Raw genomic sequence first — 57,405 nt, forward strand, 5'->3', positions numbered from 1 at the left:
CGTGCCGTGGGCATGAGAAAGGCGCGCCCCCGCCACCGGTCCGGTGACGGAGACGCGCCTTCGGCTCACACTCAGTCCAGCAGCGAGCGCAGCACGTACGGCATGATGCCGCCGTTGCGGTAGTAGTTCGCCTCACCGGGGGTGTCGATCCGGACGACGGCGTCGAACTCGATGTCGTCGGCCTTGACCTTGACGGTGCGCGGCGTGCGGCCCTCGTTGAGCTCGGTGACACCGGTGACCGTGAAGGTCTCCTCGCCGGTCAGGCCCAGCGACTCGGCGTTCTGGCCCTCGGGGAACTGCAGCGGCAGGACGCCCATGCCGATGAGGTTCGAGCGGTGGATCCGCTCGTACGACTCGGCGATGACGACCTTGACGCCCAGCAGCGCGGTGCCCTTGGCGGCCCAGTCGCGCGACGAGCCCGAGCCGTACTCCTTGCCCGCCAGGACGACCAGCGGGATGCCGGCGGCCTGGTAGTTCTCGGAGGCCTCGAAGACCGTCGTGACCTCACCGTCGGCCGAGAAGTCGCGGGTGAAGCCACCCTCGGTCCCGGGCGCGATCTGGTTGCGCAGGCGGATGTTCGCGAACGTGCCGCGGATCATCACCTCGTGGTTGCCGCGGCGCGAGCCCAGGGAGTTGAAGTCGCGCGGCTGCACGCCCTTCTCCATGAGGTACTTGCCCGCAGGGCTGTCCTTCTTGATCGCACCGGCCGGGCTGATGTGGTCGGTCGTGACCGAGTCGCCCAGCTTCAGCAGCACGCGCGCACCGTCGATATCGGTGACCGGGTCGGGCTCGAGGCCCATCCCGTCGAAGTACGGCGCCTTGCGGACGTACGTCGAGTCCTCGTCCCACGCGAACGTGTCGCCCTCGGGGGTCGGCAGGTTCTGCCAGCGCTCGTCACCGGCGAAGACGTCGGCGTACTCGCGGCTGAAGGTGTCGGAGTCGATCGACGAGGCGATGACGTCCTCGACCTCGGACGGCGACGGCCAGATGTCCTTCATGAAGACGTCGTTGCCGTCGGCATCCTGACCCAGCGGATCGTTGAACAGGTCGACGTCCATCGAGCCGGCCAGCGCGTACGCGATGACCAGCGGCGGGGACGCGAGGTAGTTCATCTTGATGTCGGGGTTGATGCGGCCCTCGAAGTTGCGGTTGCCCGAGAGCACGGCGGTGACGGCCAGGTCGCCCTCGTTGACGGCGGCGCTGACCTCGGGGATCAGCGGTCCCGAGTTGCCGATGCAGGTCGTGCAGCCGTAGCCGACGAGGTTGAAGCCGAGCTTGTCGAGGTAGACGTTCAGACCCGACTTCTCGTAGTAGTCGGTGACGACCTTCGAACCGGGGGCCAGCGTGGTCTTGACCCACGGCTTGCGCTGCAGGCCCTTCTCGACGGCCTTCTTCGCCAGCAGGCCGGCGCCGATCATGACCGACGGGTTCGACGTGTTGGTGCACGACGTGATCGCCGCGATCGTCACGGCGCCGTGGTCGACCTCGAAGGTCGTGCCGTCCTCGAGCGTGACGGTCTGGGGGTTGCGGACCCGCTCGCCGGGCGCACCCGTGGCGTGCTCGCTGGGGCCCTCGCCGCCGTTCGCGAAGGTCGACGTCTTGGGCGGGTCGGACGCCGGGAAGGAGTCCTCGACCGCCTCGTCGTAGCCGTTGAGCTGCTGCTCGTCGTGGTCGACGTAGTCGCGCAGCGAGGAGCGGAACGCAGTCTTGCTCTCGGTCAGTGCGATGCGGTCCTGCGGACGCTTCGGGCCGGCGATCGACGGGACGACGTCACCGAGGTCGAGCTCGAGGTACTCGCTGTAGCGCGCCTCGTGCTCGGGGTCGTGCCACAGGCCCTGCGCCTTGGCGTAGGCCTCGACGAGCGCGATCTCCTCGGCGCTGCGGCCGGTGAGCTTGAGGTACTTCGTGGTCTCGTCGTCGATCGGGAAGACCGCGATGGTGGAGCCGTACTCGGGGCTCATGTTGCCGATCGTGGCGCGGTTGGCCAGCGGGACGGCGCCGACGCCCGAGCCGTAGAACTCGACGAACTTGCCGACGACGCCGTGCTCGCGCAGCTTCTCGGTGATCGTCAGGACCAGGTCGGTCGCGGTCGCACCCTGCGGCAGCTCGCCGGAGAGCTTGAAGCCGACGACGCGCGGGATCAGCATGCTGATCGGCTGGCCGAGCATCGCGGCCTCGGCCTCGATGCCGCCGACGCCCCAGCCCACGACGCCCAGGCCGTTGACCATGGTGGTGTGCGAGTCGGTGCCGACGCAGGAGTCGGGGTACGCGACGCCGTCACGGGTGAAGACGGTGCGCGCGAGCTTCTCGATGTTGACCTGGTGCACGATGCCGGTGCCCGGGGGAACGACGCGGAAGTCGCTGAAGGCGCCCTGGCCCCAGCGCAGGAACTTGTAGCGCTCGCCGTTGCGCTCGTACTCGATCTCGACGTTGCGCTCGAACGCCTCGGGCGTGCCGAAGACGTCGGCGATGACGGAGTGGTCGATGACCATCTCGGCCGGCGCGAGGGGGTTGATCTTGGAGGGATCGCCGCCCAGGTCGGCCATCGCCTCGCGCATCGTGGCGAGGTCGACGACGCACGGGACACCAGTGAAGTCCTGCATGATCACGCGGGCCGGCGTGAACTGGATCTCCTTGCTCGGGTCGGCCTTCGGGTCCCACGAGGCCAGGGCCTTGATGTCGTCCGCCGTGATGTCGGCGCCGTCCTCGGTGCGCAGCAGCGCCTCGAGCAGGATCTTGAGACTGAACGGCAGGGAGGCGACGTCGAGTCCCTCGCCCTGAACCGCATCGAGTCGGTAGTAGTCGTAGGACGTGTCTCCGACCGCCAGGGAATCCTTCGCCTGGAATGTGTCGACGCTCATGGGCTTCTCCTTCACTGGTGTTCCCATCCTGCCTTCGCGCGGCATCTCGTGCCGGATCAGGATGACCTAGGACGCACCATTTATCTTGATGTCAAGATACACGATATCAACTGATTCTGGGCTGCGCCGCTCAGGCGACCCTCACCGGAGTGCGGCCAGTCGCGCGACGAGGGCACGCCCCTCGGCGACGCGCTTCTCCCAGGTCGTCCCCACCACGAGCAGCACCAGGCCTGCGGCGGCGATCAGGATCCACCGTTGCAGGGCCAACGCCGTGGGACCGACGTTCGCCAGGACCACGAGCAGCAGCACCGCCGAGCCCGCCACGACGGGCGCGCCCCAGCGCAGGACCACTCCAGCGGCGAGGCAGGCCGCCGCCACGAGCGCCAACAGCCCGGCGCGCAGGCTGGTCGGCTCGGCGAGCGCCTGGGGCAGCGACGGCAGCAACGCCAGCGTCAGACCCGGGACCAGCACCGACCAGGTCCGGCTGGCCGGATCGGTGCGCAGGCGCCACAGTCCCGCTGCGAGGACCGCGACCGCGAAGGGCGCCGTGTACGCCTCGACCGTGCCGACCTCGCTGGCGGCCAGACGGGTCACCCACGCTCCGCCCACGAGACCGGCCGCGACCCATCGCAGGTACGTCCGGTCGTCGTCCAGGAGTCCGACGACGGCGGCCGCGACTGCCCCGATCGTGAACACCAGCGCGGCCGTCGCGAGATCGTCCGCCTCCACGAGGGCGATGAACAGCGAGAGCGCGGCGACGACCTCGACGGCGATCCGGTGCCAGACCAGCTCATCCAGGGCCAAGGTCAGCAGCAGCGCCGCTGCCGCACAGCCGGCGATGATCGGACTCCACCACGTGGCGTCCATGTCCGACAGGTTCAGGACGAGACCGATCGTCGCGATGGCGGCGCCGGCCGCGAGACCCAGCGACACCGCGGAGGTCCCCCGCCTGAACTCCTCGGGGTCGTCGAAGCCCGCAAGCGCGCACATCGCCAGACCGGCGGCGACCAGGCCCCACGTCCAAGCCGTGACCGGAGCGTCGCCCGGCACGACCGCGACGGCCGCCAGGACGGCCACGGGCGGCAGCACCGCGAACCACGCAGGGCCCCGCCGCAGAGCGAAGGCGAGACCGGCGCCCACGAGCACCACCGTGATCGCATGCACGAGGAACGGCAGTGTCGAGGACGCGACGGCCGTGACGACGGCCGCTCCCCCGGCGACGACGCCCAACGGCAGACGGAGGTGGTCGGGGACGAGCCGGGGCGAGGGCCACCGGCCCATGGCCCACCACGCCACCAACAGACCCGCGGCGACGCCGAGGACCTTCCAGTCCTCGCGAACGGCGATGTCGGAGGGGCGCACCCAGAGGTCACTCGGCGACCCGTAGCCGGAAGCGACATCGGCCCGCTCGAGGTTCATCATCGCCACCGCGCCGCCCCACAGCACCAGGGCAGCCCCGGTGACGACCGTGCCCCACCGCACACCGAGCGACCACGCATCGGGCCGCGCGACGAGGAGGGCCAGCAGTGCGACGACCGCCGCCACCGCCACGAGACCGATGCTCCCGGCCGCGTCGGCGCGCCACGCCCATCCGGACACCGCCAACCCGACCAGGTAGAGCAGTCCGACCGTGGCCGAGCCGACGAGCCAGGGCCGGAGGGCGACCATGAGGACACCCCCGAGGAGGGCCGCGGCGACGAGCGTGAACAGCGGCAGCGCGTCCGCGAAGGTCAGGGCCGGGGAGCCGGACTGCGCCTGGATGACGGCCAGGACGACGGAGAAGGCTCCGAGGCACAGCGCGAGCGCGGCAGCGCCCCACATGGCCCAGGGCATCGCGAGACGGACGCTGATCGCCACGACGACGAGCGGCACGACGAGGGCGGCCATCGCACTCCAGAACCAGGTGTCCTGGTCCCCCAGGTCGAGCAGCCGGTCCATGAGCGCGGGCGCGCTGACCCACGGGGCCAGACCGGCCGCGATCTGGGGCATCGCCAGGTCGTGGTCGAACGCCGTGCGGGCCCACCGCACCACCACCACGGCGGTGGCCACGACACCGGCGGTCCACACCAGGGAGACGACGGCGAAGTCGCTCCAGCTCAAGCCGAACAGGCCCTCGGCGACCGCGGCCAGGACGTCGACGGTGAGCAGTCCGAGGAACACCGACCAGAGGGCCTCGGCCGCCCCGAAGAGCCGCCGCCGGGTCGCCCAGATGGCGCAGCCGCCGAACACCGCGGTCACCGCGAGCAGGATCAGGGCACGGCCCAGGATCCCGACGGCGGCCCACGCGATGGTCGCGAAGATCAGGCCGGCGACGATGAGGCAGACCGCACCGAGGCCGAGCAGCACGGAGCCGACCGACCACGCGTGGTGCGCGGGGGCGGGCACCACGCCCGGAACGAAGACGGGCGCGGGAGCCGGCGTGACGGGCTGCTGTGCAGCGGCGGTCGATGCTGGCCGTGCCTCAGGATCGATGCGCGGCGCGCGCGCCTGGACCGCGCGTCCCTGCGCCACGAGCCCGTCCGCCTGGACGAACAGCCCCCAGAGCTGATGGGCCTGCTGCGAAGTCAGGTCGAAGGCACAGTGCGGACACGAGATTCCCCCCGAGATGGCGCCCCGGCAGGCCGGACACGCGTGGGGATCGGCGTACTTCACGGGGGTGACTCAACCGGACCCGTCAGTCGCGCGCAAGCGACACGACACATTCGACGTGGTGTGTCATCGGGAACAGCGCGAACCCGCGCAACGACTCCAGCCGGTAACCGAGGGTCGCGAAGGTGGCGACGTCACGCGCCAGGGCTGCGGGATCGCACGCGACATAGACGATCCGCCGGGGCTCCAGCGCGGCGATGGCGGTGACGGCGTCCTTCGCTCCCTGACGGGGCGGGTCCAGTACGACGACGTCGGCGCGCGCGCCCAGCGTGCCCCGGGCGAGGGCTCGCTCGACCGGAGCGTGCACCGTCGAGGCGTTCGACAGGTCGGCGAGGTTCTCGGCGGCATTCGCGGACGCGCGCCGGTTCCCCTCGACGCTGACCAGCTCGCCCGGAGCGCACGCGGGAGCCAGGAACGCGGAGAAGAGTCCGGCCCCGGCGTACAGGTCCAGCACGCGATCGCCGGGGCGGACCTCCGCGGCCTCCATGACGGCATCGACCAAGGTCGTGGCGGCGGCGGGATGAACCTGCCAGAACCCCGAGCCGCTGACCCGGAAGTCCCGCCCGTGGACCCGCTCGACGAGCGTCCCCGTGCCCGCCCGGACGGTGCCGTCCGAGGCGACGACGCCGTCGACCTCGGTCTCGAGCCGGTCGCCGATGGTCGCGTCGGTCACCAGCAGGCGCTGGCCCGTGGACGACACGATGGACTCGACCCGCGGCTCGTCCCAGGTCTGCTCGGTGACGTCGGGCAGGTCGGGGTGCGCGATCGGGCACGACGGGATCGGCAGGACGTCGTGACTGCGGTGGCGGCGCAGTCCGGCCATGCCGTTCTCGGCCACCGACCACACCACCCGGGTGCGCCAGTCCAGCAGCGGACCGACGGCCTCGACCCGCCCGGTCCACTCGAGGCCGGCCAGCCGCTGCAGCTGCTCGCGCACGACGTCGGTGAGGAGCGTCAGCTGACCCTCCGCCGAGACGTGCTGGAAGTCGCAGCCGCCGCAGAGTCCCGGCCCCGACAGCGGGCACGGACGCTCGACCCGGTCCGGCGAGGGCTGGAGCACGCGGATCGCGTCGGCGCGCAGGAACTTGCGCGAGCGCTCGGTGATGCGGATCTGGACGACCTCGCCGGGCAGCGCATGCCGCACGAACACGACCTGGCCGTCCAGGCGGGCCACGCAGTGGCCACCGTGCGCCACCGGTCCGACCTCGACCACGGGATCCGTCTCAGCCACCGCTCCGCCCTCCGATTCCACGCCGCACGTCACCGGGGGTCGGTCGTGCATGGTCCTTCTTCACACGCTGCGCCGAGGCCAGCTGGTACGGCACGCTGACGACCAGCACCCCGGGCAGGAACAACAACCGGGCCTTCAGACGCAGCGCGGTCTGGTTGTGCAGGAGCTGCTCCCACCACCGGCCGACGACGTACTCCGGGATGTAGATGGTGACGATGTCGCGCGGGTTCTGCGTGCGCTTGGTCTTGACGTACCTGACGATCGGCCGCACGACCTCGCGGTAGGGCGAGTCCAGCACCCGCAACGGTATCGGCACCCGCAACTCGTCCCAGCGGCGCGCGAGCTCGGCGCTGTCGTCCGGGTCGAGGTTGACCGACACGGCCTCCAGCGAGCTGGGCTGGCCGAGCCGGGCGTAGGCGATCGCGCGCATCGTCGGCTTGTGGAGCTTGCTGACCAGCACGATGCCGTGCACCCGAGCAGGCAGCGCGACGTCACTCTCGTCGACGGCGAGCTCCAGGGCGACCCGGTCGTAGTGCCGCGAGATCCCCCGCATCACGAGGAAGACGGCGACCATCGCCAGGATCGCGATCCACGCGCCGGCGAGGAACTTGGTGACGAGAACGATCACGAGCACCGTCGCGGTCATCGCCAGACCGAACGCGTTCACCCCCCGCGACCGGTGCATCCGGCCGCGCTCCGCCGGATCGGTCTCCTCGGCCAGCAGCCGGGTCCAGTGCCGGATCATCCCCAGCTGGCTCAGGGTGAACGACACGAAGACCCCGACGATGTACAGCTGGATCAGCTTCGTGACCTCGGCGTCGAACGCCACGATCAGCACCCCGGCCGCCGCCGCGAGGGTGACGATGCCGTTGCTGAACGCCAGCCGGTCTCCGCGGGTGTGCAGCTGGCGCGGCAGGTGGCCGTCGCGCGCGAGGATCGACGCCAGGACGGGGAAGCCGTTGAAGGCGGTGTTGGCGGCCAGCACCAGGATGATCCCGGTGCAGGCGATGACGAAGTAGAACAGCGGCGGCACGCCCTGGAACAGGGCCGCCGCGAGCTGGCCGATGACCGTCTCCTGGACGTAGCCGTCGCCCACGGGCTTGCCGTCCAGCAGCAGCTGATGGGCCGGGTCCTCGACGTAGCGAAGGTCCATCAGGTCGGCCAGGACGATGATGCTCATCAGCATCACGATCGAGATCGTGCCGAGCAGCAGCAGCGTCGTCGCGGCGTTGCGGCTCTTGGGCTTGCGGAAGGCCGGCACGCCGTTGCTGATCGCCTCGACCCCCGTGAGGGCTGCGCAGCCCGACGAGAAGGCGCGGGCGAGCAGGTACGCCATCGCCACGCCCGAGACCGCCCCGGCGAAGGGGTCCTCGGCGGCGATGTCGTACTTCGCGCTCTCGACCTGCGGCAGCGTGCCCAGGGCGTACTGCGTGTAGCCCCAGATCGCCATCAACGCGATGGAGGCCATGAACAGGTACGTCGGGATCGCGAAGGCCCGGCCGGACTCCTTCGCCCCGCGAAGGTTCACCGCGGTCAGCAGGGCGACCAGCCCGACCGCCGCGGCCGACTCGTGTCCCTTGAGGAACGGCAGCGCCGCCGCGGCGTTCTGCACGCCCGAGGAGATCGACACCGCGACGGTCAGGACGTAGTCGACCATCAGCGCGCTCGCGACCGTGAGGCCGGCGTTGCGTCCCAGGTTCACGGTCGCGACCTCGTAGTCGCCGCCCCCGCTGGGGTAGGCGTGCACGTTCTGGCGATAGGACGCCACGACCGTGAGCATGACGACCACGACCGCGATCCCGATCTGCCAGTTGAAGGCGTACGCCGTCAGCCCGCCCATCGACAGGGTCAGGAAGATCTCGTCCGGCGCATACGCCACGGACGACAAGGCATCGCTGGCGAAAACGGGCAGCGCGACCCGCTTGGGCAACAACGTCTCGCCCATCTGGGAGGTGCGCAGCTTCTGTCCGATGAGAGCGCGCTTGAGCGCGCCGGTCAATCCCACGCAACCGATGCTAGACCGGTTCCCGACCGGTGTACCGTCGCCGGTGTGCACATCGTGATCATGGGGTGCGGGCGCGTCGGGTCGTCACTGGCCCGCAGCCTGGAGTCCCGGGGACATTCGACCGCCGTGATCGACTCCAACCCCGACGCCTTCCGCCGTCTCGGACCGGCCTTCGCCGGGCTCACCGTGACCGGCATGGGGTTCGACCGGGGCGTCCTGGTCAAGGCCGGGATCGAGGGCGCCGACGCGTTCGCCGCCGTCTCCAGCGGCGACAACTCCAACATCATCGCCGCCCGCGTCGCCCGCGAGGTGTTCTCGGTCGAGAACGTCGTCGCCCGCATCTACGACCCCCGGCGCGCCGAGGTCTACGAACGCCTCGGCATCCCGACGGTGGCGACCGTCCCGTGGGCCGCCGACCAGGTCCTGCGCCGCCTGCTGCCGGCCGGCTCCGAGCCGGCCTGGCGCGATCCCTCGGGCCTGCTGCGGCTCGACAACGCCTACGCCCCGTTCGCCTGGGTGGGCCGCACCGTGGCGGCGCTCGAGGCCGAGACCGGCGTACGGGTGGCGTTCATCACCCGGCTGGGCCGGGGCGAGCTGATCGCGGCCGACACCGTCATCCAGGAGGGCGACTACCTGAGCATGTTCCTGGTGGCCGCCCGGGCCGAGGAAGCTCTCGAGGCGCTGGCCGCAGGACCGAAGGAGGACGACTGATGCGCGTCGCGATCGCCGGAGCCGGGGCCGTCGGCCGCTCCGTGGCCCAGGAGCTGCTCGACCACGGACACGGTGTGCTGCTCATCGACAAGTCCGCGACCGCGATCCGCAGCGATCTCGTGCCCGGCGCCCAGTGGCTGTTGGCCGACGCGTGCGAGATGTCCACGCTGGAGGAGGCGCAGCTGCAGACGTGCGACGTGGTGATCGCGGCCACCGGCGACGACAAGGCGAACCTCGTCACGTCGCTGCTGGCCAAGACCGAGTTCACCGTTCCCCGCACGGTCGCCCGGGTGAACAATCCCAGCAACGAGTGGCTCTACGGCGAGTCCTGGGGTGTCGACGTGGCCGTGTCCACGCCGCGCATCATGGCCGCCCTGGTCGAGGAGGCCGTCGCCGTCGGCGACCTCGTGCGCCTGTTCACCTTCCGCCAGAGCAACATCAACCTGGTCGAGATGACCGTCCCGGACGAGTCGGCGCACGTGGGTCGGCGCCTGGGCGACATCGCCTGGCCGCAGGGAGCCACGCCCGTCGCGATCCTGCGCAACCAGCAGTCGCTGCCGCCCGAGGACGATCGCACCATCGAGGCCGGGGACGAGCTCTTGTTCGTCACCTCGCCCGACGCCGAGGCCGAGCTGTCGGCCCTGCTGGCACCGCCGAAGGACTGACCTCAGGCCCTGCCGGGCTCGTCGGCGTCGCCCAGGTCGGTGACCGGCGTGCTGTTGCGGCTCAGCAGCCACACCATCGCGGCCAGGGTCGCGATCTGCAACGGCCAGCCCATGACGATCTTCGACGTGCCCAGCCAGCCGATCTGGTCGGCGGCGTAGAGCGGGTACTGCACGACGACGCGCAGGATGCACGGCAGCGCGAACACCAGGGTCAGCCGGTTGCACAGCCGTCGCATGCCCGGATCGCGACGCCATCTGCTGAGGTCGCCGACGAGGGCGCCGATCATGACGCCGATCGCCGGCCAGCCGATGACGACGGTGGAGACCAGGACGACGGCGTACCCGGCGTTGTAGATGATGCCGGGCAGGAAGACGTCGCGGGCCTCACCGGTGCGCGAGGCGAACAACGCCGCGATGCCGATGCCCACGAGCGCGTTGATGACGAACTGCGGGTTCGACCGCTGGACGACCCGGGCGATCAGCAGCACGGCGGTGAGCGCCGAGGCGATGATGAGGCTGAGTGTCAGTTCGCGGGTGGTGAGGTAGCAGACCGTGAACGTGATGGTCGGGACCGCGGCCTCGACGATGCCGCGCACTCCCCCGAAGGCCTCGGCCAGCCGCTGGCGCACGACCTGCTCGACGGTGGCGGCATTGACGTCCGGCTGCTCGGCGGGATCGGTCACGGGTCCAGCCGATACGCGGGGTTGTACATGACACGCTCCTGTCCTCGGTGACCGATCCGCCCGCCGGCGGTCAGGGAACGACCGGCGGCGATGCCCTCGATACGACGTCGTCCCAACCAGATCAGGGTGACCGTACCCGTGCCGTCGTACAGGGTGGCCTCGAGCGCCGTGGCGTCGTCGACGGGGCGCAGCGTGACGTCCTGGAGCACGCCGTGGACGTCGACCCGCTCGCGCGTCGGCGCGTCCTGGATCGCCGAGCATCCTGCGGCGGCCGTCCGGCCACGCAGCTCGGCGTTCTCCTGCTGCTCGAGCGAGAAGCGCTCGAGCCAGCGTGACACCACCCCGGCCATGACCGCCTACTCCTCCGGGATCCGCTGGGCGTCCGGCGGGAGCTGCAGCGGCAGCGACTCGCGCAGGATCCGGGGCTCATCACCGCGCCGGACCCGCAGGTCGCGCAGGATCTCCATGAAGACGCCCTCGTTCGTCGACTCGAGCCCGGCCGCGCCCAGGACCGTGGCGCGCACGACCCAGCGAGGGCCCTCGATGCCGATGAAGCGCGCCGGCTGGATCGCGTCGTTGCCCTCGGTGTCCTTCGCGGGGAACTGCGCCAGCACCTCGGTGCCGAACGGTCCCTCGACCTCCTCGTACCGGCCGCCGCGCTTGTCGACCTCCTCGCGGAGCTCGGCACGGACGCCGTCCCACGTGCCGCCACTGCGCGCGCCGGCGAAGGGCCGCAGCTCGACGGCGGAGCCGCCCGAGGTGACCAGGACGGCCGTGACGACGTCGTCCTCGGTGGGCAGCTGGACCTCGATGTCCCCGCGCATCTTGATCAGCAGGGTCCCCAGGTCGACGTATTCGTCCGGGTTCTCGAGCGGGCGCTCGACGAGGTCGAACGGCCCGTCGGCCCGCGGACCGGTGACCTCGACGCGCTCGACCGGCGCGGAGTCCGACCCGGAGTCGGTCGCCCCGGACTTCTTGCGACCAAACATCACAGACTTCCTTCCGTTGTCGCCTCGATGGAGGCGTGACCACCCGAGGAACCGTACCCGCCGGCACCCCGCACGGTCTCCGACAGTGCGTCGACCTCGACGAACTCGACCCGCTCGACCCGCTGGACCACCAGTTGCGCGATGCGGTCACCGCGCCGGATGTGGACGGGCTCGCTCAGGTCGTGGTTGATCAGCAACACCTTGACCTCGCCACGGTAACCCGCATCGATGGTGCCCGGCGTGTTCACGACCGAGAGACCGTGCCTCAGCGCGAGCCCCGACCGCGGGTGGATGAAGCCCGCGAATCCTTCCGGCAGGGCGATCGCCACGCCCGTGGGCACGAGCGCCCGCGCGCCCGGCTCGAGCGTGACGTCGACGCTGGAGACGAGATCCGCCCCTGCGTCGGCCGGGTGGGCGTAGGCGGGAAGCGGGACGTCGGCGTCGAGCCGCCGGATCTGCACCTCGGTCACGGTGGCGACGATACTGGCGCACACCCCCATCGGGCACAGTGGAGTGGTGGAAACGAACCCTCGACGTCACTCTGAACGACTCGTCGCCTCCGGCCTGTGGTGGGGCATGGTCGTCCTGACCGCCGTCATCGTGGCGTGGTTGCTGCTGGTCGCGACCAGCCCGTCCGTCGCCGCGACCGTCGGCCTGGCGACACTCGTCGTCCTGGGCGCGGGTCTGTGGCACTGGGGCTCCTTGCGCGTCGTCGCCGAGCCCGGCCGCTTCCGGGCCGGCGACGCGCACCTCGAGGCTCCCCATCTGGGGACGGTCGAGGCACTCGACCCCGCCGCCTGGCGCGCCGCGCTCGACCGTGCCGGCACCGACCGGGCGTTCCTGCTGACGCGCCCCTGGATCGATCGCGGGGTCCGCGTCGCGGTCGCCGATCCGGACGACCCCACGCCCTACTGGCTCGTCTCCACCCGACGTCCCGCCACGGTGGAGCGCGTCGTGGGTCACACTGGTGCTGCCCCCGATGAAAGGACCACCGATGGCCAGGAAGCGCGCGAAGAAGACGACTGACGCGGCGACGACGTCGGTCGCCGAGGCGAAGATCCAGAAGAGTCGCGGCCGCGGCGCCTGGCGCGCCCTGGACGCCGGCTCCGGACTCCTCGCGGCGTCGCTGGCCCCCCGGGTGTCGAACCTCGCCTGGCGCGCGGCCACCGGCCGCAAGCCCCCGACGAACACGCGCAACCCCGAGCTCAGCACCAAGGAGGCCGTCGCCTGGGCGGCCATCGGCGGGGCCACCGTGCAGGTCGTGCGCACCATGGCGCGTCGCAGCGCGGCCAACTACTGGCTGCGGTCCACCGGCGACCTGCCGCCGGGCATGAAGTCACTCAAGGACCCCACCGACCGCTGAAGACAACGACGCCCGGTCCCCCGCAACAGCGGCTGGGACCGGACGTCAGGTGGCTGCGCGAACGTCAGTCGGCGCAGTCCTTGCAGATCGGCATGCCGTTCTTCTCGCTCGCCAGCTGGCTGCGGTGGTGCACCAGGAAGCACGACATGCAGGTGAACTCATCGGACTGCTTCGGCACGACCTTGACGGCCAGCTCCTCGTGCGAGAGGTCGGCGCCGGGCAGCTCGAAGGACTCAGCCGCCTCGACCTCGTCCTCGTCGACCTTGCCCGAGTTCTTCTCGTGGCGACGCGCCTTCAGTTCCTCGATGCTGTCCTCGGACTGCTCTTCGTCGGTCTTGCGCGGCGCATCGTAATCGGTTGCCATCAACTCTCCATGCTGGTTCTCGTGGAACTGTGGTCGTGTTCTTGTGGAACGCGCAGATTCAACCACATGGGTCAAAACCGCTTGCAGCCGGAAGACCTGAACCAGCTCGTGCGGCCGACGTTTCCACTCTCACGGCGAACGCGCGAGTCGAACTCTACGACCGATCAGAAGCGGCAACGCTCGACCAGCGCGAGGAATTCCGCGATCGCGGCGGCCGGGGCCGCGACGACGAGCCGCTCGTCCGGGACTCCGTCGAGGCCCGTGACCACCAGACCGGCCTCGCGGGCGATCAGGCCGCCCGCCGCATGGTCCCACGGCTTGAGGCCCTGCTCGACGTAGGCATCGAGCCGGCCCTCGGCCAGGTCGGTGAGGTCCAGGGCCGCCGCACCGATCCGGCGGATGTCGCGCACGTGCGGCAGCATCCTGCCGACGGCGGCCGCCTGGTGCTCGCGCACGCTCGGCACGTAGTTGAAGCCGGTGGCGACGAGCATCTGATCGACGGGAGCCGCGGGAGGACCGGTCAGGCGGGTCCGTTCGTCCCCGTCCACGCGCCAGGCCCCACCGCCGGCGGTGGCCTCGTAGGCCTCACCCGTGGCGATGTTGACCACGACGCCGATCTCGTCGACGCCGTCACGTCGCGCCGCGATGGAGACCGCGTACCTCGGGATGCCGTAGACGAAGTTGACGGTGCCGTCGATCGGGTCGACGACCCACTCGACGCCGGAGGTGCCCGAGACGTCCTGGCCCTCCTCGCCCACGAAGGCGTCGTCGGGGCGGGCGGCGAGGATCCGCTCGCGGATCAACTCCTCACAGGAACGATCGATCGCCGTGACGAGGTCGGTCGGGCTGGACTTCGTGTCCGCCACCCCGACGCGGCCCCGGGGTCGAAGCACGCGCACGTGCTCCGCCGCCTCGGCGGCGACGTCGCGGGCGAGGTCGAGCAGCTCGGTCACGCGATGACCGGGCGCTGCGACCGCGGATTGAGGCAGCAGTCCGCCGCGCAGGTGTCGGCCTTCGGGCCGAACTCGCCCACGGCCGGGCGCTCGGGCGACTCGCCCCGCTCGGCAGCGGCGCGCTCGAGCAGCAGGTCGCGGATCATCGCGGCGTACCGGGGATCGGCGTTCGGGCTCGCCGCACGGGCGAACCGCAGCCCCAGCTTCTCGGCCGTCGCCTTCGCCTCGGTGTCGAGGTCGTAGACGACCTCCATGTGGTCGGCCACGAACCCGATGGGGACGAGCACCACGCCGGTCACGTCCTGTCCGGCCAGTTCCTCGAGGTGGTCGTTGATGTCCGGCTCGAGCCAGGGCTGGCTCGGCGGCCCCGACCGCGAGCAGTAGGCCAGCGACCACTGCGTCACGCCGAGCGCCTCGGACACCAGCCGGGCCACGGACAGGTGCTGGTGCTCGTAGAGGCCGCACCCCGGTCCGCCGCTGGCCTCGTTCATCTGGTCGGGGACCGAGTGCGTCACGAACACGACGTGGGCGTCGGGACCAACCTGCGCCAGCGCGTCCCGGGCGTACTCGGTGAACAGCTCGACGAAGACGGGGTGGTTGAAGTGGTGGCGCAACCGGTCGACCCGGATGGGCAGGTCGTTCGACACCTCGAAGAGGTCCTCGCGGTACTGGCGGCAGCTGGAGTACGACGAGTAGGCGCTGGTCATGAAGCACGCGACGCGCTCGACCCCGTCGGCGACCATCTGCTCGAAGGCGTCGGCCAGGTACGGGTCCCAGTTGCGGTTGCCCCAGTAGACCGGCAGGTCCAGACCTTGCTCGGCGAAGTCGGCCCGCAGCGCAGCCAGCAACTCGCGGTTGATCCCGTTGATCGGCGACTTGCCGCCGAAGCCGAAGTAGTGCTCGCCCACCTCGACGAGCCGCTCCTTCGGGATCCCCCGCCCGCGGGTCACGTTCTCGAGGAACGGCACCACGTCCTCGGGCTTCTCGGGGCCTCCGAAGGAGACCAGCAGGAGGGCGTCATAAGGCCGTGCGTCCATGCCGTCAGTCTCCCACGGCCGTGGTTGAGGCAGCCGGGTCCTAGATTGGTCCCGCCATGCTCTCCGCCTACCGCACGATCCTCGCGACGCCCGGCGCTCCGGCCTTCACCGCCGCCGGCGCCCTGGGCCGGTTGCCCCTGTCGATGACGGGACTGGGCATCGTGATGCTGATCTCGTCGCGCACGGGTGAGTACGGCCCTGCCGGACTGGTCATGGCGGTCTACGTCATCACCGCGGCGGTGTTCGCGCCGGTCCAGGGCCGGTGGGCCGACCGGCTGGGGCAGGCGCCCGTCCTGCTCGCCGCCGGCGCGATCTTCGCCACCGGCGTCACCGTGGTGCTCCTGACGGTCGACCAGACCCTGTGGGGTGCGTCCGCCGGCGCCATGATCGCGGGTGCCGGGGCGCCGCAGACCGGCAACCTCGTCCGGGCGCGCTGGACCCATGTGCTGCACGACCGCCGCCGCCTGCAGACCGCCTTCGCGCTCGAGGCGGTCCTGGACGAGGCCGTCTTCGTCGTCGGGCCGGTCCTCGTGACCGTCCTGACCCTGAGCGCCCTCGACTGGTCCGGTCTGGCGGTCGCCGGCGTCGCGGCCATCGTCGGGGCGTGGGGGCTGGCGCTCCAGCGGGGCACCCAGCCGGCGCACCGCACCGACACCAGCGTCCCGCGCGAGCCACTGCCGTGGGCCCTGCTCGGCCCGCTCGTCGTCGCAGCCTTCGGGCTGGGCGTCCTGTTCGGCGCCACCGAGGTCCTGGTGGTCGCGTTCACCGAGGAGCAGGGCCGTCCCGGCGCCGCCGGCGTGGTACTGGCCATCTGGTCGGCGGGGAGTCTCGCGGCCGGGCTGGCCGTCGGGGCGCTGGCTCCTCCCGCCGATCCCGTCCGCCGGTTGCGCCTCACCACCGTGGCGCTCGTCGTCTTCCTGGCTCCCCTGCCCTTCGCGCCCAACATCGCACTGCTGGCGATCGGCTTCCTGCTGGCCGGGTTCGCCCTCTCCCCCACGCTCATCACCGCGGTGCACCTGGTCGAGCTGACGGTGCCGAACACGCGCCTCACCGAGGCCCTCACCTGGACCACGACCGGCATGTCCACCGGAACGGCGCTCGGCGCCGCCGTCGCCGGCCTGATGGTCGACCGCTGGTCGGCCTCGACGGGCTTCACGCTGCCCGTCGTGGCTGCCCTGCTGACCGCCGTCGTCGCGCTCCTCTACCGCGCCCCCGCGGCGGCCCCGGTACGCTGACGCACTGACGGCTGCGGGTGGCTCGTCGGTCGAAACCAGGAGCGGCCACGGCGAGTCTCCCCTCGATCAGGTGCGGCCGTCATTAGCATCGAAGTCGGTGGCAGTAGTGACACGGGGAGGCTCGAACATGCGGGAACTCGCAACCGTGGGACTCAGCGACGACGGGCGATTCCTCGTCGCCCGGGACGCGACCACCGGAGAACGTTTCCGGCTCAGCATCGATCGCCGGCTCACCTCACTGGTCGATCGCACCCCCGTGGGTTCGAGTCGTTCCGGACAGATGGAGATTCCGATGGAGAGTTCGCTCAACCCCCGCGAGATCCAGACCCGCATCCGTCGCGGCGAGTCGGTCGAGGAGGTCGCCGAGCAGGCCGGCATCACGGTCGAGCGCGTCCACGGCTTCGCCGTGCCCGTCATCGCCGAGCGCGAGTGGATGGCCCAGTCGGCGCGCGCCACGACCGTGCGCCGCAAGCACGTCGGCGGCCCCGCGATCGCCCTGGCCGAACTGGCCGACGCTGCCCTGGTGCAGCGCGGCATCACCCCCGAGGACGCCGAGTGGGACGCCTGGCGCCGTGAGGACGGCCGCTGGACCGTCCGCGTCGACTTCGACGGCGGCTCCGCGAGCTTCCTGTACGACCCCAAGAGCCGTTACGTCGTCGCCGACGAGGACGCCGCCCGCGATCTCGTGGGCGACCTGGCGACCGAGGAGCAGCACGACATGGCGTTGGCCGACCTGGTCACCGAAGCTCCCGAGGCGTACGGCGGCGCCGACGAGGTCGACCACGCTCCCCTCGTCCGCTCGATCAAGGAGGCCCGCGACCGCCGGGCCCTCGAGCAGGCCGTCTTCGACGAGCCCGTCGAGGAGCCGGTCGAGGACGTCGAGGACCAGGCCCTGGAAGAGCGCATCGCCGTCCCCGACACCCCGAAGCCCCGCAAGAAGCACTCGCGCCGCTCGGTGCCCAGCTGGGACGAGATCATGTTCGGCGGCTCGCCGGAGTAACGGCGGTTTCGTCAGGTCGGTCGGTTTACCACGGTCCCGTGGTAAACCGTCGCATCCCCAAGGAAGCTTTCCTAGGGATGCGACGGTTTGCCCAGGGAAATCCGGTCAGTCGAACGGCAGCACGTCGGGCGACAGCGCCCCGGCCTGGGCCCGCGCCGAGGTCATCCGCTTGCGGTGATGACGTCGGCACAGCACCTCGTAGCCGATCTGCGGCGTGGGGCGGTCCGGGTCCTCGACGTCGCCCACCACGATGACCTCGCCCTCGGTGACCATCTCACCGTCGGCGGTACGCGCGTTGTGCGTGGCGCGGGCGCCACACCAGCACAGCGCCTCGACCTGCAGCGTCAGCACCCGGTCGGCCAACTCGACCAGCCGCAGCGAGCCCGGGAAGAGCCGCGTGCGGAAGTCGGTGAGGATGCCGAAGCAGTACACGTCGATCGACAACTCGTCCGCGACCTTGGCCAGCTGGTCGACCTGATCGCTGGTGTAGAACTGCGCCTCGTCGCACACCAGGTAGTCGACCCGCCCTCCCCCGGTCAGCTCACCGACGACGTCGGCCCAGAAGTCGAGTTCCTCGCCGACCTCGATCGCGGGGGTGGCGAGACCCAGCCGGCTGGACAGGACCGCCTCGCCGGCACGATCGTGCGACGAGTAGATGCGGCCCACCCGTCCCCGAGCGCGATGGTTGTGGTCCAGCTGCAGGGCCAGGGTGCTCTTGCCCGAGTCCATCGTCCCGGAGTAGAAGACCAGTTCTGCCACGTTCTCGGCTCCTCCTCAACTCGCCACGAGGACGGGGATACGACGTTCGCGGCCGGTGATCGACCCGTGGAAGCCACGCAGCAGCAACTCGACCGAGAACACGTCCGACGCGAACACGGCGAAGTCGTCCAGCGCCGCGACGACGACGTCGCCGAAGCGGCCACGCACGGCGGGGTCCAACGGGCCGAACCACTCCTGCGCGTCGTCGCGCAGCCGCACCTCGACGCGGCCGCCGAGCACCTCGCGCCAGCGTGCCGCGACGGTCTCCTCGGCACCCGAACGGGTGTGCACGTGGCGGAAGCGGGCCTCGCCGGCGACCAGCACCACGTCGTCGCGCAGCTCGGGATGGTCGACCAGGTCGAATCGGCCCTGCATCGGGACGTCGACCATGCCGTGGTCGGCGGTCACCAGCAGGACCGCGTCGGCAGGAAGGGCCTCGCGCAGGTCGGCGACGTCGCGGTCCACCTCCGCCAGAGCCTTGCGCCACTCCGGCGAGTCGACCCCGTGTCCGTGCCCGGTGTGGTCGACCGCCGACTCGTACGCGTAGACGACCGAGCGATCGCCCTGCTCGACCGCCTCGGCGATCGCCGTCAGGCGGTCCCAGGAGCGGTCGGCACCGATGAACGGCACTCCACGCTGGCTGACCCGGGTGAGGCCGCTGCGCTCGAACCTCGAGTCGTTGACGACGGTGGCCGCGACGCCCGCGTCGGCAAGCCGGCGCAGGACCGTGGGATGGGGCTGCCACTGCTCGGGGTCGACACGGTCGTCCCACGTCAGGGTGTTGAGGAATCGCGGCGTGCCCGGGATGCGGCACGTGTAGCCGGCCATCCCGTGCTGCCCGGGCAACAGACCCGTGCCGAGCGACGTCAGGCTGACCGAGGTGGTCGACGGGATCCCCGCCAGCACTCCCTCGACATTCGTCAGCGACGACAGGAACGGCGCGAGGTCGGCGTGCTCACGGAGCAGGTCCAGACCCAGCCCGTCGACGACCATCACCACGTAGCGGTCGGCCTTCGCCAGGCCCAGGACGTCGGTGAAGCCGGCGACGCCCAGGGCACCGCCGACCGAGGTCATGATCTCGTGGATCCCGGCGCGGGCAGCGGTCATCGGGCGGCGGTGACCGTCGTCGCGGCCGTCAGGGTCCGGGCGAACTCGAGCAGTCCCACGACGGCGGCGCCGCCCTCGGCCGCAGCACTGAGCCGCAGCGAGAAGTCGTCGCCGGTCAGCGTGCCGCCGTACCCGTGGTCGGCCTCGCACTCGGGGTCGTCGCACCGCGCCGGTTCGAGCTCGACGCGCGAGACCGCGCCCCACGAGACCGTCAACAGGGCCTCCTCGAGCTGCTGGGTCTGCGTCGAGACCATGCGGGTGACGACGACACCGGTGACGCGCGACAGCGGCACCGCCTCGACGGAGGTGGAGGTGTACGGCTTGGGCAGCAGGGTGTCGCCGGGGTGCTCGTCGGTGTGGGTCAGCAGGAGGCGGGAGGGCGTGAGGACCAGCACCGACATGTGCCGGCGGATCTCCTCGCGGTCGAAGGTGGGCTCGTGGTGCACCACGAACGACTCCACCGGCTCACCGGCCAGGGCGTCCTCGAGCGCGCCGGAGATGATCTCGGGGTAGTACCCGCTGCGCGAGATGGACTCGTACAGGTCCTTCGTCCGGTCCTTGGTCTGGGTCACCGACCCAGCGTATCCGCCGCGGCATCGGGCTGGCTCAGGCGCCGGACGAACCAGTCGCCGCGGCTGTCGGACGACGGGATGACCTTCGCGCGAGCGCTCAGGGCGGTGTACCCGTCGGGGTTGACCAGCACCGGCTCGAGATCGAGCGAGACGACCTCGGGCAGGTCGTCCTTGAGCGCCGCCAGGCGCAGCACGATGTCCTCGAGCGAACCCACGTCGACCTGCTCGCTGCCCTGGTAGCCGAACAGCAGGGGCGCCGCCCGGATGCCGCTGATCATGGAGCGCGCGTCGACGTCGGTCAGCGGCGGGATGCCGTAGCTGCGGTCCTCGAGCAGCTCGCTGGGCGCCCCGGCGATGCCGAACGAGACCAGCGGGCCGAACAGGCGGTCCTCCGTGGCGCGGAAGGCGACCTGGACGCCGTCGGGAGCCGACTTCTGCACGAAGAAGGTCGTGTCGGCGCGGATGCCGCTCCACGTGGTCATCTCGTCCCACGCGATCGCCATGTCGCCGGCGTCGTGGATCCCCCGCCAGACGTGCGCGAGGTCGGGCCGGGCGCGCAGGTGCTCGCTGCCGGCCTTCAGGACGACGTCCCAGCCCAACTGCTCACCGGCCGCGATCGCCTCCTCCTTGCTGTGCACGTTGGTCCAGGTCCACAGGTCGATGCCGTAGCAGGACAGCAGGTAGTGCACCTGCTCGGTCGAGAGGACCGCGCCGCGGGGGGCGATGGTGAGGACGTCGCGGATGAGCGCCTTGGCGTCGCCGGAGCGGTGCTCGGCCGCGACGTGGTACTCGCCGTGGTCGCGGGCCGCCCACTCGGCGTAGTTGACCGCGCGCGCGAGCGCCTTGACGGCCGCTTCGGGAGCCGCGTAGGACGGCACCGAGCCGCGGCCGGCCGAGCCACCCTCGAGATCGGGGACGCGCAGCAGCACCGGGATGCCCTTGCTGGCCAGGAAGGTCGAGACGATCGGCTTGTCGGACTGCTCGCCGATGGCCGCCAGCACGTTGGCGACCGCGTCGCTGTCGGTGGTGATCGGGGGCGTGTAGACCGCCACCAGGGCGTCGACGTCGGGACGGGCCAGTGCCGCCTCGATGGCGACCTCGAACTCCTCCGCGCCGGCGTTGGCCCCCAGCGGGATCGGCGGCGCGACCTGCAGACCCTGCGACTTCGCGGCATCGGTGACGATCAGCGCGACGGCGTCGGAGTTGCCCACCACGGCGATGCGGTTGCCACGCGGCAGCGGCTGGTGGGCCAGCAGCTGCGCGACGTCGAACATCTCGTCGAGGTTGTCGACCTGGATGACGCCGGCCTGGCGGAACATCGCGTCGACGGCCTGCTGCGGCGCCGAACTGCGGCGCACGGTGTGGCCGACGGGAACACCCTGGGTCGAGCGGCCCGACTTCACGGCCACGACCGGCTTGACCTCCGACACCCGCCGGGCGAGCCGCGAGAACTTGCGCGGGTTGCCGATGGACTCGAGGTAGAGCAGCACGACGTCGGTGCTGTCGTCCTGGTGCCAGTACTGCAGGAGGTCGTTGCCCGAGACGTCGGCGCGGTTGCCCGCGGACACGAACGTCGACAGGCCCAGGCCGCGCGCTGCGACGGTCTCGAGGATCGCCGAGCCGAGAGCACCGGACTGGCAGAAGAAGCCCGCGCGTCCGGGCGGCGGCATGGTCGCCGACAGCGAGGCGTTCAACTGGACGTCGGATGCCGTGTTGATGATGCCCAGGCAGTTCGGGCCGATCAGGCGCAGTCCGTGGGTGCGGCACAGGTGCAGCAGCTCCTGCTGGCGCGCGCGCCCCTCGGCGCCCTCCTCGGCGAAGCCCGCCGAGATCACGACGAGCCCGTGGACCCCCTTGGCGGCGCAGTCCAGGACGACGTCGTTGACGTGCTCGGCCGGCACCGCCACGATCGCGATCTCGACCTCGCCCGGGATGTCCCGGACGGTCGGATAGGCCGTGAGGCCCGAGACGGCCTCGGCCTGGGAGTTGACGGCGTAGACCGTTCCGCCGTAGTCGCCCAGCACGAGGTTCCGGACCATGGCCTGGCCGATCGACCCCTGGCGGCGGCTGGCGCCGACGACCGCGACGCTGCGGGCGCCGAAGATGCGGGCGATGGACGCCGCCTCGGCACGCTGCTCGCGCGAGCGCATAACTCCGAGGGCCGAGTCGGTGGGGTTGATCTCGAACGTGAGCCGCTGGACGCCGTCCTCGAGCGTGCCGCTGATCGTGTATCCCATCTCGCGGAAGACCTGGAGCATCCGGACGTTCTCGGGCAGCACCTCGGCGATGAACTCGGTGAAGCCGCGCTCGCGTCCGGCCTGGGCGAGGTGCTCGAGCAGCAACTGGCCGATGCCGCGGCCCTGGTGCGCGTCCTCGACGAGGAAGGCGACCTCGGCCTCGTCCTCGGAGACCGCGTCGTACCGACCGACGGCGATGATGTCGTCGTGCTGGGTCACCACGAAGGCGACCCGCTGGTGGTGGTCGACGGTGGTGAAGCGCGCGATGTCGCGATCCGACAGGCGCGGGTAGGGCGCGAAGAACCGGAAGTACTTCGACTCGGCCGACACGCGGTCGTAGAAGGCCACGAACTTGGCGGCGTCCTCGGGCACGATCGGACGGATCTGCGCCACGCGACCGTCCTTGAGCAGGACATCGGCCTCCCACGCGGGGACGGGGTGCGGCACGACGGTCGTCTCCACTGATTCGCTGCCACTCACGAGCACAAACCTACCCCGCGGGCGGCGGGTCGGTGGCGACCGTGCGACGCGGCGCGGGAGAATGGCCCGCGTGACTGGATCTGGTACCGAGACCGCGGACTTCGAGGAGCACATCCTCGACACCGACGTCGGCGACGAGATGCGCTCCAGCTTCCTCGAGTACGCGTACTCGGTGATCTACGCCCGGGCCCTGCCCGACGCACGGGACGGGCTCAAGCCCGTGCAGCGGCGCATTCTCTACACGATGGACGAGATGGGACTGCGCCACGACCGGCCCCACGTCAAGAGCGCCCGCCCCGTGGGCGAGGTGATGGGCAAGCTGCACCCGCACGGCGACAGCGCGATCTACGACGCACTGGTCCGCCTGGTCCAGCCGTGGGCGCTGCGGCTGCCGCTGCTGGACGGCCACGGCAACTTCGGCTCGCCCGACGACCCGCCCGCCGCCATGCGTTACACCGAGATCCGCATGGATCGCTCCGCCGAGGCGATGACGGCCTCGCTCGACGAGGACACGGTCGACTTCAAGCCCAACTACGACGGCCGGCTGCAGGAGCCCACGGTGCTCCCCGCGGCCATCCCCCACCTGCTGGTCAACGGTGCCTCGGGCATCGCCGTCGGCATGGCCACCAACATCGCCCCGCACAACCTCATCGAGGTCGTCCAGGCGCTGCGCCACCTGATCGACCACCCCGATGCCGACCTCGACGCCCTCATGCGCTTCATCCCCGGTCCCGACCTGCCGACCGGCGGCAAGATCGTCGGACTCGACGGCATCCGCGACGCCTATGCCACGGGCAACGGCTCGTTCAAGATGCGGGCCACCACCCGGGTCGAGAACGTGACGCCGCGCAGGAAGGGCATCATCGTCACCGAGCTGCCCTACAACGTCGGTCCCGAGAAGATCATCGAGTCGATCAAGAAGCTGGTCCAGGCCAAGAAGATCCAGGGCATCTCGGACCTGAAGAACCTCACCGACCGCAAGCACGGCCTGCGGCTGGTCATCGAGATCAAGAACGGCATCGTCCCCGAGGCGCTGCTGGCTCAGCTCTACCGCCAGACGCCGCTGGAGTCCTCGTTCGGCATCAACAACGTCGCCCTCGTCGACGGTCAGCCCCGGACCCTGGGCCTGCGCGAGATGCTGACGGTCTACCTCGAGCACCGCATCGACGTCGTCCGGCGCCGCACCACCTACCGGCGCGGCAAGGCCGCCGACCGCCTGCACCTCGTCGACGGCCTGATGATCGCCATCCTCGACATCGACGAGGTCATCCAGCTGATCCGCGGCTCGGACAACCGCGGCGAGGCGCGCGGGCGGCTCATGTCGGTCTTCGACCTGTCCGAGCTGCAGGCCGACTACATCCTCGACCTGCAGCTGGGCCGCCTCACCCGCTTCTCACGCCTCGAGCTGGAGAAGGAGGCCGACGAGCTGCGCCGCACCATCGAGGAGCTCGACGCGATCCTGGCCGACGAGCAGGTGCTGCGGGGCCACGTGGGCGACGAGCTGGCCCAGATGGCCCAGGAGTTCGGCACGCCACGGCGCACCGTCCTGCTGGAGTCGGCCGGCGTTCCCGCGCTCGCGGCCGCCGGCGGCTCCCTCGAGGTCCCCGACGACCCGTGCTGGGTCCTGCTCTCCTCGACCGGCCTGGTGGCCCGCACGTCCGATGCCGAGCCCCTGGGCACCCACGGCCGGCGCGCCAAGCACGACACCGTCGTGGCGGCCGTCCGCGCCACCGCCCGGGGCCAGGTCGGAGTCGTCACCTCGGCCGGCACGGTCCACCGCCTCGACGTCGTCGACCTGCCGAACCTGCCCCCGACCGCGGACTCGCCGCGTTTGCAGGGCGGGCTCCCGCTGACCGAGCTGCTGAGCCTCGACGGCGACGCCCTGACCCTGATGAACTTCGACGAGGACGTCCCCGGCCTCGCGATGGGCACCCGGGCCGGTGTCGTCAAGCGGGTCAAGCCCGACCACCTGACGAACCGCGACTCCTGGGAGCTCATCCGACTCGAGGACGGCGACCGCGTCGTCGGCGCCGTGCCCCTGACCACCGGCGACGAGGAGCTCGCGTTCGTCACGTCCGAGGCGCAACTGCTGCACTTCCCGGCCTCCGTCGTGCGCCCCCAGGGCCGCAGTGGCGGCGGCGTCGCGGGCATCAAGCTCGGCGCGGGCGCCCACGTCGTGGCCTTCGGTGCCGTCTCGGACATCGAGACGGCTCACGTGGTGACGGTCGCCGGCAGCTCGTCGGCCCTGCCGGGCACCCAGACCGGCTCGGTCAAGGTGACTCCCCTGTCGGTCTACCCCGGCAAGGGACGAGGCACCGGCGGCGTCCGCTGCCAGCGGCTGGTCCGGGGTGAGGACGCCCTCGTCTTCGCCTGGGTCGGCGACGGGATGCCGGTCGCATCGGCCGCGAGCGGCTCGCCCGTCGACCTGCCCGAGGTGGTCGAGAAGCGCGACGCATCGGGCACTCCGGTGGCCCAGCCGATCGCCGGTGTCTCGGCATCCGCGTCCGACCTGCCGGGCGCCAGAAACGTGTCAGACTGACCAGCGTGTTCTCACGACTGCTGACCGCCACACTGCTGACCAGCACGCTGCTGCTGACCGCCTGCACGGGTGACGACGCCGACTCCGGTGACGCCGCCGAGCGCCTTGACACAGCCGCGCAGGCCCTCGCCGACGCGCAGGCCCTGGACATCTCGCTGGCCACGTCGTCGCTGCCCGACGGCGTGCGCGGCCTGCTCTCGGCGAAGGGCGTGGGCGACCACTCCCCCGCCTTCAGCGGCGACGTCAAGATCGTCGCCGGGGGCGCCACGATCGGCGCCGAGGTCATCGCGGTCGACGACAAGGTCTACGCCAAGACAGGCTTCTCGCCGGTGTGGGCCCCGCTCGACCCGAAGAGCCTGGGCGCGCCCGACCCCGCCGACCTGCTCGGCTCCGACGCCGATTCCGGCCTGGCGGGCCTGCTGAAGGTCACCACCGACGTCGAGACCGGCGACAAGTCCCGCGACGGCGACACCGTGCTGACCGAGATCGAGGGCGACATCCCCGGCGACCGGATCGCCACCCTGATTCCGACGGCCGACCAGAACGAGAACTTCGACGTCGTCTACCGCCTCACCGACGACGACGAGCTGCACGACGCCAAGATCACCGGCCCGTTCTACGGGGACGACAACGTCACCTACACCGTGGAGCTGCAGCCGCGCGACGAGCCCGCCGACATCACCGCCCCCTGATCCCGTGCCGATGAAGGAGCTCGCGTCGCGCGGGTTGCTGGCGCTCGCGGCGGTCGCGATCGGCTTCGCCGCCGCCGACACGTACGTCGTCGTGCTGGCCCTGCCGGACATGATGACGGCCGCCGGCCTCACGGTCGCCGAGCTGCAGCGCGCCGCGCCCATCATCTCGGGCTTCCTGCTGGGGTACGTCGCCGTGCTCCCGCTGATCGGACGGGTCTCGGACCTGCGCGGACGCGTCCCGGTGCTGACCGGCTGCCTCGTGGTCTTCGCGATCGGATCGGTCATCACGGCCGCCGGGTACGACCTTCCCACCATCGTGCTGGGCCGGTTGATCCAGGGCATCGGCGGCGGCGGGCTGATCCCGCCCACGCTGGCCCTGATCGCCGACACCTGGCCGGCCGAGCGCCGCGGGATGCCGCTGGGCATCATCGGCGCCGTCCAGGAGCTGGGCAGCGTCGTCGGCCCGCTGTGGGGCGCTGCGATCCTCGCGTTCGGCACGTGGCACGACATCTTCTGGCTCAACGCCGCCGTCGGGCTGGCCATCGCCGCGGCGATGCTGCGTCACCGGCCGGCGGAGCGCACGCGGGGGTTCGACCTCTGGGGGCTGATCCTGGTCGGGATCGCGTCGATCTGTCTGCTGCTGGTGATGATGGAACCGGAGTCGCTCACCACCGGCGTGACCAGCGGCCTGGCGTTCCTGCCGGTCACCGGCGACTCGCGCTGGCTCACTCCCCTGGCGCTCGCCGGCTACGCGTTCCTGCTCGCGTTCGTCGTGCGGCAGGCCACCGCGGCGCGTCCGCTGCTCGCCTGGCGCGGCTGGGGCGAGATCGCGCGCGAGACCGACCTGTGGGGCGCCGCGGCCCTGACGGTGGCGCTCGGCGCCGTCATCGTGACCTTCGCGAGTGCCGAGCCCGAGCAGGCCGTGCTGGCCGACGACGCCGTCGTGCTGCTGCCGATCGCCGCACTCGCCCTGGCCGCGTTCGTGTGGCGCGGCCGGCGCGCCGCGAACCCGCTCATCCCGCGCGGCTCCCTCACGGCGACGCCCGCGTGGGGGTCGATCGCCGTCTCGTTCTTCGTCGGCGCCGCCCTGATCGCCGCCTTGGTCGACATCCCGTTCTTCGCCCGCCTCACGATCGCCCCGGACGATCAGCTCGAAGCCGCGCTGGTGCTCGTGCGGTTCCTGGTGGCCCTGCCCGTCGGCGCCGTGCTGGGCGGATGGCTGTTGCGCCACGTGCCCGCCGGTCCCCTGACCGCCGCCGCCCTCACCCTGTCGGGCGCCTGCTTCCTGGTGATGGGCTCGTGGGACGCGCAGTCGCTGGAGTCCTTCTCGTCCACCGTCGTGCTGGCCGCGTGTGGCTTCGGCTTCGGCCTGGCGCTCGCGCCGGTGAACGCCGCACTGCTCGAGCACACGGCTGCCGACGTGCACGGACTGGCCAGCGCCCTGCTCGTCGTCGCTCGCATGGTCGGGATGCTGATCGGCATCTCGGCACTGACCACCATCGGGTTGCGCACCTTCCGCGGCGCGGTCGCCAAGATCCCCTCGGTCGAGAGCCTGTGCGACGGTGAGTCGACCGCGTGCGGGGCCTACACCGGCGCGATGCGCGACGCCGGGATCGCGCAATTGCAGGCCGTCTTCACCGGCGCGGCCGTCGCCGCCTTCATCGCCGCGGCCCTCGCCCTGCTGTTACTGCGTCGACGCGATATTTTCTCCTCATGACGAGCACTTTCGACGATCTTCTCGAGGCGAACCGCCGCTACTCCCAGACCCATGAGGGAGGCTTCGACGGCATCGCCCGGGCCGGCGTCCTCATGGTGACGTGCATGGACTCGCGGATCGACCCGCTGGCCGTGATCGGCCTCCAGCCCGGCGATGCCAAGATCCTGCGCAATCCCGGCGGTCGCGTGACCGACCAGGTGCTCGTGGCGATCGTCCTGGGCGTCTCGCTGCTCAAGGTCGAGCGCGTCGTCGTCATGGAGCACACCCGCTGCGCCATGGCCACGTCCACCGAGGCGGACGTCAAGGAGAAGATCGGCGCCAAGAGCGGCACCGACGCCTCCTGGATGACCATCGGCGTCATCGAGGACCAGGAGTCCACCGTTCGTGCCGACGTCAACCGGGTGCGCAGTCACCCGCTCGTCCCCGACTCGGTCAGCGTCGGCGGATTCATCTACGACGTCGACTCCGGGCTGATGACACCGGTCGACTGAGACGGCGGGACTTCAGGGCCGCCCTCACGAGCCCCGCCTCCGCTAGTGTCGTGCATCACAGAGCTTTCGAGGAAGGCAGGCGCATGGCACTGGAGTTCGTCGACGAGGTCCCCGCGAGCACCGTCGGTCGCGGTCGTGGTTCGAGGATCTACACGCCCGAGGTCATCGAGGCGCTGAAGGACCATCCCGGCAAGTGGGCGAAGGTTCCCGGTGCGACGCCGGGCAACGCCGCCGCCTTCAAGCGCAGCCACGACGGCTTTGACTACAAGAGCGTGAACACGGGCAAGACCAAGAAGAACGCCAAGGGCGAGGCGGTCGCCGTCTACGACGTGTACCTGACCTTCAACCCCTGACCTGCGCGACAGAGCCCCCGTACGTCGGACGTACGGGGGCTCTGTCGCGCCGTGGCGAACGGCCGGGTCAGGCGTCGATCAGCTCGCTGTCGATCTCGTACGCACCCTGGATGATGAACTCCTTGCGCGGCGGCACCTCGTTGCCCATGAGCAGCTCGAAGACGGCGGCCGAGTCCTCGGCGTCGTCGACGGTGAGCCGCCGCAACGTCCGGTGGCGCGGGTCCATCGTGGTCTCGGCCAGCTGGTCGGCGTCCATCTCGCCGAGGCCCTTGTAGCGCTGGGGCGCGTCCTTCCAGCGGACGTTGCGCTTCTTCAGCTGGGCCAGCGTGCGCTGCAGCTCGGCGTCGGAGTACGTGTAGATGTACTTGTCCTGGCCCTTCTTGGGCGAGACCAGCTCGATCCGGTGCAGCGGCGGCACGGCCGTGTAGACGCGGCCGGCCTCAACCATGGGGCGCATGTAGCGGAAGAACAACGTCGCCAGCAGGCAGCGGATGTGGGCGCCGTCGGAGTCGGCGTCGGCCATGAAGATGATGCGACCGTAGCGGGCGGCATCGAGGTCGAACGTGCGTCCCGAGCCCGCGCCGACCACCTGGATGATCGACGAGCACTCGGCGTTCTTGAGCATGTCGCCGATGCTGGCCTTCTGGACGTTGAGGATCTTGCCCCGGATCGGCAGCAGCGCCTGGAACTCGGCGTCACGCGCCGACTTCGCGGTGCCGAGGGCCGAGTCGCCCTCCACGATGAACAGCTCGGAACGCTCGATGTCGGTGCTGCGGCAGTCGGCGAGCTTCGCCGGCAGCGCGCTGGACTCGAGGGCGTTCTTGCGTCGCTGGGCGTCGCGTTGCTGGCGCGCTGCCAGCCGCGTGCGCGAGGCGCCGACGACCTTCTCCAGGACCTGACGGGCCTTGGCCTTCTGCGCCGCCTTGGTGGACGTGAGGAAGGCGCTCAGCTCGCGCGTGACGATCTTGTTCACGATGCGCGTGACCGCCGGGGTGCCCAGCACCTCCTTCGTCTGCCCCTCGAACTGCGGCTCGGCCAGGTTGACGGTGACGACGGCGGTGAGGCCCTCGAGCACGTCCTCCTTCGTGACGTCCGGATCGCCGTTCTTGAGCAGCCGGGTGTTGCGCAGCACCTCGTTGAAGGTCTTGGTGATGCCGCGCTCGAACCCCGAGACGTGCGTGCCGCCCTTGGGCGTCGCGATGATGTTGACGAACGACTTCATGACCGTGTCGTAGTCGGTGCCCCACCGCAGCGCGATGTCGACGCCCAGGGTGCGCTCGACGTCCTGCGGGGTCATGTGACCCTTCGTGTCCAGCACGGGGACCGTCTCGACGAAGGTGTCCTCGCCCTGGATCCGCAGGACGTCGCAGACCGGCGCGTCGGGCGCCAGGAAGTCGCAGAACTCCGAGATGCCGCCCTCGTGGAAGAACTCCTCCTCGCGCGGCTCCTCGCCCCGCTCGTCGCGGATGACGATGCGCAGGCCCGGCACGAGGAAGGACGTCTGACGGGCGCGGCCGACCAGGTCCTCGTACGAGAACTTCGCGCCCTTGATGAAGATCTGCGGGTCGGCCCAGTAGCGCACGCGGGTGCCGGTGCGCGACTTGGCGACCTTGCCGATCTTGCGCAGCGTGTTGTCGGGGGTGAAGTCCGCGTCGGCGCCGTCACCGGCGAAGACGCCCGGCGTGCCGCGACGGAACGACATGGCCCACGTGGCGCCGCCCTTGTCGACCTCGACGTCGAGCCGCTCGGACAGCGCGTTGACCACCGAGGCACCCACGCCGTGCAGGCCGCCGGTGGCGTTGTAGGACCCGCCGCCGAACTTTCCGCCGGCGTGCAGCTTGGTGTAAACGACCTCGACGCCGGTCAAGCCGGTCTTGGGCTCGATGTCGACCGGGACGCCACGGCCGTCGTCACGGACCTCGACGGACCCGTCGGCGTACAGGATGACGCCGATGTGCGAGCCGTGGCCACCGAGCGCCTCGTCGACGGAGTTGTCGATGATCTCCCACAGGCAGTGCATGAGGCCGCGCGTGTCGGTCGAGCCGATGTACATGCCGGGCCGCTTGCGCACCGCTTCGAGTCCCTCGAGGACGAGCAGATTGCGTGCGTCGTAAGTCGAAATGTCCTGTTCCTCCTGATCAGGTTCCCCACCTGCCACCGTATCGACCCGCACCCATCGGACCGGACGTGACACGCGGCCCCCGCGTGTTCGTGCGGATTTGGCTCGGTGAGAGAGTATTCATGGTGTAGTTCGACCCATCTCCCCCCGACGAAACGAGGACACCGTGAACGCCACTGCCGAGTTCCCCGCCCTCACCACCGCCGACCGCTGCGACCGTTGCGGCGCGCAGGCCTTTGTCCGCGTCGAGCTCTCTGCCGGCACCGACCTGATGTTCTGTGCCCACCACGGCCGTCAGCACGAGGAGCGGCTGCGTGAGATCGCCGTGTCCTACCGCGACGAGAGCGACCGCCTGTCGGTCTGAGTCCGGTCGGGCCCGGCCCGAAGACCCCGAGCAACGAGAACGGCTCGCGGCGCGCATCCCCTCTCGGGGCGCGTACCGCGAGCCGTTGCCGTTGGCGGGCCCAGGACGTGCGGGCTCAGTACTTGAACGCGCCGTAGGCCTTCGTCTGCGTGACCGAGCGCCAGTGCTCGACGTAGGCGTCGTATACGTCCGCGTCGGACGTGATCGTGGTGATCTCGTCGCTGGCGACCAGGTTCGAGCCGGTCAGGTTGGCCGAGCCCGCGACCGTCATCTTGACCCGCGAGCCGCCCTTGGGCCAGGCGCGGCCGTTCGGCAGCCGCTCCTCGGGGTTCAGCCGGTTCGGCGTCATCTTGGCGTCGATGAGGATCGTCTTGTCGTGGATCTGGGCGTACGCGGCGTCGACCTCGGTGCGCGAGGTCTTCAGGACGTCCAGGATCGGCTTGCACACGCGCAGCACCTGACGGCAGTGCTCGAGGTAGTTCTTCTTGTTGTCGTCCTTGAACCCGACCACCGAGACGCGGCAGCCGCCGTTGTTCAGCGCGGCGAGCTTGTACGCCAGCGCGATGCGGCGGTACTTGAAGCGGTTCTCCATCACGCGGATGCGGCACTGCTCGTCCGGGACGACACGGTTCAACACGTTGAGGATCGGGTCGCGACCGTTCGTGGGCGTGGCGCGCAGCGGCGACACGTGGACGGTGTAGTTGGACAGGTTCGAGTACAGGACGCCGCGGCGCGCGAAGGCGCTCGTGTACCCGTCGCGGGTCGCGGTCTTGTAGCCGTAGCGGCTGTTGCGCTTGGCGATGTAGCGGCCGTAGTCCTTGCCGATCTTGCGCTTGGCCCACATGTCGTTCCAGACGGCGCTCATCTGGTACCACAGCTTCTTGTCGTTGTAGACGGTCGTGCCGTTGTTGTACGTGCGCTCGGCGCTGCGGCCACCGAAGTTGCTCGAGCCGGTCCACACGACACCCCGGGCGCGCTTGCCGCTGCGGGTGTAGGTGTCACTGACCATGACGATCTTGGAGTGCATGAGCGCCCCGTTGACCCGCGAGAGGCAGGCCATGGACTTGCCGTTGGAGCAGGTCTTGAACTTGCCGTACTTGGTGGCGTTGAGCTGCTTCCTCAGCTTGTTCGACGCGGGCGACTGGTGCGCGTTCGGGTGGATGAAGCGCACCTTGACGCCGGCCTTGGCGGCCTTGACCAGCTCACGGCCGACCCGGACCGAGTCCTCCATGCGGGAGTTCGCGGCGTACACCGACGTGGCGCGGCGCTGGCTCTTGGACTTCATCTTGCCGTCGGGGGTCTGGTACGACCCACGGATCAGGCGCTCGAGGTCGTTCAGCAGCGAGTAGTCGCGGTTGGAACCGCCCTTGTCGAAGTACGGGCGCGAGAAGTTGGGCTCGACCTCGACCGGGTAGGCGGCACCGAAGGGGCGCCGATCGGTCGCAGCAGCGGCGGCGGGCGCCACGGCCTGCGGCGCAGCGGCCTGCGGTTGGGCGGCCTCGGCCTGGGGGACGACCGCCGGGGCCTGCTCGGCGACCGCGGACTCGTCGACACCGAAGGTCGAGCTGGTGGCCACGAGCGGCAGGACGAGTGCGCCGACAGCGGCGACACCCGCAAGTCGAAGCCGGTGACTGACGGACACTGAGGAACTCCCCCGAGAAGACAACGAAACGGTTGCCCCAGACTAACCCATCCGGACGGGGCCCTCGGGCACCGCGGCATCGGCCGGTGCGGCGGCACGACCACCCGACGACGAAGCCGGCCCGCGACCATGAGGTCGCGGGCCGGCTCGGTCGGATCTGGCTCGACTCAGTCGAGGTAGTCGCGCAGCACCTGCGAGCGCGACGGGTGACGCAGCTTGCTCATCGTCTTGGACTCGATCTGGCGGATGCGCTCACGCGTGACGCCGTAGACCTTGCCGATCTCGTCGAGCGTCTTGGGCTGACCGTCGGTCAGGCCGAAACGCATCGACACGACACCGGACTCGCGCTCGCTGAGCGTGTCCAGGACCGCGTGCAGCTGCTCCTGCAGCAGGGTGAACGACACGGCGTCGGCCGGGACGATCGCCTCGGAGTCCTCGATGAGGTCGCCGAACTCGCTGTCGCCGTCCTCGCCCAGCGGCGTGTGGAGGCTGATCGGCTCACGGCCGTACTTCTGGACCTCGACGACCTTCTCGGGCGTCATGTCCAGCTCGATGGCCAGTTCCTCGGGGGTGGGCTCGCGACCGAGGTCCTGCAGCATCTGACGCTGGACACGGGCCAGCTTGTTGATGACCTCGACCATGTGCACCGGGATGCGGATGGTGCGGGCCTGGTCGGCCATGGCGCGCGTGATGGCCTGACGGATCCACCACGTGGCGTACGTCGAGAACTTGAAGCCCTTGGTGTAGTCGAACTTCTCGACGGCGCGGATCAGACCGAGGTTGCCCTCCTGGATCAGGTCCAGGAACAGCATGCCGCGGCCGGTGTAGCGCTTGGCCAGCGAGACGACGAGTCGCAGGTTGGCCTCGAGCAGGTGGTTCTTGGCGCGGCGGCCGTCGACGATGATCCACTCGAGCTCCTCGCGGAGCTTGTCGTTGACGCGCTTGGACTTGGCCAGCTTCTCCTCGGCGAACAGGCCCGCCTCGATGCGCTTGGCAAGCTCGACCTCCTCGGCGGCGGTCAGCAGCGCGACCTTGCCGATCAGCTTCAGGTAGTCCTTGACCGGGTCGGCCGTCGCGCCGGCGACGGTCACCTGGACCGCGGGCTCGTCGGTGTCGTCGGCGCTGGAGAGCGTGAAGCTGGCTTCCTCGTCGGCCTTGATCGTCGGGTCGGACGCGAGGTCCTTCTCGAACACCTCGTCGGCGATGTCGGGGAGCACCTTCTTGCCGTCGGCGTCCACCGCCGGGGCGGGCTTCTCCAGCACGTCGGCCAGGTCGATCGCATCGCCGAGCACGACCTCCTCGGAGAGCTTCTTGGCAGCGGCCTTCTTGGCGGGCGCCTTCTTGGCCGGGGCCTTCTTCGCGGGGGCCTTCTTGGCCGCCGCCTTCTTCACCACGGAGCCCGCGTCGTCGTCGCCTGCGGCGCCGGGGGCCTTCTTGGCCGCCTTCGCGGGCGCCTTCTTCGCGGTCGCTGCCTTTGCGGTCTGGGCGGCACGAGTCACCGGGACATCAACCTCACAACGTCGTTTCGGGCATGACAATGAGGCCTGCGGTCAACCTCTGGCACCAGTCTGCCACGAGCCCCCACACGGCTCCGAATCGGTCACCCGACGGGCCAGGAGTGCACGGGTTCGCCCTCGCCCATGTGCTCGGCGTAACGCCTGGTCAGCGCGCGCATCGAGTCGGCGACGTCCGAGCCACGTCGGTGCAGGCGGTCGAACTGCTCGATCATCCAGGTCGAGCCGTTGCGCCCGGTGACGCAGCGTCGCTCGATGATCTGGAGGAACTCGTCGATCACGGCCCCGTCGACGCCGCGCTTCTCGAGTCCCACGTGGGCCAGCGGCAGCAGGTGTTGCAGGACGAGCTCACGCACCGGGACCGTGCCGACTCCGGGCCAGAACGCCTCGGCCTCGATGCCGGCGACGGCGGCCTCGTGGAAGCCCTGCTCGGCGGCCTTGAACGGCAATTGGCTCCACACCGGCCGCTCCTGCTCGGTCAGTGCCGTCACCAGCCCGTAGAACAGCGCGGCGTTCGCGACCGTGTCCTTGACGGTCGGACCGGCCGGCAGCAGCCGGTTCTCGACCCGCAGGTGCGGCCTGCCGTCGACGACGTCGTAGATCGGCCGGTTCCAGCGCCAGATGGTGCCGTTGTGCAGGCGCAGCTCGGGCAGGATCGGGATCCGGCCGGCCTCGACCTCGGCCACGGGGTCCTCGTCCTCGACGATCGGCAGCAGGGCCGGGAAGTACCGCGAGTTCTCCTCGAACAGGTCGAACACGGAGGTGATCCAGCGCTCGCCGAACCACACCCGCGGGCGGACGCCCTGGGCCTTCAACTCGGCCGTGCGCGTGTCGGTGGCCTGCTCGAACAGAGCGATGCGCGTCTCGTGCCACAGTCGCTTGCCCAGGAAGAACGGCGAGTTGGCGCCCACCGCGATCTGTACGCCGGCGATCGCCTGGGCCGCGTTCCAGGTCGGCGCGAACTCGTCGGGCTCGACCTGCAGGTGCAGCTGCGTGCTGGTGCACGCCGCCTCGGCGATGATCGTGTCGATCGTCGTCCGCAACCGCTGGACGCCGTTGATGACGATGTGGATGTCCTCACCGCGCGCAGTCAGGATCTGGTCGGACAGCAGGTGGTACCGCGGGTTGGTCGAGATCGCCTCGCGCGTGAGGTGCCGCGAGTCCAGGGTGGGCAGGATGCCGATCATCATCATCTCCGTGCCGATGCCTCGGGCCTTGTCCTGCGCCGTGTTGAGGTCGTCGCGCATCCGGTCGGCCATGGCGGCCAGACCCCGACCAGCGACCGGCGACGGCGGCACGTTGATCTCGACGTTGAACTGGCCCAGCTCGGTCTGGAAGTCCTCGGCCGCGATCACGTCGAGCGTCTCGGAGTTCCGCAGCGCGGGGTCGCCGACCTCGTCGACCAGGTTGAACTCGATCTCGATGCCGACGTGCGGATCGGGCACGGAGAAGTCCTGCTGGCCCAGCATCGCGGCCAGGACATCGAGGTTCCGGCGCACCTTCGCGCGGTAGCGTGCGCGGTCCTCGCCGGTGAACTCCCGGGCTTCGACATCTTGTCCCATGCAGACACCCTAGGACGGATCAGGCCGTCACATCAGCCTGAGACCACCGGTCAGGATGGATGCCGGCCTCGAGCACGTCCTGCAGCAACAGACCCATCCGGTAGCGGGGCTCCAGCCGCAGCGCCCGGTCCAGGGCGACGAGGGCCCGCGCGCCGTCGCCCATCTGCCAGGCGGCGAATCCCGTGAGGCACAACGGGGCCGGGGCGAAGTCCGGTGACGCGACCCGTGAGACCGCCGCCCAGAGGCGGTGCATGCCGCGTGCGTTGTCCCGCCCGATCCCCGCCCAGACGGCGTCCCGCACGTTCATCGACGACGTCAGGACCGCGAGCTCGACCAGGTCCTCCTCCGCCAGATCAGCGCCACCGAGGGCACGTTCGACGAGGTGAGCGACGCGCGCCCGCTCGGCCGTGAGGAAGCGGGCCGGATCGGTCGTCGTCGCGCGCTCGAGGAATCGTTCGAGGGCGACGTCGTGGGTCCGGTCGAGTCGTTCCTCGTCCTGCTCCGCAGGTGGCGCCACCTCGTCCGCGAGCTCGGACCGGTCCGCCAGGATCACCTGGCCCTGCGCGACGGCGCGCACGATCGCCTCGTGGTGACGGTCGAGGGCGTAGGCCACTCCCTCCTCGGGGTGCCCCGGCGCGGCGGACCACACACGGTCCTCGTCGGCCCAGAGCACCAACCAGGAGCGTCCGATCGGCAGGGCGTCGCGCAGGGCCGTGACCATGACGCGCGCCCGCTCGGCGTCGGCGGACAGCGCGATCAGGAAGAAGCCCTCCCGTCCATGGCGGACGAGGTGCTCGGCGAGCCCCGCCGCCACGGCCTCCTCGCGGCCGCGCGGCGGCAGGTCGTGTCGCAGGCGGAACCCGAACCGGCACGTCGGCCCGGACACCGACAGGCCGATCACGCACTCGCGCGGCACGAAGCCGAACAGGGTGGGCAGGGCGTTCAGGAGGTCGTCGAAGGAGTCGACCCGGAACATCTCGTCGTCGTTCATGCCCTGAGCCTCGTGCTCAGGGCCGCCCGGCAGAACCCGCCGGCACCCGGTTGTGGACGGGCTCCCGACGGAGGTCGACGCTGTGGACCGTCAGCCGGCCCGCCCGCGTCGTCGGCCCGCCACGGCGACGGCCGCACCCACCAGGGCCGCGAATCCCACGACCGCCACCGCGATCTGACGGCCGTCCGCCCCGGCCGGGACCTCCTGCGGGACGCTCACCGTCATGGCCGGGTCGACCGTCTCGGCGGAGGCGGTGAACCCCGGCGTGGACCGGGTGTCGCTCGTCCCGTCGTCGCATCGCTGCTCGGCCATGAGCGTGACCCGCTCCCCCGCCGGCGCGCCGATCCGCGCCGTGAGGAGGAACTCGGCCACCTGTCCCGCGGGCAGGGCGCCGCCGGCGAAGTCCACGCGCCGACCATCCAGGACACCGGTCCAGCCGTCGGGCGCGGTCGCACTGACCACCGCGGACCCCTCGGGGACCTCCAGCGTCAGCCCGGTGGTGTCGGCATCGCCGCACCCCGGCGCGACGGCGACGACGAGGGCGACGGTCCCGTCCCCCTGCGGCACCACCGTGTCGACGGTCACGTCCGCGGCTGCCGACGACGCGCCGGCCACCAGCACGAAGGGCAGGGCGACCAGGGCGCCCGCGAGTCGACGCCCGCTGCGGGTCCTCATGGAATCTGCACCTCTCCGGAGACGACGGGCTCCTCGAATCGATCGATTCGCACCGCGACGGACACGCGCCACGCACCGGCGAGCGGGAGGTCGGCGGTGGTCTGCCAGTGTCCCGCCCGCGTCCTGGTCAGGGTCCGGTTCAGCGCACCCACCCCCGCCTCCTCGAGCCCCAGCTGCAGGCGAGGGGCGTCCGGGACGTCGACCGCCGCGCCCTCACGGTCGGTCAGGGAGACCTGGATCGCATTGGGGCCGCGCCGCGCCGGGGAGACCACGACGGTCACCCGGTGGGCGTCGTCCAGGTCGAGCTCGAGGCGCTGCACGGTCGAGACGCCGATGACCACGGTGTCGGCCCGAGGCGGAGGGGTCTGACCCACGAGCACTCCCGTGGCGACCAGCACGCCGGCGACGACGATCAGCTCGAAGGTCACGGTGCGTCGCAGCAGCGCGGTCGCGGCCCCTGCCTCGCGCCCGGTCAGTCGACGCACCAGGACGAAGCGGTTCCACGCGGCCACGGCGACGACGGGCACGAGCAGCAGGGCCTTCACCAGCACGGCTCGGCCGTAGCCGGTCTGCCAGAGCGCGGGCAGCGAGTCCGCGATCCGCCAGTACAGGACGATTCCGGCGGCCACCAGGGCCACCAGCACGAGTCCCGCGACCGCCGAGAACCGCGCGATCGCGGTGGCGCGGTCCGCCACCCTCAGCGCCGAGCCGGCAGCCAGGACGATGGCCAGGCCGACGAGCCCGCCCCACCAGAGGGCGGCGGCACTCACATGGACCAGGTCGGCGGTCAGCACGAGCCAGGCCGGGCCGTAGCTGCGGGTGTGGCCCACCGGCAGCAGGGACGCGACGGCCAGCGCCACGCCGACCGCCGCGACGACGGGACGACGTCGCCGTCCGGCCACGGCGAGGGCGGCGCCGAGAACCACGACGAGCACCGCGACGCCCGCCGCCGAGGTGAGCCCGTCACGCCATGCGTCCACACCCCACGCCGACGCGAGGGTCCGACCGGACTCCCACGTGGCCGTCAGGGGTGCGAGCAGGAGCGTCGAGACGACGGCGAGCCCGGCGAAGCCGTACGTCGCGCCGCGGGTGCGGCGCGCGACCAGCGGCTGCCGGCGCACGGCCGAGGGGACGATGAACAGGGAGAAGACGACGAGCCCGGCGAGGCCCAGGACACCGGCGTACCGCAGCGCGTCGACCGTGGTCCGCACGACGGACAACTCGCGCTCGGCCTGGGAGTCCGGGACCCCGATCGCGCCGGGCGTGGCCTCACCGACCGCGAACGTGAACCCGCCCGTGACGGGGTGGGAGTCCGCCGACACCACACGCCAGGTCACGACGTGGCTCCCCCGCGGCAACGGCTGCTCGGGACGGATCGTCAGCACCCGCCCACTGACCGAGAACGTCGTCGGTGACGGCTCGCCCGTGGCGTCCAGCACCGCGTTGCCCGTGCCGCCGAGCGTCACGGGCTCCGTGAACGACACGGTCATCTGGTCCGGCGGCGTGGTCAGCACCTGACCGTCGGCGGGGGTGCTCCCGATCGGCGAGGCGTGGCCGAACGCCGCGGCGGGCCACATCACGACGAGCAGGAGCAGCCCGGAGAGCACGGCGGCGAGCCGTGCCCTCCGGGCAGGAGCGGGCAGGGTCACCCGCGGCTCCGCGTCCGAGCCAGGGCGGCGCCGCCGGCGACGAGTCCGAGCGCACCGAGCACGACACCACTCCAGCCCAGCGCGTCCGAGCCGGTTCCCGCCTCAGCGGGCTCGTCCTCGGCCTTCGCCGCACCGTGACCGTGGCCGTCGCCCTCGGCCTCGGTCGTCACGACGAAGGGAGCCGGCGACTCGGGCTCGTCCTCGCCCTCCTCGTAGGTCTGGGTCCACGCGGTCTCGCCCTCCTCGCAGGTCTGGATGACCGGGAAGACGAGCTTCTCGCCCTCCTTCTCGGGCAACGGCAGCTGCAACGAGATCGTGTCGCGCATCCCGTCGGCCAACGGGGTCTTCGCCGTGTAGACGACCTCGGCGACCCGCTCGGACTGCTCGGCACCGTGGCCGTCCGAGGAGGGCGACTCGAGCTTGGCCATCTTCTTCTCGACGGTCCAGTTCGGGTTCACCGTCGGGGTGACCGAGAGGACCTCCTCGGGCACCTGGACGGCGAGCTTGGTCGTCGGCGAGGTCCCGCACCCGTGACCGACGGAGAAGGTCAGCACGGCGTACGACCCGGCTGCGGTCGACGACGGGGTGACCGACACGTGGGCCGAGGCGGCACCCGCCGCGACGGCGACGAGGGCGGAGGAGCCGAGGGCGAGCGCCGCCGTGCGGGCAGCGTGCTGGGCAAAAGACATGGTTCTTCTCCTGGTTCGGGACCGCCCGGACGGGCGGGACTGGGTCACCGGCAGGTGCCGGCGACCGGGGCGAGGTCGACCCGGGAGAAGGGCGGGCCGCGTCGCACCAGGACGTGGTCGAGCAGGTCGACGTGCCGGACGGGCCCGGCCGCACGGGGCGGCACCGGGGCCGCCACCGGCCGGCGGGACCGGTGCACGGGACGCAGGACGAACGAGACCCGCGCCCACCACGACCACCAGAGCCGCTCGGCCACCGCGATCCCGGCGGCCACCACCACGAGACCTGCGGCGTGGGCGGCGAGCATCGCCGGCGTCGACGGCACGATCGCGTGGCCGTGCACGTACCCGGACACCACGTGGACCCCGAGCTGCGGCAGCGCCAGCAGGACGAGCGCCCCGGTGAAGCCGATCCGGCGGCCGGCGGCCCACCACGCGAGCCCGGCACCGGCCGCGACGACCGGGAGGAGGGCCACGACCGACGGGGCCTCACCGCTGCCCGCCACGTGGGCGGCGACGGCCATGAGAGTCGCCCACAGGCTCACCGCACCGGCGCGCACGAGGCGCGCGATCGGGGCTCCGGGGGCTGACACGGACGTCAGCGTACGACCTGCCTGACCGGACTCCGGCAGCGGTGACGAGATGTTTACACGGTCGTCATCGACCCCCGTGCGTCACGACGTCGGACCCCTGTGACGGGCGCTGCCGCGGCCCGCCCCGGCGACGACTGCAATGACGGGAGATTCCCATTCGGTGTCTCATTCACCGTCGCGACACCTTCACAGCCGGGTCGTTCTCGTAACCCACCGGTTCCCGCGGCGACCGCCACGCGAAACGCACCGCATCCAGATTGAGGGCCGAATCGACTCCCCCGCCGAAGGAACTTCCCCGATGACTGTCACCCGAGTCCTGTCCCACCTCACGGCCGCAGCAGTGGCCGCGACCGCCCTGGCGCTGCCCTCCGCGGCTGCACACGCGGAGGCCACCGGCGTGATCCGGGGCACGGTCCTCGAGACCGGCCACGTGATCGCCCCCAGCCTCGACGTCTCGCTCTACAAGACCGACGGCGAGTTCGTGAAGTCCACCGTGACCAACTCGTCCGCCGGCGCGTACGAGTTCCGCGGCGTCGAGCCCGGCGCGTACGTCATCTGGTTCGAGAACCAGAACGAGGCCGTCCAGGAGTGGTACGACAACCAGCCCGACCAGGACCACGCCACCCCCATCACCCTCGCGGCCGGTCAGACCTTCGTCGCCGACGCGTACCTGACCCAGATCAGCGAGAACATCGTCCGGCCGACGATCACCGGCACCCCGGCGGTGGGCTCGACCCTCTCGGCCGCCCGCGGCACGTGGTTCCCCACCCTGGGCGTGGACTTCAGCTACCAGTGGCTGCGGGGCGGCGCCCGGATCGAGGGCGCGACGGCCTCCACCTACCGCCTGCGTGACGCCGACTCCGGGCACGCCGTCTCGGTCCGGGTCATCGCCACCGTCCAGGGCGCCCAGGAGTCGGCCACCAGCGCACCCACCGCCGCGGTCACGGGCGGCACGCCGTCGGTCCCGGCCGTCGCGAACTCCACGAAGCCCTCCGTCACCGGGTCCGTCGTCGCGGGCTCCGTGCTGACCGCCACGAGCGGCGGCTGGACGCCCTCGGACGCCGCCGTCACGCTGCAGTGGCTGCGCGGGGACGTCGTCGTGGGGAGCGGACCGACCTATCGCACCACGACCGACGACATCGGCTCCGGACTGCGCGTGCGCGCCATCGCGACGAAGTCGGGCTGGACGTCGGCCGTCGCCGAGTCGGACGTGTTCGGACCGATCGCGACCCCGGCCCCGGTGCTGAGCGCACCGGTCAACACGGTCCCGCCCATCGTCTCGGGCACCACGCGCGTCGGCAGCACCGTCACCGCGAGCACGGGCTCCTGGAGCTCGTCGGCCTCCCACACCTACCGCTGGACCCGCAACGGCACGACCATCCCCCGGGCGACCGCTCGCTCGTACCGGCTCACGGCCTCGGACGCCCGGGCACGGATCGCCGTGGTCGTGACCGCGACCAACACCGCCGGAACCACCAGCGCCACGAGCGCCGGCCGGACCGTCGCGAAGGCCACCGCCCGGCTCCGCGTCACCACCAAGTCGCCGGCCAAGGGGCGACTGAAGATCACCACGAAGGTCACCTCCGCGGGCGCCCGGACCGGCCGCGTGACGATCACCGTGAAGGCCGGCGGCAAGACCAAGGTCAAGCGCACGACCGTGAAGAAGGGCACGCGCACGATCACCGTCACGGGCCTGCGCAAGGGCCGGGCCACCGTCCGCGTCGTCTATGCCGGCGACGCCTCGACCACCCGCGCCTCGACCTCGAAGAAGGCCACCGTGCGCTGATGCCCGGCGGTCCGCCGCCCACCCAGACCTCGGCCCGCCGCCCCTGTCGGTGGGCCGAGGGACCGGCTCCCCACCCGGTCCCGACGGTTCCGGTCCCTCCGGCGCCGATCACTTCCAGCCCCACAAGGAGACCATGTGAATGCGTCACAGCGCGTGCCCTGGAGGACACGCAGAGTCGCCGTCGCTGCCCTCGCCCTCGGACTGACCGCTGCCGCCACGACCTACGTCATGGCCCAGCAGGACGTCAGCGGCACCGACTCCGGCACCAGCACGAAGTTCACCGTCGTCGGCGATGGCGAACTGCCCACCAAGAAGCCCAAGCTCGGAGAGAGCCGCTCGGCGCTCTCGGCCGAGGAGACGGGCTATGCCATCCACGTGGCCTCCACCGACGGCAGCGTCCCCTCGGACGCCACCGACGTCCGCGGCAAGCCCGGGCCGGAGTTCCTCTACGCGGACCTGCCCGACGTCGGTGAGGAGCTCAGCGGCCGCAAGGCCGTCGTCGCCCTCTACGACTACACGCACGACGTGGCCTACGACCAGATCGTCGACCTCGCCGCCGGCAAGGTCATCGACTCCACCAAGTCCACCAAGGCCCAGCCGCCGACCTCGTCCACCGAGGCCGACCTGGCGATGAAGCTCGCGGTCGAGTCCGACGCCGACCTGGCCTTCAAGGCCGAGTTCGAGGAGAACATGGGCGTCCCGCTCATCGATCCCGACCAGGTCGACTACGTCGCCGGCGCGTGGGTCTACGACAAGACCACGAGCAAGGGCAAGGAGTGCGGCGCCGACCGATGCGCCCAGCTCATGGTCTCGACCGCATCCGGGGTGTACCTCAACACCTTCGACTTCGTCGTGAACCTGTCCACCCAGAAGATCGTCCGCACCCAGTGAGCAGGGAGAGAAGTCCGATGCGCAAGAAGACACTGACGCGGATCGTCGCCGCCGGCGCGACCGCACTGATGACGGCAGGGCTGATCTCGGCCCAGCCCTCGGCGGCGAGCGCCGCCGAGGACACGCCGCTGGCGTGTGCCGACAGCCTCGTCACCAAGAAGCTCGAGAACGGCTCCAGCTGGCGGATGTGTGCGCGCATCCACCCGATCAAGGGCCTCATCCTCGAGCAGATCGAGTTCAAGCCCGCCACCGGCGAGTACGAGTACGCCGGGTACAAGCGGGTCCTGGACCAGCTCAACATCGCCCAGCTGAACGTGCCGTACGACACCGGTCACGTCCAGTACAACGACATCACCTCCTACGGTTTCGGCAAGCAGTACCTGCAGTCGCAGGGCCCCGAGGTGTGCACGGGCGAGGCGCTCGACGTGGACCAGTCGTTCACGTACAGCGGCCGTCTGGTCGAGCGGACCATCCCGGGCATCTGCGTGCAGGAGGACCCGACGGGCCTCATGACTCACGCGCAGGAGACCCAGATCGGCGGCGGCACGCTGTACGCCGACCAGGGCACGGCTCTCGCGGTCTCGTCGATCTCCAAGATCAGCTGGTACGAGTACCAGCAGCGGGTCGTGTTCGACGACCACGGCCAGATCGAGGTCGGGCTCGGCGCCACGGGCGACATCGCCCCGGGCTGGGCCTCCGACAGCGCGAACCAGTTCTTCGGCAACAACCCGAAGACGGGGTGGCCGCTGTCGGGCAAGTCGACCGTGACGACCACGGCCGGGGGCGAGACCACCACCAAGGAGATCCAGTCCTACGCGGGCTCGCACTGGCACAACGCCATGTACAAGGTCGACTTCGGCATCGACAAGGGTGAGAAGCAGACCGTCGAGCAGTGGGACTTCAGCAGTCCCGGTGCCGGCGTGCGCGCGCCCATCGTCGAGGGCACCGGAACGGTCAAGAGCTCGGCGTTCTCGTCGGTCGAGAACGAGGACCACGACCAGTTGAGCTGGTGGCGCGTCCTGAACCCGAACAGCAAGAACAAGGACGGTCACGCCCGTTCCTACGAGATCGTGAACAACAACACGTCGAACCTGTTGATGCCGGACTGGTCGCCGTCGGTGACGTTCACGAACTACCGCTCGTGCGAGGAGTACGGCTCGGACAACCTCAACGCGGGCTGCCCGAACCAGAGCATCTTGGACTACGTCAAGAACGACACGCACGAGCTGACCGATCCGGTCGCGTGGGTCAACGTCGGGTTCCACCACACGGACAAGGACGAGGACCAGTCGCCGATGCCGATCCACTGGCAGAAGTTCCAGCTGGTGCCGCGTGACTTCTTCGCCCAGAAGCCGACCGTGAAGGATGCCCGCAAGTGCATCAACGGCCCGTTCTCCTCGGTGAACGCGGTGACCAAGCCGTGCACGCCGGAGAACACGGTCGCGCCGAAGATCAGCGACAAGGCCGACGGCACCGCCGCGGTCGTGCCGGCGGTCGGCAAGACCCTGACGGCCAGCACCGGCACGTGGCGCAGCGCCGCTCAGCGGTTGACGTACGCCTTCACCTGGTTCCGCAACGGTGAGGCCGTGTCGACCGGTCAGGACTACACCCTGACCGAGGCCGACATGAACGCGTCGATCACGGTCAAGGTCAACGCCTCGGCTGCCGGGTTCCCCACGAACGTGGCGGAGTCCGAGCCGGTCGTGTGGGGCACTCCGCCGACGACGGTTCCCACCGAGGAGCCGACGACGGCGCCGACCACGGCCCCGACCACCGCCCCGACGACGGCGCCCACCACGGCTCCGACGACCCGCCCGACGCCCGCACCGGTCGTCAAGAAGGCGTCGAAGCTCACGGTCAAGCTGTCGAAGACGACGGTGAAGCCGGGCAAGAAGAACAAGGTCGTCGTCGCGGTGACCGTCGGTGGCAAGCCCGTCTCGGGCAAGGTCAAGGTGACGGTCAACGGCAAGGTCCGCACGCTGACGCTCAAGGGCGGCAAGGCGAACCTGACGTGGACGGCCCCGAAGAAGGTGAAGACCTACACGGTGAAGGTGTCCTACGCGGGCAGCAGCACGGTGAAGGCCGCCAGCACGACGGTGAAGTACAAGGTCAAGAAGTGACCATGCGCTGATCCACGGACCGGGGCGCCACCTGCTCGGGCGGCGCCCCGGTCCCCCTCTCCCACGGCTCGCCGTGGGACCGCACCACCCACGATGGAGCTCCCATGCGCATGAACGTCGTCCTCCGCCCGGTCGCACTCGCCCTGGCCGCGCTGGCCCTGGCCGGCTGTGGCACCCGGCCCCAGCAGGTGTCCCTCGGTGGCACGAAGGCCGCCGACACCGCGGAGCAGCGCGGGACGGTCGAGCGCCCGTGGGGCACCGTGAAGACCTTCCCCCGCCTGCAGAAGGCCGAGCCGCCGAGCGCCGCCGACGTGACCTTCACGCGGGACATGATCATGCACCACCGCCAGGCCGTCGAGCTGTCCGAGAACGTGCGCACCCACCGCGGCCTCGACGCCCGGGTCGGCTCCGCCGCGCGGTTCATCATCCAGGACCAGAAGAACGAGATCACGACCATGCGGGCCTGGCTCCAGGCCTGGCAGGACTCCGCCGGCACCGAGAGCCACGACCACGGCGCGGACGCGATGCCCGGCATGCTGGCGCAGGCGCGCGTCGACGAGCTCGCAACCCTGGATCGCCCGGCCGCCGAGGTGGCCTTCCTCGTCGCGATGATCGAGCACCACGAGGGTGCCATCACGATGTCGCAGGACTACCTGCCCGAGCAGACGAACGCCTTCGTCCGCAGCACCGCGACGCACATCATCGGCGAGCAGACGACCGAGATCGCCTACATGAGGAACCTCCTCGACGAGCGGTGTGGCCCGAAGGGGCCCTCGACGTGCCCCCGCGACTGAGCCCGGCCCGTCCCCGGCACGCGGGCTGGTGGGCCGCGGCCGCGGTCGCTGCGCTCGTCGCCGGGTCGCTCGCGACCGGGGTGGTCGGCCACGCGACGGTCACCTCGCCGTCCATGGCGCCGACCCACGCGACCGGCAGCTCGGTGATCACCACGCGGATCGGCGTCGACCGGGTCGAACCCGGCGACGTGGTGGTCTTCGAGGTACCGCAGCCCTGGCGCGCGGCGGAGCGCGAGCGCGCCGGTCGGTCCGAGGACTCCTCCGGTGGTGAGGCGATGGTCAAGCGCGTGATCGGCCTGCCCGGCGACCGGATCACCTGTTGCGCTCCGGGCGGCCTGCTGATGCGCAACGGGAGCCTGCTCGACGAGCCGTACCTGGCGGAGCCGCCCGGCGACCTGCTGAACACGACCTACGACGTCACGGTCCCTCCGGGTCACGCCTGGGTGCTGGGCGACAACCGGCGCCGCTCGTTCGACTCTCGCGCCATGCAGGCACGCACGGGCGCCTCGGGCTTCCTGCCGCTCTCCTCGATCCGGGCCCGGGTCCTGTTCGGCTGGCCCTGAGGAACCACTCAGTCCTCGTGACCGGGGTCCGTCGGCTCCATCGCCCCGGCGAGATCGCGCACCCGCTGGCCCAGCGCGAAGCCCGACAGGTCGGGGCTGCGGACGAGATACTCCTGCTGGACGAGGTGCTTGAGGATCCGGTAGGCCGTCGCGCGCGGCATCTGCAGGTTCTCGGCGATCTCACGCGCCGACACCCCCGCTCCCGACCGGGCCACCTCCTCGAGGATCGAGAAGGCGTTGTCGACCGCACCGGGCTCGCGACCGCGGAAGGGCGCGGGCGGCACCTTCGGCTGCGGATCGGTCATGCCGGTGCTCATGCGCCCAACAGATCCGTACGGATGGTCTCGTCGTGGATGCCCATGCGGCGCAGCGCGCGACGCCGGTGGGATCGGAGCCACCCGAACCACACCATCGAGAAGACCAGGGTGACCCCCGCGAGCACCAGGCCCGAGGGATCACCGTCGCGGACGTCCCGGACGGTGTCGACGGAGGCCAGCGCGAGAGTCAGGACGACGGCCGTCGCGGCCAGGACCACCGGGCCGACCGTCAGCTCGTCGAGGCGATGCAGGAAGGCCGGCAGGGACAGCGCGACGAGGGCGTAGGCGATGAACAGGACGAACACGGCGGACTGCAACAACGCCGTCGAGAGGGGCCCCACCTCCCGACCGACGAGCAACGTGACGGTGGCCGGGGCGATCGCGAACGGGGCGATCACCAGCAGCGCCCCGACCGGAGACGCCCACCGCGGGTGCGTGTAGCCCAGCACCGCCGGCAGGATGCCCTCGCGGGCGAACGAGAAGACGACCCGCGCCAGCGCATTCCAGGCACACAGGGTCAACGCCAGGAACGAGACCGCCAGCAACGAGCTGAGGACCGCGTCCGCGTGGTGGGCGTCGACCGTGTCGGGGAACCACCGCTGCGCCGGCCCGCGGGGATGGCCCGGAGCCGGGACCAGGGTGCTGGCGGCCAGGAAGCTGACCACGTACAGCGCCGCGGCGACGAGCACCGATCCCGTCATCGCCCGCGGCACGCTCCAGAACGGGCGCTCTGCCTCGCTCGCGAGCGCCGCCGAGGCCTCGAACCCGACCGTGATCCCCAGGACGATCGTGGCGCCCAGGACGATGCGCCACGGGTCGGCACCCTCGAGGGAGAGGACCGCCGGCGAGGGCAGGCCCTCACGCCCGATCGTGAGGACGACGAGGCACGACAACCCCACCACGAGCGCCGACTCGACCACGAGGGCCAGCCGGGTCGCGACGCGAACCCCGCGGATGGAGACGACGAGGCAGAACACGAGCACGGCGACGCCGATCCACCATTGCGGCCACGGCCCGGCAGCGGTCTGGCCCGGGGACGTCGGCGAGACGGCCTCGGTCGATCTGCGGATCGTCTGGGAGACCCCGAACGCGACGAGGATCCCGTAGCCCAGCAGCATCGACGTACCGACGAGGAGCCCCGGGAACGGTCCCAGCGACCGGGTGACCCACGTGTACATCGAGCCCGCCGCGGCGATCCGGGTGGCGAACTGGGAGAAGACGCCCGCGAGCAGCAGGGCCAGGCCGAAGCCCAGCACCGCGCTGAGCCAGGCGCCGGGGCCGACCACCCGCATGAGGACGAACGGGACGCTCAGAGCACTCGCCGCCGGAGCGATGACAGCCACCGACAGACCGAGCAGGTCACCGGGCAGCACCGAGCGCCGGTCCAGTCCCGCGAGGTCCGATTCCGCCCGCACCTGGGGCACCGCCGGCGGATGGGCGATCGCCTCCTCGAGTGCGGGCACACCGGATGGTCGGTTCATGGCGTCGCCACCCTAGGAAGGCGGCGTGTCGTGCCTGTTACGCCGCGGTGTCACCGGGCGAACAGCATCAGCGTGGGCCCGACCGGCGACAATGGCCCCATGCGTCCGACCGCCTCGATCCTGCACCTGGATCTGGACGCGTTCTTCGCCTCGGTCGAGCAGCGTGACAAGCCGTCGTTGCGCGGCAAGCCCGTGATCGTCGGCGGCATCGGCCAGCGCGGGGTGGTCTCGACGGCCTCCTACGAGGCACGCCGCTACGGTGTCCGCTCCGCCATGAGCATGGCCGAGGCGCGCTCGCGGTGTCCCCATGCGGCGTTCCTGTCCGGTCGCTTCGACGCCTACCGGGCCGCGTCGGCCGTGGTGATGGAGCGACTGCGCAGCCTCTCCCCCGCCGTCGAGCCGCTGTCGTTGGACGAGGCGTTCGTCGATCTCGCCGCGGACCCGGAGTTCGACCCCGACACCGTGCCCGAGCTGGTGGACCGGCTGCGACGCGACGTCGCCGAGCTCACGGGTGGACTGACGGCGTCCGTCGGGGTCGCCACGTCCAAGCTCATGGCCAAGATCGCCACCGAGATCGACAAGCCGGACGGCTCGTTCATCGTCGCGCCCGGCACCGAGCGCGACCTGCTGGAGCCGATGCCCGTGACCGTCATCGCCGGGGTCGGTCCGGCCACGGCGGCGCGACTGCACCATGTCGGTGTGACCCGCGTGGGCGACGTCTGGCGCCATTCCGAGGCGGAGCTGATCGACCTGCTCGGCCAGGCCGCGGGGGCGTCGCTGCACCGGCTGTCGCGGGGCATCGACGACCGTGCCGTCAGCTCGCACCGCGAGAACAAGTCCGTCAGCACCGAGGACACCTTCGAGACGGACATCGTCGACCGCGCAGAGCTGGGACTGATCTGCGACGCCCTGGCCCGGCGCACGGCGGAGCGGCTGCGCAAGGCCGGACTGTCGGGCCGGACCGTCACGCTCAAGGTCCGCTACCACGACTTCACGACGCACACGCGGTCCACGACGCTGCCCGGACCGACCGACCAGAGTCGCCTGATCGTCGCCACCGCCCGGCGTCTCCTCGACGCGACGGACACCGGTGGTGGGCTGCGCCTGCTCGGCGTGGGGGTCAGCGGCCTGGCCGACTGGGTGCAGGACGACCTGTTCGCCGAGGAGGCCGACGACGCGCCCGAGCCGCTCGAGCAGGAGCCCCGCCTCCCGGCCGACCCGCCGCGCGCGCACGAGTGGTCCCCCGGCATGGACGTCCATCACGACGAGTACGGCGACGGGTGGGTCTGGGGACGCGGGCTCGGCCTGGTCACGGTGCGGTTCGAGACGCGTCACACACCCGTCGGCCCCGTGCGCACGCTGCGCGCGGACGACCCCGCCCTGACACCCGGGCATCGTGAGTCGCCGTCGCCCGTGGCCGGTACGGTCGAGGAATGACCGACGTCCCCCGCGCCCCACGCCGTCCCCGCGAGCGCACGCACCACGGCGACACCGTGATCGACCCGTACGACTGGCTGCGCGACAAGGACGACCCCGAGACGATCGCGTACCTCGAGGCCGAGAACGCCTGGGCCGAGGACACGACGTCGCACCTCGCGGGCCTGCGCGAGCAGATCTTCACCGAGATCAAGGACCGGACGCTCGAGAGCGACATGTCCGTCCCCGTTCGGCACGACCGCTGGTGGTACTACTCGCGCACCGTCGAGGGCCGCCAGTACGCGATCCGCTGCCGCGTCCCGATCTCCGGCCCCGACGACTGGGAGCCCCCGCTCGTCGAGCCCGGCCAGACGCTGCCGGGCGAGGAGGTGCTGCTGGACTCCAACGACGAGGCGGAGGGGCACGAGTTCTACTCCCTCGGCACGTTCAGCCTGTCCGACGACGGCGACCTGCTGGCCTGGTCCGTCGACACGACCGGCGACGAGCGGTACACGATCCGCGTGCGCCGGCTCTCGACCGGCGAGGTCCTGTCCGACGTCGTCGAGGGCGCCGCACCGGGCGCCACCTGGTCGGCCGACGGTCGCTACCTGTTCTACGTCACCGTCGACGAGGCGTGGCGTCCCCACCGCGTCTGGCGCCACGAGCTCGGCTCGACCGAGGACGACGTCCTGGTCTTCGAGGAGCCGGACGAGCGCTTCTTCGTCGGTGTCGGCCGCAGCAGCTCCGACCGCTTCCTGGTCATCGGCGTCGGGTCGAAGATCACCAGCGAGGTCCGGCTGCTCGACGCCACCGACCCCACCGGCGAGTTCCGCGTCGTGTGGCCGCGCCGCGAGGGTGTGGACTACGCGGTCGAGCACGTCATCGTCGGTGGCAGCGACCAGTTGGCCATCCTGCACAACGACGGCGCCGTCAACTTCGAGCTGGTCCTGGCTCCTCTCGAGGACCCCACCGCCACCACGGTCCTCGTGCCGGGCTCGGACGACGTGCGGCTCGAGGCCGTCGACGCCTTCGCCCGCCATCTCGTGCTCTCGTACCGGCGTGACGCCACGACGCGGCTGGCCCTCATGGAAGTCGGCCCGGACGGCATCGGCGCGCCCACCGAGCTCGACTTCGACACCGAGCTGTTCACCTGCGGCCTGGGCGGGAACGCCGAGTGGGACCCGAAGTACCTGCGCATCGGCTACACCTCCTACGTCGAGCCGGCCACGATCTGGGACCTCGACCCGGCCACCGGCGAGCGGATCCTGCGCCGTCGGGCCCCCGTCCTGGGCGACTTCGACCCCGCCGACTACGAGCAGCACCGGGCGTGGGTCCGCGCCGAGGACGGCACCATGGTTCCGCTGTCGATCGTCTGCCGGCGCGACACGCCGCGCGACGGATCGGCCCCCGGGTTGATCTACGGGTACGGGTCGTACGAGATCAGCCTCGACCCCGACTTCTCGATCTCGCGGCTGAGCCTGCTCGACCGGGGCTTCGTCTACGCCGTGGCGCACGTGCGCGGCGGCGGCGAGCTCGGGCGCCGCTGGTACGACGAGGGCAAGCAGCTCGCCAAGATGAACACGTTCACCGACTTCATCGCGTGCGCGCGCCATCTGGCCGACGAGTCGTGGACCTCCCCGGACCGTCTCGTGGCCGAGGGCGGCAGCGCCGGCGGCCTGCTGATGGGCGCCGTCGCGAACCTGGCGCCCGACGCCTTCACGGGGATCTTCGCGGACGTGCCGTTCGTCGATCCGCTGACCACGATCCTCGACCCGTCGCTGCCGCTGACCGTCATCGAGTGGGACGAGTGGGGCGACCCGCTGCACGACCCCGAGGTCTACGCGTACATGAAGGGCTACACACCGTACGAGAACGTGACGGACGTGCAGTACCCGTCGATCCTGGCCGGGACGTCGCTCAACGACACCCGGGTGCTCTACGTCGAGCCGGCGAAGTGGGTCGCGCGGCTGCGCGAGGTCACCGGAGCCGAGCGGTCGGTCCTGTTGCGCACCGAGATGTCCGCCGGGCACGGGGGCGTCAGCGGCCGCTATGCCGCGTGGCACCAGCGAGCCTGGGAGCTGGCCTGGATCATCGACACGGCGACCGCGACCGCCGGTACCAGACCCAACCAAAGAAACTCCTGAGAACGGAATCCCCGGGCCCCGCTCGTCGTTGTACCCGGTGAAGCCACCGTCAGGAGGATCACCGTGGAAGACCGTGAATTCGAGGGCAAGGACAGCGTCGGCATGTACCTGTCCGAGATCGCGCGCACCCCGCTGCTCGACGCCGAGCGCGAGGTCGAACTGAGCCGCACGATCGAGGCTGGGCTGTTCGCCCGCCATCTGCTCGAGGCCGGCCGCGTCGGCCGGGCCAAGGGCGGAGCCCCGAAGCGCGCGACCCGTGAGGAACTGGAGTGGATCGCCGAGGAGGGCGACCGCGCCGTGCAGGAGTTCGTGCAGGCGAACCTGCGTCTCGTCGTGTCGATCGCGCGCAAGTACGGCCGCGCCCAGATGCCGATGCTCGACCTCATCCAGGAGGGCAACACCGGCCTGATCCGTGCGGTCGAGAAGTTCGACTACGCCAAGGGCTTCAAGTTCTCGACGTACGCCACGTGGTGGGTCCGTCAGGCCATCACCCGTGGTGTCGCACAGCAGGCCCGCGTCGTGCGCCTGCCCGTGCACGTCGTCGAGGAGCTGAACCAGGTCTCCGGCGCTCGTCGCAACCTCGAGCGTCAGCTGGGCTACGACCCGGATCCGGCCGAGATCGCCGCCGAGCTCGACATGGAGGTCGAGCGGGTCATCGACCTGCTCGCGTGGGGTCGCGACCACGTCAGCCTCGACTCCCCCGTGGACGAGGACGGCGACACCAGCCTGGGCGACCTGATCGCCCGTGACAGCTCGCCGGGCCCCGACCTGGCGATGCTCGACCACGACGCCCGTGACCAGCTGTTGGCCCTCGTCGATCGTCTCGACGACCGCGAGGCCGACATCGTCAAGGCCCGCTACGGCCTGCTGGACGGCCGTCAGCAGAAGCTGGCCGACATCGGCAAGCGCCACGGCATCTCCGCCGAGCGCGTGCGTCAGGTGGAGCGCCAGGCGATCGCGCGACTGCGAGAGATCGCCGATCCCGAACTGGCCGCCTAGGCGGCCGTCCCGGCCGGTCGCTATGCAGCGGCGTCCGGCTCAGCGAGCGCTCGGCTCGACCAGGTCCTTCCAGACCTCGTCGATCCGGGCGCTCAGTTGTTCCAGGGTGCCGGTGTTCTCGATGACGACGTCGGCGACGGCCAGGCGCTCCTCGCGCGACGCCTGGGCGGCGATGCGCGCCCGGGCGTCCTGCTCGGTCATCTGACGGTCGCGGACCATGCGGTCGATCTGGAGCTGCTCGGGGACGTCGACGACGATCACGACGTCGCAGGCAGCGGCGGCGCCCATCTCGACCAGCAATGGGTTGTCGTGGACGACGATCGCGTCGGGCCCGGCCCCCTGCTCACGGGCGGCGGCCAGGTCGCGGATCGCCGGGTGGGTGATGGCCTCGAGGTCCTTCAGCGCCGACGGGTCGGCGAACACGATCGCGCCGAGCGCCGGGCGCACGAGGGTGCCGTCTGGCGCGATCACGTCAGCGCCGAACCGGGCGGCGATCTGGTCCAGGGCGGGGCTGCCGGGCTCGACGACGTCGCGCGCGAGGCGGTCGTAGTCGATGACGACGGCTCCGAGCTCGGCCAACCGAGCACTGACGGTGCTCTTGCCCGACGCGATGCCGCCGGTCAGCCCGACGCGCCGTGCTCTCGGCACGCTCACAGGGATCCGGCGTTGCCGAACGTCGTCACGTGGACGTGGTCGTAGTGGTTGGCGGTGGCGCCGCCACGATCACTCATGCCGCGCCATCCCTCGCCGCCACGCTGGACGGTCCAGATCCGCTGCTCGTAGATGAGGTAGCTGACACCCAGCTCGACGCGGTTCGCCTGCAAGAAGGCGGCGATGTCCCAGCCGAGCTGGCCGCCGACCATGATGTCGAGCGAGTGGCCGGTGGCGTGCTCGCCCCGGCCGGCCAGACCGCCGTAGCTGGTGATCTGCGGGAAGCGGGCGCAGACGGCGCGGTAGACGCGCACCGTGTCGGCCTGCAGGCCGGACTCGACGCCGGAGCCGATGCCGCACGGGGCGGTCGACAGCGTGCCCTCCTCGGGGGCCAGCTTCGGCTCTTCCTCGTCGACGAGCTTCGTGGCGACCCAGCGCGGGAGATCGTTGTGGACGACCTGCGTCCACCCGCCGCGGGTCTCGCCGGTGACCTGGAGCGTCTTGCCCTTGGCGACCGTCGCCAGCACGGGCGAGTCCTCGGAGGCGTCGGCACGGACCGGCACGGTCTTCTGGGCGTACAGCGAGCCCTCGATCATGGCCTCGGCCTCGACGGCCGAGGGCAGCGGCGCGCGTTCGGCGCTGCTGCGGCTCGTGCGCACGGGAGCGGCTCCGTCGAGCGCCTCGGTGACGATGTCACCGGAACCGGCGGGAGCGGACTCGGAGGTCGTGTGCGACACGTGCGTCGCATCCGCGACGGTCACCGAGGAGGTGCCGAGCGAGGCGACCGCCGCGACGCCGAGCGAGGCGACACCGGTCGCGATCGCCGTGTGCTTGCGCGCACGGACGTACCAAGGGTCGCGGACCACGGGCTTGCGCCGGCGTCCGGGCTTGGAGGTCTGGGTCATCGATACCTATGCAGGTCGGGGGGGGTACTGCCGCTGGCCAGTCAACCATACTGACGTCCCAGATCCCAGTGAGACCGGCAGGGTCAGGCGAGAGGAATGGGCGATGTCACACGATGAGGGCACCGTGCGGGCCACCACGGCCGCCGAGCTGCGCGACCTGGCGTCCCGCGTGGCCGCCGGTCTGCGCGGCCTCGGGGCCGGCGAGGGCGACCGTGTCGTGGTCAGCCTCCCGAACGGCATCGAGCTGCTGGCGGCGGTGTGGGCGTGCGTCGCGACGGGCCGCGTGCCCGTGCCCCTCGACCCCCGCCTGACGCCCCACGAGCGCGGTCCGATCATCGAGGACGTCTCCCCCGCCGTCGTCCTGGACTCCCTCGTCGGCTTCGCCGCTCTGGTCGGCGGCGAGCGCGAGGAGCTCGACCCGGAGCCGCGCTGCCGACCGATGCACTTCACCTCCGGGACCACCGGGCGGCCGAAGGGCGTGTGGTCCGGATTCTGGGACCCGGCCGACGCCCGGTCCGCCGTCCTGGAGGAGCGCGACCTGTGGGGGTTCGCCGCGACGGACGTGAACCTCGTGCTCTCGCCGCTGTACCACTCCGCTCCCCTGCGCTTCGCGCTCGGGACGGCGCTGGCCGGTGGCGCCGTCGCGGTCCTGCCGGCCTTCACGCCCGAAGGATTCTGCGAGGCCGTCGAGCGGCTGCGCCCCACCACGATGTTCTGCGTGCCGGCCCATCTGCAGCGGCTGCTGGCGCACCTGCAGGAGGCTCCGACGCCGGACCTCTCGAGCTTCCGCCTCGTGGCCCATGCCGGCGCGCCGTGCCCCGAGCCCATCCGGCGCGGCGCCCACGAGCTGTTCGGCACCGACGTCGTGTGGGAGTTCTACGGCTCGACCGAGGGCCAGTTCACGGCGTGCTCGGCCCAGGAGTGGATCGACCACCCCGGAACGGTCGGGCGGGCCCGACCGGGCCGCGTCATCACGGTCGACGCCGAGGACGAGCTGTGGTGCGCGGTGCCGCCGTGGGGGCGCTTCTCCTACTGGAACTACCCCGGGCGGACGGCGCAGGCCTGGCGCGACACCCCTGACGGGCCGGCCTTCACGGTGGGTGACCTCGGCCGTGTGGACGATGCCGGCTACGTGTACCTCGACTCCCGCCGCACCGACCTGATCATCAGCGGTGGCGTCAACGTCTATCCGGCCGAGGTCGAGGCGGCCCTGGTCGAGGTGCCGGGCGTCGTCGAGGTCGCCGTGTTCGGGCGACCCGACGAGCGCTGGGGCCAACGGGTGGCCGCGGCGTACGTCGGCGACGCCAGCGAGAGCGAGCTGCGCGACGCCGCGGCCCAGCGCCTCGCTCCGCCCAAACGGCCGAAGGAGTACGAGCAGGTCTCGGCGCTGCCCCGAACCGCGACCGGCAAGGTGCGCCGCACCGAGCTGTGACCCCTCAGGCGGACTCGACGCAGGTGAACGACCGACGGTAGGCCTGCGGACTGGTGCCGCGCACCGCCCCGAAGTGGTGCCGCAGCGTCGCCGCGTTCCCGAACCCCACCCGCTGGGCGATCTGCTCGATCGCGAGGGTGGAGGTCTCGAGCAGCTCCTCGGCCATCGCGACCCGGCGCCCCAGCAGCCACTGCCACGGGGTCGTGCCGGTCTCGTCGCGGAAGCGGCGCGCGAACGTGCGCTCGGACATGTGCGCCCGGCGGGCGAGGGTGGCCACCGTCAGCGGCTCGGCGAGGTGCTCCTCGGCCCAGGCCAGCACCGGCGCGAGGGTCTCGGCCTCGACGACCGGCATCGGCGCCCGCACGAACTGCGCCTGTCCCCCGTCGCGATGCGGCGGGACGACGATCCGGCGGGCCGTCGTGGCCGACACCCGAGCGCCGTACCACCGCCGCATCAGGTGCAGGTTCGCGTCGATCCCGGCCGCCGATCCGGCGCCGGTGACGATGGGGCCGTCCTCGACGTAGAGCACATCGGTGTCGACCTCGGCCTCGGGGAAGTCGGCGGCCAACTCGGCGCCGTAGCGCCAGTGCGTGGTGCACCGCCGCCCGTCGAGCAGGCCGGCGTGGCCGACCTGGAAGGTGGCCGTGCACGAGGCCATGATGGTCGCGCCACGCGCGTGGGCCGCGCGCAGGACCTCGCTGACCCGCGGGTCCTCGGCGCGGTAGTCGCGCTTGGCCGCCAGCGCCACGAGGTCGGCATCGGCCGCCGCGTCCAGCCCGCTCCCGATGACGAAGTCGAAGCCGCTGGCGCCCCGGACCACGCCGGGCTCGGGAGTGCAGGCGACGAAGTCGAAGACCGGGGTGTCGTCATCGGGGTGGTACTGGTCGCCCCAGACCTCGGCGAGGACACCCATCCCGAACGGCTCGGCCCGGTCGGACACGATCATCGCGATCTTCGTCATGCGATCCTCCTTGGCGGGAAAACGACGAGAGCTGTCATTCCCGCCACTTTTGGCAGGATAGCACCGAGCGCAGGATTGATGCCATGATGATCTTCCTGCTCCTCCTGCTGGCCACGGTCGCCGCTGCCTCAGCGGTGAGCCTGTGGTCGACCATCGCCCACGACGGACTCGGCGTCCGCCCCGCGCCCCGCAGCCACCGCACCGACCGGTTCGGCACGCCGCAGGACTCATGACCCCCCACGACAGAACGAGGCCCCGACCAACAGGTCGGGGCCTCATTCGATTCAGCTCAGCGAATCACTCGCCGCCGGTCAGCTTCTCACGCAGCGCCTGCAGCGCCTCGTCGGAAGCCAGCGAACCGCCGGTCTGCTCCTGCTCGGCCGGAGCGGACGTGTACTCGCCCACCTCGCCAGCCTCGAGGTTGGCCTTCTCGGCCTCGGCGACCTGCTTCTTGTGG

General features: G+C 71.0%; 52 protein-coding genes (1 of these 52 running past the window's edge). 22 read left to right on the top strand and 30 right to left on the bottom strand.

The window, feature by feature from the left end:
• Nucleotides 1-71: 71 nt before the first annotated feature.
• The 4 genes from acnA to H9L21_RS08770 form a co-directional block, all read right to left on the bottom strand.
• Nucleotides 72-2,861: an aconitate hydratase AcnA gene (gene acnA / locus H9L21_RS08755; protein WP_154594851.1), complete on the bottom strand. Its 2,790-nt coding sequence runs from the start codon at nt 2,859-2,861 to the stop codon at nt 72-74.
• Nucleotides 2,862-3,002: 141 nt separating this feature from the next.
• Nucleotides 3,003-5,372, bottom strand: coding sequence for an SCO7613 C-terminal domain-containing membrane protein (locus tag H9L21_RS08760; RefSeq protein ID WP_154594850.1), 2,370 nt, complete (start codon nt 5,370-5,372; stop codon nt 3,003-3,005).
• A 163-nt stretch (nt 5,373-5,535) separates the two neighbouring features.
• Nucleotides 5,536-6,741 carry a class I SAM-dependent RNA methyltransferase gene (locus tag H9L21_RS08765; protein WP_255467017.1) on the bottom strand — a complete coding sequence of 402 codons (1,206 nt, stop codon included), beginning with the start codon at nt 6,739-6,741 and terminating at the stop codon, nt 5,536-5,538.
• The gene (locus H9L21_RS08770) at nt 6,734-8,746 is read right to left on the bottom strand and encodes an APC family permease (protein ID WP_439647304.1); all 2,013 of its coding nucleotides are present in this window, start codon (nt 8,744-8,746) and stop codon (nt 6,734-6,736) included. The genes H9L21_RS08765 and H9L21_RS08770 overlap by 8 nt, the downstream gene beginning before the upstream one ends.
• 45 nt (nt 8,747-8,791) lie before the next feature.
• Between H9L21_RS08770 and H9L21_RS08775 the strand changes: the two genes are divergently transcribed.
• Nucleotides 8,792-9,457 (top strand): potassium channel family protein, encoded by a 666-nt coding sequence (locus H9L21_RS08775; protein ID WP_187411386.1) that lies wholly within the window; start codon nt 8,792-8,794, stop codon nt 9,455-9,457.
• The gene (locus H9L21_RS08780; protein ID WP_154594848.1) at nt 9,457-10,122 is read left to right on the top strand and encodes a potassium channel family protein; all 666 of its coding nucleotides are present in this window, start codon (nt 9,457-9,459) and stop codon (nt 10,120-10,122) included. The genes H9L21_RS08775 and H9L21_RS08780 overlap by 1 nt, the downstream gene beginning before the upstream one ends.
• A gap of 2 nt (nt 10,123-10,124) precedes the next feature.
• Here the strand turns inward: H9L21_RS08780 and H9L21_RS08785 are convergent, their stop codons facing one another.
• The 4 genes from H9L21_RS08785 to dut are packed head-to-tail and all read right to left on the bottom strand — an operon-like array spanning nt 10,125 to nt 12,264.
• Nucleotides 10,125-10,805 carry a DUF3159 domain-containing protein gene (locus H9L21_RS08785; protein ID WP_222865747.1) on the bottom strand — a complete coding sequence of 227 codons (681 nt, stop codon included), beginning with the start codon at nt 10,803-10,805 and terminating at the stop codon, nt 10,125-10,127.
• Nucleotides 10,802-11,155: an OB-fold nucleic acid binding domain-containing protein gene (locus H9L21_RS08790; protein ID WP_154594847.1), complete on the bottom strand. Its 354-nt coding sequence runs from the start codon at nt 11,153-11,155 to the stop codon at nt 10,802-10,804. The genes H9L21_RS08785 and H9L21_RS08790 overlap by 4 nt, the downstream gene beginning before the upstream one ends.
• A 6-nt stretch (nt 11,156-11,161) precedes the next feature.
• On the bottom strand, nt 11,162-11,794 hold the full coding sequence (locus H9L21_RS08795; protein ID WP_154594846.1) for a DUF3710 domain-containing protein: 633 nt from the start codon (nt 11,792-11,794) through the stop codon (nt 11,162-11,164).
• Nucleotides 11,794-12,264 carry a dUTP diphosphatase gene (gene dut, locus H9L21_RS08800; protein WP_255467018.1) on the bottom strand — a complete coding sequence of 157 codons (471 nt, stop codon included), beginning with the start codon at nt 12,262-12,264 and terminating at the stop codon, nt 11,794-11,796. The genes H9L21_RS08795 and dut overlap by 1 nt, the downstream gene beginning before the upstream one ends.
• 46 nt (nt 12,265-12,310) lie before the next feature.
• On the opposite strand from dut, the gene H9L21_RS08805 reads away from it, so the two are divergent.
• Nucleotides 12,311-12,820, top strand: a complete 510-nt coding sequence (locus H9L21_RS08805; protein ID WP_154594844.1) for a DUF3093 domain-containing protein — start codon at nt 12,311-12,313, stop codon at nt 12,818-12,820.
• The gene (locus H9L21_RS08810; protein ID WP_187411387.1) at nt 12,789-13,157 is read left to right on the top strand and encodes a DUF4235 domain-containing protein; all 369 of its coding nucleotides are present in this window, start codon (nt 12,789-12,791) and stop codon (nt 13,155-13,157) included. The genes H9L21_RS08805 and H9L21_RS08810 overlap by 32 nt, the downstream gene beginning before the upstream one ends.
• Nucleotides 13,158-13,221: 64 nt before the next feature.
• On the opposite strand, the gene H9L21_RS08815 is transcribed toward H9L21_RS08810, so the two are convergent.
• The 3 genes from H9L21_RS08815 to H9L21_RS08825 all read right to left on the bottom strand — a co-directional run bounded on the left by H9L21_RS08815 (nt 13,222) and on the right by H9L21_RS08825 (nt 15,511).
• A complete protein-coding gene (locus tag H9L21_RS08815; RefSeq protein ID WP_154594842.1) occupies nt 13,222-13,521 on the bottom strand; it encodes a DUF4193 domain-containing protein in 300 nt (99 codons plus the stop codon).
• Nucleotides 13,522-13,685: 164 nt separating this feature from the next.
• On the bottom strand, nt 13,686-14,474 hold the full coding sequence (locus H9L21_RS08820) for an inositol monophosphatase family protein (protein WP_187411388.1): 789 nt from the start codon (nt 14,472-14,474) through the stop codon (nt 13,686-13,688).
• Nucleotides 14,471-15,511, bottom strand: a complete 1,041-nt coding sequence (locus tag H9L21_RS08825; protein WP_154594841.1) for a ferrochelatase — start codon at nt 15,509-15,511, stop codon at nt 14,471-14,473. The genes H9L21_RS08820 and H9L21_RS08825 overlap by 4 nt, the downstream gene beginning before the upstream one ends.
• Nucleotides 15,512-15,567: 56 nt before the next feature.
• Between H9L21_RS08825 and H9L21_RS08830 the strand changes: the two genes are divergently transcribed.
• Both H9L21_RS08830 and sepH read left to right on the top strand, forming a co-directional pair.
• Nucleotides 15,568-16,746 (top strand): MFS transporter, encoded by a 1,179-nt coding sequence (locus tag H9L21_RS08830; RefSeq protein ID WP_154594840.1) that lies wholly within the window; start codon nt 15,568-15,570, stop codon nt 16,744-16,746.
• Nucleotides 16,747-16,873: 127 nt separating this feature from the next.
• Nucleotides 16,874-17,746, top strand: coding sequence for a septation protein SepH (gene sepH, locus H9L21_RS08835; RefSeq protein WP_154594839.1), 873 nt, complete (start codon nt 16,874-16,876; stop codon nt 17,744-17,746).
• A gap of 105 nt (nt 17,747-17,851) precedes the next feature.
• Here the strand turns inward: sepH and H9L21_RS08840 are convergent, their stop codons facing one another.
• Genes H9L21_RS08840 through H9L21_RS08855 form a run of 4 tightly spaced genes read right to left on the bottom strand, consistent with a single transcriptional unit; the run spans nt 17,852 to nt 22,901 of the window.
• Entirely contained in the window at nt 17,852-18,505 is a 654-nt protein-coding gene (locus H9L21_RS08840) for a thymidine kinase (RefSeq protein WP_187411389.1), read from the bottom strand.
• A 15-nt stretch (nt 18,506-18,520) separates the two neighbouring features.
• The gene (locus tag H9L21_RS08845; protein WP_154594838.1) at nt 18,521-19,612 is read right to left on the bottom strand and encodes an alkaline phosphatase family protein; all 1,092 of its coding nucleotides are present in this window, start codon (nt 19,610-19,612) and stop codon (nt 18,521-18,523) included.
• The gene (locus H9L21_RS08850; protein ID WP_187411390.1) at nt 19,609-20,184 is read right to left on the bottom strand and encodes a DUF5998 family protein; all 576 of its coding nucleotides are present in this window, start codon (nt 20,182-20,184) and stop codon (nt 19,609-19,611) included. Before H9L21_RS08850 ends, H9L21_RS08845 begins: the two co-directional genes overlap by 4 nt.
• Nucleotides 20,181-22,901, bottom strand: coding sequence for a bifunctional acetate--CoA ligase family protein/GNAT family N-acetyltransferase (locus H9L21_RS08855; protein ID WP_255467019.1), 2,721 nt, complete (start codon nt 22,899-22,901; stop codon nt 20,181-20,183). Before H9L21_RS08855 ends, H9L21_RS08850 begins: the two co-directional genes overlap by 4 nt.
• Nucleotides 22,902-22,962: 61 nt before the next feature.
• On the opposite strand from H9L21_RS08855, the gene H9L21_RS08860 reads away from it, so the two are divergent.
• The 5 genes from H9L21_RS08860 (at nt 22,963) to H9L21_RS08880 (ending at nt 28,693) form a co-directional block, all read left to right on the top strand.
• Entirely contained in the window at nt 22,963-25,440 is a 2,478-nt protein-coding gene (locus H9L21_RS08860) for a DNA gyrase/topoisomerase IV subunit A (RefSeq protein WP_154594836.1), read from the top strand.
• A gap of 5 nt (nt 25,441-25,445) precedes the next feature.
• A complete protein-coding gene (locus H9L21_RS08865) occupies nt 25,446-26,132 on the top strand; it encodes an LppX_LprAFG lipoprotein (RefSeq protein ID WP_187411391.1) in 687 nt (228 codons plus the stop codon).
• Nucleotides 26,133-26,142: 10 nt separating this feature from the next.
• Nucleotides 26,143-27,849 (top strand): MFS transporter, encoded by a 1,707-nt coding sequence (locus tag H9L21_RS08870; RefSeq protein WP_154594834.1) that lies wholly within the window; start codon nt 26,143-26,145, stop codon nt 27,847-27,849.
• Nucleotides 27,846-28,340 (top strand): beta-class carbonic anhydrase, encoded by a 495-nt coding sequence (locus tag H9L21_RS08875; protein ID WP_154594833.1) that lies wholly within the window; start codon nt 27,846-27,848, stop codon nt 28,338-28,340. The genes H9L21_RS08870 and H9L21_RS08875 overlap by 4 nt, the downstream gene beginning before the upstream one ends.
• Before the next feature lie 83 nt (nt 28,341-28,423).
• Nucleotides 28,424-28,693 (top strand): hypothetical protein, encoded by a 270-nt coding sequence (locus H9L21_RS08880; RefSeq protein WP_154594832.1) that lies wholly within the window; start codon nt 28,424-28,426, stop codon nt 28,691-28,693.
• A 67-nt stretch (nt 28,694-28,760) separates the two neighbouring features.
• On the opposite strand, the gene H9L21_RS08885 is transcribed toward H9L21_RS08880, so the two are convergent.
• Nucleotides 28,761-30,851 carry a DNA gyrase/topoisomerase IV subunit B gene (locus H9L21_RS08885; protein WP_222865748.1) on the bottom strand — a complete coding sequence of 697 codons (2,091 nt, stop codon included), beginning with the start codon at nt 30,849-30,851 and terminating at the stop codon, nt 28,761-28,763.
• Between the two features lie 127 nt (nt 30,852-30,978).
• Here H9L21_RS08885 and H9L21_RS08890 point away from each other — a divergent pair, with 127 nt between their 5' ends.
• A complete protein-coding gene (locus H9L21_RS08890; RefSeq protein ID WP_154594831.1) occupies nt 30,979-31,176 on the top strand; it encodes a DUF7455 domain-containing protein in 198 nt (65 codons plus the stop codon).
• A 115-nt stretch (nt 31,177-31,291) separates the two neighbouring features.
• Here H9L21_RS08890 and H9L21_RS08895 read toward each other — a convergent pair whose 3' ends face one another.
• The 8 genes from H9L21_RS08895 to H9L21_RS08930 all read right to left on the bottom strand — a co-directional run bounded on the left by H9L21_RS08895 (nt 31,292) and on the right by H9L21_RS08930 (nt 40,488).
• Nucleotides 31,292-32,818 (bottom strand): phospholipase D-like domain-containing protein, encoded by a 1,527-nt coding sequence (locus H9L21_RS08895; protein WP_154594830.1) that lies wholly within the window; start codon nt 32,816-32,818, stop codon nt 31,292-31,294.
• A 167-nt stretch (nt 32,819-32,985) separates the two neighbouring features.
• Nucleotides 32,986-34,317 (bottom strand): RNA polymerase sigma factor, encoded by a 1,332-nt coding sequence (locus tag H9L21_RS08900; protein WP_187411392.1) that lies wholly within the window; start codon nt 34,315-34,317, stop codon nt 32,986-32,988.
• Between the two features lie 101 nt (nt 34,318-34,418).
• A complete protein-coding gene (locus H9L21_RS08905) occupies nt 34,419-35,894 on the bottom strand; it encodes a glutamate-cysteine ligase family protein (protein WP_154594828.1) in 1,476 nt (491 codons plus the stop codon).
• Nucleotides 35,895-35,913: 19 nt separating this feature from the next.
• Nucleotides 35,914-36,885, bottom strand: a complete 972-nt coding sequence (locus tag H9L21_RS08910) for a DUF4192 domain-containing protein (protein ID WP_154594827.1) — start codon at nt 36,883-36,885, stop codon at nt 35,914-35,916.
• A gap of 90 nt (nt 36,886-36,975) precedes the next feature.
• Complete coding sequence (locus H9L21_RS08915) at nt 36,976-37,560, bottom strand: DUF1775 domain-containing protein (protein ID WP_154594826.1); 585 nt, start codon at nt 37,558-37,560, stop codon at nt 36,976-36,978.
• On the bottom strand, nt 37,557-39,209 hold the full coding sequence (locus H9L21_RS08920) for a copper resistance CopC/CopD family protein (RefSeq protein ID WP_154594825.1): 1,653 nt from the start codon (nt 39,207-39,209) through the stop codon (nt 37,557-37,559). The genes H9L21_RS08915 and H9L21_RS08920 overlap by 4 nt, the downstream gene beginning before the upstream one ends.
• The gene (locus H9L21_RS08925; protein WP_154594823.1) at nt 39,206-39,898 is read right to left on the bottom strand and encodes a YcnI family copper-binding membrane protein; all 693 of its coding nucleotides are present in this window, start codon (nt 39,896-39,898) and stop codon (nt 39,206-39,208) included. Before H9L21_RS08925 ends, H9L21_RS08920 begins: the two co-directional genes overlap by 4 nt.
• Before the next feature lie 44 nt (nt 39,899-39,942).
• Complete coding sequence (locus H9L21_RS08930) at nt 39,943-40,488, bottom strand: hypothetical protein (RefSeq protein WP_154594822.1); 546 nt, start codon at nt 40,486-40,488, stop codon at nt 39,943-39,945.
• 298 nt (nt 40,489-40,786) lie between these two features.
• On the opposite strand from H9L21_RS08930, the gene H9L21_RS08935 reads away from it, so the two are divergent.
• The 5 genes from H9L21_RS08935 (at nt 40,787) to lepB (ending at nt 46,642) form a co-directional block, all read left to right on the top strand.
• A complete protein-coding gene (locus tag H9L21_RS08935; protein ID WP_154594821.1) occupies nt 40,787-42,274 on the top strand; it encodes a hypothetical protein in 1,488 nt (495 codons plus the stop codon).
• A 135-nt stretch (nt 42,275-42,409) separates the two neighbouring features.
• Nucleotides 42,410-43,165, top strand: a complete 756-nt coding sequence (locus H9L21_RS08940) for a hypothetical protein (RefSeq protein WP_154594820.1) — start codon at nt 42,410-42,412, stop codon at nt 43,163-43,165.
• Nucleotides 43,166-43,182: 17 nt separating this feature from the next.
• Nucleotides 43,183-45,285, top strand: coding sequence for a copper amine oxidase (locus H9L21_RS08945; RefSeq protein ID WP_187411393.1), 2,103 nt, complete (start codon nt 43,183-43,185; stop codon nt 45,283-45,285).
• A gap of 110 nt (nt 45,286-45,395) precedes the next feature.
• Nucleotides 45,396-46,079, top strand: coding sequence for a DUF305 domain-containing protein (locus H9L21_RS08950; RefSeq protein WP_187411394.1), 684 nt, complete (start codon nt 45,396-45,398; stop codon nt 46,077-46,079).
• On the top strand, nt 46,064-46,642 hold the full coding sequence (lepB, locus tag H9L21_RS08955; RefSeq protein ID WP_154594817.1) for a signal peptidase I: 579 nt from the start codon (nt 46,064-46,066) through the stop codon (nt 46,640-46,642). Before H9L21_RS08950 ends, lepB begins: the two co-directional genes overlap by 16 nt.
• An 8-nt stretch (nt 46,643-46,650) precedes the next feature.
• Here lepB and H9L21_RS08960 read toward each other — a convergent pair whose 3' ends face one another.
• Nucleotides 46,651-46,959 (bottom strand): helix-turn-helix domain-containing protein, encoded by a 309-nt coding sequence (locus H9L21_RS08960; protein ID WP_222865749.1) that lies wholly within the window; start codon nt 46,957-46,959, stop codon nt 46,651-46,653.
• Nucleotides 46,956-48,440, bottom strand: a complete 1,485-nt coding sequence (locus H9L21_RS08965) for an APC family permease (RefSeq protein WP_154594816.1) — start codon at nt 48,438-48,440, stop codon at nt 46,956-46,958. Before H9L21_RS08965 ends, H9L21_RS08960 begins: the two co-directional genes overlap by 4 nt.
• A 99-nt stretch (nt 48,441-48,539) precedes the next feature.
• Between H9L21_RS08965 and H9L21_RS08970 the strand changes: the two genes are divergently transcribed.
• The 3 genes from H9L21_RS08970 (at nt 48,540) to H9L21_RS08980 (ending at nt 52,999) form a co-directional block, all read left to right on the top strand.
• A complete protein-coding gene (locus tag H9L21_RS08970) occupies nt 48,540-49,877 on the top strand; it encodes a DNA polymerase IV (RefSeq protein WP_154594815.1) in 1,338 nt (445 codons plus the stop codon).
• Nucleotides 49,874-52,000: a S9 family peptidase gene (locus H9L21_RS08975; protein WP_154594814.1), complete on the top strand. Its 2,127-nt coding sequence runs from the start codon at nt 49,874-49,876 to the stop codon at nt 51,998-52,000. The genes H9L21_RS08970 and H9L21_RS08975 overlap by 4 nt, the downstream gene beginning before the upstream one ends.
• A gap of 102 nt (nt 52,001-52,102) precedes the next feature.
• Nucleotides 52,103-52,999: a sigma-70 family RNA polymerase sigma factor gene (locus H9L21_RS08980; RefSeq protein WP_154596129.1), complete on the top strand. Its 897-nt coding sequence runs from the start codon at nt 52,103-52,105 to the stop codon at nt 52,997-52,999.
• 39 nt (nt 53,000-53,038) lie between these two features.
• Here H9L21_RS08980 and coaE read toward each other — a convergent pair whose 3' ends face one another.
• Entirely contained in the window at nt 53,039-53,647 is a 609-nt protein-coding gene (coaE, locus tag H9L21_RS08985; protein WP_187411395.1) for a dephospho-CoA kinase, read from the bottom strand.
• Nucleotides 53,648-53,649: 2 nt separating this feature from the next.
• A complete protein-coding gene (locus tag H9L21_RS08990) occupies nt 53,650-54,555 on the bottom strand; it encodes an SH3 domain-containing protein (RefSeq protein WP_154594813.1) in 906 nt (301 codons plus the stop codon).
• A gap of 103 nt (nt 54,556-54,658) precedes the next feature.
• Between H9L21_RS08990 and H9L21_RS08995 the strand changes: the two genes are divergently transcribed.
• Entirely contained in the window at nt 54,659-55,987 is a 1,329-nt protein-coding gene (locus H9L21_RS08995; protein ID WP_154594812.1) for a class I adenylate-forming enzyme family protein, read from the top strand.
• A gap of 4 nt (nt 55,988-55,991) precedes the next feature.
• On the opposite strand, the gene H9L21_RS09000 is transcribed toward H9L21_RS08995, so the two are convergent.
• Nucleotides 55,992-56,948, bottom strand: coding sequence for a helix-turn-helix domain-containing protein (locus H9L21_RS09000; RefSeq protein WP_154594811.1), 957 nt, complete (start codon nt 56,946-56,948; stop codon nt 55,992-55,994).
• A gap of 83 nt (nt 56,949-57,031) precedes the next feature.
• On the opposite strand from H9L21_RS09000, the gene H9L21_RS09005 reads away from it, so the two are divergent.
• Nucleotides 57,032-57,181 carry a hypothetical protein gene (locus H9L21_RS09005; protein WP_154594810.1) on the top strand — a complete coding sequence of 50 codons (150 nt, stop codon included), beginning with the start codon at nt 57,032-57,034 and terminating at the stop codon, nt 57,179-57,181.
• 64 nt (nt 57,182-57,245) lie between these two features.
• Here H9L21_RS09005 and rpsA read toward each other — a convergent pair whose 3' ends face one another.
• Nucleotides 57,246-57,405, bottom strand: the 3' end of a protein-coding gene (gene rpsA / locus H9L21_RS09010; RefSeq protein WP_154594809.1) for a 30S ribosomal protein S1. Its footprint extends 1,298 nt past the window's final position; the window shows 160 of its 1,458 coding nt (coding positions 1,299-1,458); its start codon lies off the right edge, out of view; it ends in the stop codon at nt 57,246-57,248.

Source organism: Aeromicrobium senzhongii, assembly GCF_014334735.1.
Taxonomy (GTDB): domain Bacteria; phylum Actinomycetota; class Actinomycetes; order Propionibacteriales; family Nocardioidaceae; genus Aeromicrobium; species Aeromicrobium senzhongii.

What these genes read in the sequence shown, in the direction of transcription:
- acnA (WP_154594851.1), bottom strand. Translation starts at nt 2,861, where the DNA reads ATGAGCGTCGACACATTCCAGGCGAAGGATTCCCTGGCGGTCGGAGAC.
- H9L21_RS08780 (WP_154594848.1), top strand. Translation starts at nt 9,457, where the DNA reads ATGCGCGTCGCGATCGCCGGAGCCGGGGCCGTCGGCCGCTCCGTGGCC.
- H9L21_RS08790 (WP_154594847.1), bottom strand. Translation starts at nt 11,155, where the DNA reads ATGGCCGGGGTGGTGTCACGCTGGCTCGAGCGCTTCTCGCTCGAGCAG.
- H9L21_RS08795 (WP_154594846.1), bottom strand. Translation starts at nt 11,794, where the DNA reads ATGTTTGGTCGCAAGAAGTCCGGGGCGACCGACTCCGGGTCGGACTCC.
- H9L21_RS08810 (WP_187411387.1), top strand. Translation starts at nt 12,789, where the DNA reads ATGGCCAGGAAGCGCGCGAAGAAGACGACTGACGCGGCGACGACGTCG.
- H9L21_RS08815 (WP_154594842.1), bottom strand. Translation starts at nt 13,521, where the DNA reads ATGGCAACCGATTACGATGCGCCGCGCAAGACCGACGAAGAGCAGTCC.
- H9L21_RS08825 (WP_154594841.1), bottom strand. Translation starts at nt 15,511, where the DNA reads ATGGACGCACGGCCTTATGACGCCCTCCTGCTGGTCTCCTTCGGAGGC.
- H9L21_RS08830 (WP_154594840.1), top strand. Translation starts at nt 15,568, where the DNA reads ATGCTCTCCGCCTACCGCACGATCCTCGCGACGCCCGGCGCTCCGGCC.
- sepH (WP_154594839.1), top strand. Translation starts at nt 16,874, where the DNA reads ATGCGGGAACTCGCAACCGTGGGACTCAGCGACGACGGGCGATTCCTC.
- H9L21_RS08845 (WP_154594838.1), bottom strand. Translation starts at nt 19,612, where the DNA reads ATGACCGCTGCCCGCGCCGGGATCCACGAGATCATGACCTCGGTCGGC.
- H9L21_RS08860 (WP_154594836.1), top strand. Translation starts at nt 22,963, where the DNA reads ATGGCCCGCGTGACTGGATCTGGTACCGAGACCGCGGACTTCGAGGAG.
- H9L21_RS08870 (WP_154594834.1), top strand. Translation starts at nt 26,143, where the DNA reads ATGAAGGAGCTCGCGTCGCGCGGGTTGCTGGCGCTCGCGGCGGTCGCG.
- H9L21_RS08875 (WP_154594833.1), top strand. Translation starts at nt 27,846, where the DNA reads ATGACGAGCACTTTCGACGATCTTCTCGAGGCGAACCGCCGCTACTCC.
- H9L21_RS08880 (WP_154594832.1), top strand. Translation starts at nt 28,424, where the DNA reads ATGGCACTGGAGTTCGTCGACGAGGTCCCCGCGAGCACCGTCGGTCGC.
- H9L21_RS08905 (WP_154594828.1), bottom strand. Translation starts at nt 35,894, where the DNA reads ATGGGACAAGATGTCGAAGCCCGGGAGTTCACCGGCGAGGACCGCGCA.
- H9L21_RS08910 (WP_154594827.1), bottom strand. Translation starts at nt 36,885, where the DNA reads ATGAACGACGACGAGATGTTCCGGGTCGACTCCTTCGACGACCTCCTG.
- H9L21_RS08915 (WP_154594826.1), bottom strand. Translation starts at nt 37,560, where the DNA reads ATGAGGACCCGCAGCGGGCGTCGACTCGCGGGCGCCCTGGTCGCCCTG.
- H9L21_RS08925 (WP_154594823.1), bottom strand. Translation starts at nt 39,898, where the DNA reads ATGTCTTTTGCCCAGCACGCTGCCCGCACGGCGGCGCTCGCCCTCGGC.
- H9L21_RS08935 (WP_154594821.1), top strand. Translation starts at nt 40,787, where the DNA reads ATGACTGTCACCCGAGTCCTGTCCCACCTCACGGCCGCAGCAGTGGCC.
- H9L21_RS08945 (WP_187411393.1), top strand. Translation starts at nt 43,183, where the DNA reads ATGCGCAAGAAGACACTGACGCGGATCGTCGCCGCCGGCGCGACCGCA.
- H9L21_RS08950 (WP_187411394.1), top strand. Translation starts at nt 45,396, where the DNA reads ATGAACGTCGTCCTCCGCCCGGTCGCACTCGCCCTGGCCGCGCTGGCC.
- H9L21_RS08960 (WP_222865749.1), bottom strand. Translation starts at nt 46,959, where the DNA reads ATGAGCACCGGCATGACCGATCCGCAGCCGAAGGTGCCGCCCGCGCCC.
- H9L21_RS08965 (WP_154594816.1), bottom strand. Translation starts at nt 48,440, where the DNA reads ATGAACCGACCATCCGGTGTGCCCGCACTCGAGGAGGCGATCGCCCAT.
- H9L21_RS08970 (WP_154594815.1), top strand. Translation starts at nt 48,540, where the DNA reads ATGCGTCCGACCGCCTCGATCCTGCACCTGGATCTGGACGCGTTCTTC.
- H9L21_RS08975 (WP_154594814.1), top strand. Translation starts at nt 49,874, where the DNA reads ATGACCGACGTCCCCCGCGCCCCACGCCGTCCCCGCGAGCGCACGCAC.
- H9L21_RS08980 (WP_154596129.1), top strand. Translation starts at nt 52,103, where the DNA reads ATGTACCTGTCCGAGATCGCGCGCACCCCGCTGCTCGACGCCGAGCGC.
- H9L21_RS08990 (WP_154594813.1), bottom strand. Translation starts at nt 54,555, where the DNA reads ATGACCCAGACCTCCAAGCCCGGACGCCGGCGCAAGCCCGTGGTCCGC.
- H9L21_RS08995 (WP_154594812.1), top strand. Translation starts at nt 54,659, where the DNA reads ATGTCACACGATGAGGGCACCGTGCGGGCCACCACGGCCGCCGAGCTG.
- H9L21_RS09000 (WP_154594811.1), bottom strand. Translation starts at nt 56,948, where the DNA reads ATGACGAAGATCGCGATGATCGTGTCCGACCGGGCCGAGCCGTTCGGG.
- H9L21_RS09005 (WP_154594810.1), top strand. Translation starts at nt 57,032, where the DNA reads ATGATGATCTTCCTGCTCCTCCTGCTGGCCACGGTCGCCGCTGCCTCA.